Source organism: Pseudomonas sp. TE3-3-F2023, from assembly GCF_036784815.1.
Lineage (GTDB): Bacteria > Pseudomonadota > Gammaproteobacteria > Pseudomonadales > Pseudomonadaceae > Aquipseudomonas > Aquipseudomonas pudica.
Genome location: NZ_CP145113.1, coordinates 5405845 through 5462231 on the forward strand (window position 1 = coordinate 5405845; position 56387 = coordinate 5462231).

Below are 56387 nucleotides of genomic sequence, written 5' to 3' on the forward strand. Positions count from 1 at the left end.
GCGCCGGGATCGGCCAGGTCATGGGGCCGACCCGCGAGCTGTTCATCCCTCAGATGATCAACCTGCAGGCCGTCGACGGCGTCAGCTTCAAAAAGGGCTGCTACACCGGTCAGGAAATCGTTGCCCGCATGCAGTACCTGGGCAAGCTCAAGCGCCGCCAGTACCGCCTGGCACTGGATCAGCAGGCCATTCCGGCCCCGGGTGCCGAGATTTTCTCGCCCACCCATGCTTCGTCGGTCGGTGAAGTGGTCATTGCTGCCAGCAACGGCACAGGCTGCGAACTGCTGGCCGTGCTCAGCGCCGAAGCGGTGGAAGACGACAACCTGCACCTGGGCAGCCTCGAAGGCCCACGCCTGCAGGTGCTGACCCTGCCCTACGAACTGGACCGCGACCGGGAAATCCAGCGTTGACCAGCCTGCCCCGCCTACGTGGCGGGGCCGCACCACCACTGCGGTAGACACGCCCATGAACAAGCTGGCCGAGATGGTTCAAGCACAGTTGCTCGATGCCATCGAAAAGGATGACCTGGTCCTGCCGACCCTGCCCGAGGTTGCCTTGAGCATCCGCGAGGCGGCGGAAGACAGTGAAATCAGCGTGGCGGCCCTGAGCAAGGTGATCGGTCGCGATGCGGCCCTTTCAGCGCGCCTGATCAAGGTCGTCAACAGCCCGCTGCTGCGCGCGGCGGTCGAGGTCACCGACCTGCACACCGCCATCACGCGGCTGGGCATCAACTACAGCTGCAACCTGGCCATTGGCCTGGTGATCGAGCAGATTTTCCACGCCCGGGCGCCGGCGGTGGAGCAGAAGTTACGTGATATCTGGGCCAACAGCCTGGATGTGGCGGGCATCAGCTACGAAATCTGCCGCCGCTATACACAACTCAAGCCCGACCAGGCTACCCTCGGCGGGCTGGTCAACCAGATTGGCGCACTGCCGGTGCTGATCTATGCCGAAGAGCACAACGAACTGCTGTCCGACCCGGTGTGCCTGCATTATGTGATCGAGCAAATCCAGCCGGTGCTAGGCGACAAGATCCTCAAGGCCTGGGAGTTTCCGGAGCAACTGGTCAACCTGCCGAGCCAGGTGCAGGATCTGGACCGGCAGACTGACAAGATCGACTACATCGACATCGTGCAAATCGCCCGCTGCATCAGCCAGCGCGGGCGCCACCGGCCACTGGCGGCTTTGCCGGCATACCGCCATCTGGGCCTGCCGTACGGTACCGAGCTTGAAGTCGGTGAACTGATCGAGGCGCGGAGCATGTTGCGCTGACTGTCAGCCTGTTCGGCTCTCTTCGCGGGTGAACCCGCTCCCACAGGGACCGCGCCGCTACTGAAGGCTGCGCTGTATCTGTGGGAGCGGGTTCACCCGCGAAAGGGCCGGTACAGGCATCACATCAATCCGCGATAAAACTCACCCGCACCCGCAACCCGCCCTTCGCACCGTCATGCAGGCTCACCTGCGCCAGGTGCGCCCGGCAGATCTCGCCCACAATCGCCAAGCCAAGCCCACTGCCCTGCGCACTGCGCCGGTAGAAGCGCTCGAACACCCGCTCACGCTCGGCCTCGGGAATCCCCGGCCCGTCGTCCTCCACCTCAAGCACCGCCGGCGCCAGCACCCGCAAGATCACGTTACCGCCAGCCGGCGTATGCGCCAAGGCATTGTCCACCAGGTTGCTCAACAGCTCGTTGAGCAGCGTCGGCTCCCCCTTCAGCCACACCGGCGCCTCGGCCTCCAGGGCCAGCGCCACCCCGCGCTTGTGCGCCAGCGGTGCCATAGCCATGCCCAGTTCACGAGCCAACTGGCTCAGATCCAGACGCTGCGCACCGCCTTCGGCAATCGCCCGCGCACCGTTCTCGACCCGCGCCAGCGACAGCAGTTGGTTGGCCAGGTGGGTCAGCCGATCAGTGCCCTGGGCCGCCGACTCCAGCGTCTGCCGCCACTCCTGCGGCTCGGCCGAACGCAGGCCCAGCTCGACCCGCGCCTTCAGCGCTGCCAGTGGCGTGCGCAACTCGTGGGCGGCGTCGGCGATGAACTGCGCCTGGCGCTCGAACTGGCCGCGCAAACGCTCGGTGAAATGGTTCAGAGCCCGCACCAGCGGGCCCAGCTCACGCTGCACCTGGACCACCGGCAAGGCCCGCAGGTCGTCCGGTTGGCGCTCTTCCACCGCCGTGCGCAGGCGCTCCAGCGGCCGCAACGCGGCACTCACGGCAAACCACACCATCACCAGCGCGCCCAGCGCCAGCATCCCCAGGCGCAGCAGGGTATCGGCCATCAAGCCTCGGGCCATGCGCACCCGCGCTTCCTCGGTCTCGGCCACGCGGATTTCCGCCATGCCGTTCATGTTCGGCTCGCTCACTGGCTTCAGCAGGCTGACCACGCGCACGTCCTGGCCCAGGTAGGTGGCGTTGTAGAACCGCGCCAGCGCCGGGTAATCGTCGGTACGCGGCGTGCCCGGCGGCGGCGCTGGCAGGTTCTCGTAGCCGGAAATCAGCCGTTGCTGGATGTCCAGCACCTGGTAGTAGATGCGCCCGGCACTGTCGTAGGCGAAGGTGTCCAGGGCCACGTAGGGCACATCCGCGCTCAACGAACCGTCACGCTGGGACAGGCCTGCGGCAATGGTCCTTGCGGAGGCAAGCAGGGTTCGGTCGTAGGCGGTATCGGCGGCCTCGCGGCCGTTCCAATAAGCGCTCAGGCCACTGGCCAGCATCAACACCACCAGCAGCAATGCCAGGTTGCCGAGCAAGCGCCCGCGCAGGCTGCCGTTGTCACGCATCGCGGTGCTCAAGCAGGTAGCCCAGGCCACGGAAGGTGACGATGGCCACCGGGTGGCCGTCGAGCTTCTTGCGCAGGCGGTGGATGTAGATTTCGATGGCGTCGGGGCTGGCTTCTTCGTCCAGGCCGAACACCTGGGCGGCCAGTTGCTCCTTACTCATAACCCGGCCCGGGCGGGCGATCAGCGCTTCCAGTACGCTCTGTTCGCGCGAGGTCAGGGTCAGGTTTTCGCCACCCAGGGTGAAGCGCCGGATGTCCAGGTCGTACACCAGCGGCCCGCAGCGTTGCTGACGCTCGCCACCGAGCACGCTGCGCCGCAGCAGGGCCTTGACCCGTGCTTCCAGTTCGGTCAGCTCGAACGGCTTGGCCAGGTAGTCGTCGGCGCCCAGGTTCAGGCCGTGGACCCGGTCCTTGACGTCGCTGCGCGCGGTCAGCATCAGCACCGGCAGGGTCTTGCCACGGCTGCGCAGGCGCGCCAGCACCTCGAAGCCATCCATGCGCGGCAAGCCGACATCCAGCACCGCCACGGCGTATTCCTCGCTGGCCAGGGCCAGGTCGGCGGCCACGCCGTCATGCAGCACATCCACGGTCAGGCCATGGCTTTTCAAGGCCTGGGCCACGCTTTCGGCCAGTTGCAGGTGGTCTTCGACCAACAACACACGCATCGGATTCTCCCTGCTCGGGTGGGACGGTGGCGCGGAGTGTACCGCTGTCGGCAGGCCTGTGAAGCCCTGTCGACAAACCTTTCACGCTGAAAGGTTAGCGAAAGGTTGGTTACCTAGCATCGCACCACGGTCGCCCTTCGCGCCGAAAAAAGCACCAGCAAGGTGCAACGAATAAGAACAATAAACGGAGCCATCAGTGATGCTGTCATCGCAGCCGCAGGCCTTCGCGCCTACCCGTTCCTTTGCCGCACGCCCCTCCGCCATCGCCAGCGCCCTTGCGCTTGCCGGTGTCGCCCCGATGAGCCAGGCCGCCTTCTTCGAAGACAGCACGGCCACCTTCGAAACCCGCAACATGTACTTCAACCGCGATTTCCGCGACGGCACCAGTGCGCAGCAATCCAAGCGCGACGAGTGGGCCCAGGGCTTCATGCTCAACTTCGAGTCTGGTTACACCGATGGCACCGTGGGTTTCGGCCTGGATGCGCTGGGCATGCTCGGCATCAAGCTCGACTCCAGCCCTGACCGCACCGACACCGGCCTGCTGCCGACCCACGATGACGGCAAGGCCGCCGACGAGTACTCCAAGCTCGGCCTGACCGGCAAGGTGAAGGTGTCGCAGACCGAACTGAAGATCGGCACGCTGATCCCCGAACTGCCGACCCTGCAACCCAACGACGGGCGCATCCTGCCGCAAACCTTCGAAGGTGGCCTGCTCACCTCGAAGGAGGTCAAGGGCCTGACCTTCACCGGCGGCCGACTGGAAAAGGCCAAGGACCGCAACGACACAAACTGGGAAGACCTGGCCCTGAACAACAAGAACGGCCGCTTCGGTGGCTCGTTCAGCGCCGACAACCTGGACCTGGCCGGCCTCGACTACCAGTTCACCGATCGCATCACCGGCAGCTACCACTTTGCCCAGCTCGACGATATCTACCGCCAGCACTTCATCGGCATGGTCGCCACCCAGCCATGGGGCCCGGGCACCTTCGGCGCCGACCTGCGCCTGGCGGTGAGTGACGACGCCGGCGCCGCCAAGGCCGGCAACATCGACAACACCACCGTCAACGGCATGCTCAGCTACGCCCTGGACGGGCACAAGGTCAGCGCCGCCTGGCAGCAGCTGTCCGGCGACAGCGCCTTCCCGTACATCGATGGTGCCGACCCGTACCTGGTCAACTTCGTCCAGATCAACGACTTCGCCGGCGCCGACGAACGCTCCTGGCAGGCGCGCTACGACTACAACTTCGCCGCACTCGGCCTGCCCGGCCTGACCTTCATGACCCGCTACATCAGCGGCGACAACGTCAGCCGCGCGGCCGGTGGCGAGGGCAAGGAGTGGGAACGCAACACCGAACTGAAGTACGTGGTACAAAGCGGCCCGTTGAAGAACGTCGCCGTGCGCCTGCGCAACGCTACCTTCCGCTCCAACTTCGCCCGCGACGCGGACGAAGTGCGGCTGCTGGTTAGCTACAGCGTGGCGCTGTGGTAACCCCATAGCGATAACTTGATAACAACAACGCTCACGGAGATAGACGATGACCTTTTCACTGCGCCGCCTCGTCCTCGCTACCGGCTGCCTGCTGTTGGCCGGCAACGCCCTCGCTGCCGAACCGAAACGCCCCGAATGCATTGCCCCCGCCTCGCCCGGCGGCGGCTTCGACCTGACCTGCAAGCTGGTGCAGAGCGCCCTGGTGCAGGAAAAGATCCTCACCAAGCCGATGCGAGTCACCTACATGCCCGGCGGTGTCGGTGCGGTGGCCTACAACGCCGTGGTCGCCCAGCGCCCGGCCGATGCCGGCACCCTGGTGGCCTGGTCCAGCGGCTCGCTGCTGAACCTGGCCCAGGGCAAGTTCGGCCGCTTCGACGAGAACGCGGTGAAATGGCTGGCCGCCGTCGGCACCAGCTACGGCGCCATCGCAGTGAAAAGCGACTCGCCGTACAAGACCCTCGACGACCTGGTAGCGGCGTTGAAGAAAGACCCGAGCAAGGTAGTGATCGGCTCCGGCGGTACCGTCGGCAGCCAGGACTGGATGCAGACCGCCCTGATCGCCAAGGCCGCCGGCATCAACCCGCGTGACCTGCGCTACGTAGCCCTGGAAGGCGGCGGCGAAATCGCCACTGCGTTGCTGGGCGGGCATATCCAGGTAGGCTCGACCGACATCTCCGACTCGATGCCGCACATTCAGAGCGGCAACATGCGCATCCTCGCGGTGTTCTCGGAAAACCGCCTGGACGAGCCCGAGATGAAAGACATCCCCACCGCCAAGGAACAGGGCTACGACATCGTCTGGCCGGTGGTACGCGGTTTCTACCTGGGACCAAAGGTGAGCGACGAGGACTACGCCTGGTGGAAACAGTCATTCGACAAGATGCTGGCCTCGGAAGACTTCGCCAAGCTGCGTGACCAGCGCGAACTGTTCCCCTTCGCCATGACCGGTGCAGAGCTGGACGGCTATGTGAAGAAGCAAGTGGCTGACTACAAGGCACTGGCCAGGGAGTTTGGCCTGATCCAGTAAGCCGCCACCGCCCTTTCACCGACCCTGTGGGAGCGGGCGCGCCCGCGAAGAAGACACCGCGGTGCCTGGCACCGGCGTTGCCGGTGTTCGCGGGCATGCCCGCTCCCACAAGGTCCGTGCTCAATGAGGACTCTCTGATGATCCTGCAACGCATCTTCGCCCTGGCCCTGCTGGCGGTATGCGCCGCCCTGGCCGTGATGGCCTGGCCTTACCAGGCGGCGTTTTCCTATGAACCGGTGGGCCCGCGCGCCTACCCGCTGCTGATGCTCGGCCTGCTGGGCCTGGGCCTGCTGTACCTGGTGTTCCGCCCCACACCCATCGTGCGCAAGGACGACGAGCCGGAACTGGACCGCGAAACCCTGATCAAGATCACCGCCTGCGTCGGCCTGCTGATCGTTTTCGCCAGCACCTTCGAAGCCCTGGGCTTCATCCTCAGCGCCATCCTGGTCGGCGTGCCCATGGCCCGCCTGTATGGTGGCCGCTGGCTGCACAGTGCCATCGTGGTAGTGGGCATGAGCCTGTTCCTCTACTGGCTGTTCGACCGTGTGATGGACGTGCCCCTGCCCCTTGGCCTGCTGAGCGTACTGGAGAACTGACACATGGATACCTTGAGCTACCTGGGCCAGGGCTTCGGCGTCGCCCTGTCCCCCTACAACCTGGTCACCGCCCTCACCGGTACGCTGATCGGTACCGTGGTCGGCCTGCTGCCGGGCCTGGGCCCGATCAACGGCGTGGCCTTGCTGATTCCCATTGCCTTCGCCCTCGGCCTGCCGCCGGAGTCGGCGCTGATCCTGCTGGCGGCGGTATACCTGGGCTGCGAGTACGGTGGGCGCATCAGTTCGATCCTGCTGAACATCCCCGGCGAAGCCTCGACCGTGATGACCACCCTCGATGGCTACCCGATGGCCCGCAATGGGCTGGCTGGCGTAGCGTTGTCGCTGTCGGCCTGGAGTTCGTTCATCGGTGCGCTGATCGCCACCTGCGGCATGGTGCTGTTCGCCCCGCTGCTGGCGAAATGGGCAATCGCCTTCGGCCCGGCGGAATACTTCGTGCTGATGGTGTTCGCCATCGTCGCCCTAGGCGGCATGGCCGGCGACAAGCCGTTGAAAACCTTCATTGCCGCACTGATCGGCCTGTTCCTGTCGGCGGTCGGCATCGATGCCAACAGTGGCGTGTACCGCTTCACCGGCGACAGCGTGCACCTGGCCGACGGCATCCAGTTCGTGGTGCTGGTGCTGGGCCTGTTCTCCATCAGCGAAATCCTCCTGCTGCTGGAAAAGACCCACCATGGCCACCAGGCAGTCAAGGCCACCGGGCGCATGCTGTTCAACTTCAAGGAAGCGGCCTCGGTATTCGTGGTCAACATCCGCTGCGGCCTGCTGGGCTTCATCATGGGTGTGCTGCCTGGCGCCGGTGCAACACTGGCCAGCGCCGTGGCCTACATGACCGAAAAACGCCTGGCAGGTGACAAGGGCAAGTTCGGCAAGGGCGACGCCCGTGGCCTGGCCGCCCCGGAAACCGCTATCGGCGCCTCCTGCTGTGGCGCCCTGGTACCGATGCTGACCCTGGGTGTACCCGGCTCGGGCACCACTGCGGTGATGATCGGCGCACTGACCTTGTACAACATCACCCCAGGTCCACTGCTGTTCGAACAGCAGCCAGACATCGTCTGGGGCCTGATCGCCTCGCTGTTCATCGCCAACATCATGCTGGTAATCCTGAACATCCCGATGATCCGCATCTTCACCCGCATCCTCGCCGTGCCGAACTGGGCGCTGGTGCCGGTGATCGCCATCATCACGGGGATCGGGGTGTACGCCGTGCATGCCACCACCTTCGACCTGTTCCTGATGGTCGGCATCGGCATCATGGGCTATATCCTGCGCAAGCTGGACTTCCCGCTGTCGCCGATCCTGCTCGGCTTCATCCTCGGTGGGCTGATGGAACAGAACCTGCGCAGGGCGCTGTCGATCTCCAACGGCGAACTGGGCATCCTCTGGTCGAGCCCGATCAGCATGTCGGTATGGGTACTGACCATTTGCATGCTGACCCTGCCGCTGCTGCGCATCTGGCGCAAACGCAGCCAGCAGCGCCGGGCGATGGCCGATGCCTGATCGCTCGTTGCCGTTGTTTGTCGCGACCGGGCTGGTCGGCCTCGTTGGCGGTTTTGCCGCCAGCAAGGTCGGCTGGCCTTTGCCGTGGATGGTCGGCTCGCTGCTGGCGATCATCCTGGTACGCTGCCTGACACCCTGGCAGTTGCCGGAAATCCCCAATGGCCGTAAATGCGGGCAGTGGATCATCGGCATCGGTATCGGCCTGCACTTCACCCCGGCGGTGATCGAGCAGGTGGCCAGCCATTGCGCACTGATCTTCTTCGGCGCCCTGTTCACCACCCTGTCCAGCGTGATCAGCGTATGGCTGTTGCGACGCAGCGGTGAAGACCGTGCCACGGCGTTCTTCGCCAGCATGCCGGGCGGTTCGGGGGAGATGGTCAACCTTGGCGCGCGCAATGGCGCGGCGCTCAGCCAGGTGGCTGCGGCGCAGAGCCTGCGCGTACTGGCGGTGGTACTGTGCGTGCCGGCGCTGTTCAAGTTCCTGCTGGGTGACGGGGTGCCGCTGAATCACACCGGCACTGTGAGCTGGGGCTGGCTGGCGCTGATTGCGCCGCTGGGCGTTGCCGTCGCCCTGCTCTGGCAGCGCTTGCGCCAGCCCAACCCATGGCTGTTCGGGCCATTGCTGGTGGCAGCCACCGTGAGCCTGGCGGGCAACCTGCAGATAACCCTGCCCAATGGCGCCAGCCAGATCGGCCAGTGGTTGATCGGCAGTGGCCTGGCCTGCCACTTCAACCGCGCGTTCTTTCGCCGCGCACCGTCTTTTCTGGGACTTACCCTGGTGGCCACGGCGTTGTGCATGGCGATTGCCGGCAGCGCCGCTTGGGTATTGAGCGTGATGAGCGCGCTGGACCTGCGTTCACTGACGTTGGGAATGATGCCGGGCGGAATTGCCGAGATGAGCCTGACGGCAGAGACACTGCAGTTATCGGTGCCGCTGGTGACGGCGCTGCAGGTGATGCGCTTGTTGTTCGTGCTGTTTCTGGCAGAGCCGTTGTTCCGGGTGTGGAACACCAACTCGGAATAATCGCGTCGCCTGCTTCGCGGGCTTGCCCGCTCCCACAGGTACTGCATCGCCCTCAAGGCAGGCGCTATCCCTGTGGGAGCGGGCAAGCCCGCGAAGCAGGCGACGCGTTCTTTCAGGTGATCACAGCGGCGGCAATGCCCAGTTGATCGGCGCCAGCCCACGCTGCTCGAGGAAACTGTTGGCCCGGCTGAAATGCCCGCACCCCAGGAACCCACGGTAAGCCGACAACGGCGATGGATGCACCGACTTCAGCACCAGGTGCTTGGTACCGTCGATCAGCTTCTGCTTGCTCTGCGCATGCGAGCCCCACAGCAGGAATACCACGTTCGGGCACTGCTCGCTGACCACCTGGATGATCCGGTCGGTAAAGAACTCCCAGCCTTTCTTGGCATGCGACGCGGCGTTGGCGCGCTCCACGGTCATGGTCGTGTTGAGCAACAGCACGCCCTGCTCGGCCCAACTCTGCAGGTAGCCATGGTTGGCAATCGGGATGTTCAGGTCGCGCTGCAGTTCCTTGTAGATGTTGACCAGCGACGGTGGCGTGGCCACCCCCGGCTGCACCGAGAAGCACAGGCCGTGCGCCTGGCCCGGCCCGTGGTACGGGTCCTGGCCGAGGATGACCACCTTCACCTGGTCCAGCGGTGTCGAGTTCAGCGCATTGAAGATCAACGGCCCTGGCGGGTAGATCTCTTTGCCGGCGGCGTACTCGCTGCGCAGGAACTCACGCAACTGATGCATGTAGGGCTGGTCGAATTCGGCGCGCAAGGCGGCCTTCCAGCTGGGTTCGAGTTTGATGCGATCGTCGTCAGTCATGGGGCCTTCCATAAACAATGGCGCGACACTAGGTAAGCCCTTCCCGCTTGTCAAACGATCCGACCGACGACCGGCATGTTCGGCCAGGCAAGCCATACTTGTCCGATGACTTGCGCGAGGTAGTCCATGGCCATTCATTGCGAGGTACTCACCGGCGCCGATGGCGCCCGCATCGGCATCGCCACCCTGGATGCGCCCAAGGCGCTCAATGCCCTGAACCTGCCGATGATCGAGGTATTGGGCGAACAGTTGCACGCCTGGGCTCGCGACCCGGGGATCGTCTGCGTACTACTGCGCGGCAACGGTGCCAAGGCCTTCTGTGCCGGCGGCGATGTACGTGCGCTGGCGCAGGCCTGCCGCGACCACCCCGGCAGCGTACCTCCGCTGGCCGCCACCTTCTTCGCCGCCGAATACCGCCTGGACTTTGCCCTGCACACCTACCCCAAGCCGCTGCTGTGCTGGGGGCACGGTCATGTGCTGGGCGGCGGCATGGGCCTGATGCAAAGCGCTAATGTACGTATCGTCACCCCCAGCAGTCGGCTGGCCATGCCGGAAATCAGCATCGGCCTGTACCCGGACGTGGGCGCCAGCTGGTTCCTTGCCCGCCTGCCGGGCAAGCTGGGGTTGTTCCTCGGCCTGACAGGCGCGCCGATCAATGCCCACGACGCCTTGGACCTGGGCCTGGCCGACCGCTTTCTGGGTGAGTACCAGCAAGAGGCGCTGATCGAGGAACTGCTGCAACTGAACTGGCAGGAACAGACCGCCCTGCAACTGAACAGCCTGCTAAAGGCCGAACAGCACCGCGCCTGCGCCGAGTTGCCCGAGGCCCAGTGGCTGCCACGGCGACAGATGATCGATCAGTTGCTCGACGTGGCCGACGCAGCCGCCGCCTGGCGTGCGCTGGAGGGGCTCAAGCACCACGACGACCCGCTGCTTGCAGAGGCCGGCCAACGGTTGCATCAAGGTTGCCCGCTGACCGCACACCTGGTGTGGGAACAGATCCGCCGGGCACGGCACCTGTCGTTGGTGCAGGTGTTCCAGATGGAATACAGCATGAGCCTGAACTGCTGCCGCCACCCCGAGTTCAGCGAAGGCGTGCGTGCGCGCCTGCTGGACAAGGACAACCAGCCGCACTGGCACTGGCCCGATGTGGCGCAGGTGCCGGCGGCGGTGGTCGAAGCGCATTTTGCCAAGGCGTGGGAGGGGCGGCATCCGCTGGCGGATCTTGGGTAGCTTCGAGAAGCTGGGGCTGCCTTGCGTCGCAGAAGCGGCGCAAAGCAGTTCATCTACCGCTGCCAGTTCCGCCCTTGCCCGTGCCCACGCCGGCTATCCCAGCGACGGTCACCGTCCCCCCGCCCGTTGGAGTGCCAACGGTCATTCTGCTGGTAGCGCTGGCTGCCACCGCGATAATCATGGCGGTCCCGGTCGCGCCCATAGTCGTACCGTTGGCGGTTGCCATAGTCATTGCGTGGGTTGCCATACCACTGCTTCATACCCGGCTGTGGATGAGACCGGTAATGAGGCGCAGGCGCCGAGCGGTAGTAGTAGCGCGGTGCCGGCTGGTAGTAATAGCGCTGTTGCGGCGTCACGTAATAGCGGTCATAGCGGTAATAATCCGGTGACACATAGCGGTCGGAATAGTAGTGGTCCGATCGGTAATAGCCCCCGCTCTCGTAGTACGGAACGCAGGCGGAAGTCATCAGCCCCAGCAGGGCGATCAACAGTATTCGATAGGACATGGCGGCCTCCTGGACCGCTGGAGTGCCCGAACAGCGGCGCTGGCGAGCATCGATGCGAAATGCGATCATCGACATTGAATAAGACATTGCCGCCAAGGTGCAGTGCCATTTCTGCAACAATTTGATACAGGTGAGCGGCAGCCATGCCCGACAACCAGCACTGCCCCGCTTGTGGCGCCCTCAACCAGTGCAGCCTGGCCGACCCGCGCCGGGCCACCCAGGCCTGCTGGTGTTACAGCGTGACCATCGACCCTGCCGTGCTCGAGGCACTGCCCGCCGAGCTGCGCGACAAAGCCTGCCTGTGCCCGCGCTGCGCCGCCGTCGAAGAGCAACTTCGCTCCCCCGCTTCCGACTGACCGTTTGCCATGCGCCTCGACCGTTTCCTCGCCAACCTGCCCAGCCACAACCGTCAGCAAGTCCGCCTGATGCTGGCGCAACGCCGCGTTCGGTTGAATGGCCAGGTAGTCAGCGACCCGCTGGCCGAAGTGCGCGAATTCAGCCGCGTGGAGCTGGACGACCAACTGCTGCAGGCTGGCCGCCCGGCGCGCTACCTGATGCTGCACAAGCCCACTGGCTGCGTAAGCGCCACACAGGACCCGCAACACCGCACCGTGCTCGACCTGCTGCCCGCCGCATTGCGTGAGGACCTGCACATCGCGGGGCGCCTGGATTTCAATACCACCGGCCTGATGATCCTGACCAACGATGGCCAATGGTCACGGCGGCTTACCCAGCCCGCGACCAAGCTGCCCAAACACTATCTGGTGGAAACCGAGGACGAGATTGGCGAGCACTATGTGGCCAAGTTTCTCGAAGGCTTCTACTTCGCCTTCGAAAACCTCACTACCCTGCCCGCCCAGCTGGACATCCTCGGGCCGCGCCAGGCGCGGCTGGCGATCGTCGAAGGGCGCTATCACCAGGTGAAGCGCATGTTCGGCCATTTCGATAACAAGGTGGTGGGGTTGCATCGGGAGAGCATGGGGGCGATTCGGCTGGACCCAGGGTTGGCGCCAGGGGCGTTTCGTGAGCTCACGGCGGATGAAATAGCCACGGTCTAGTCAGACTGTTCCGGCCGCACGGGGTGCGTCATACGACCGCTCAGCGACAAAAGTCACATTTCCCCCCGAACGGCACTTGCGGGATCCCCGACGCACTGCTTGAATCCAAATCGTCAGTCTGCATGTGACTATAAAGTCACGCCCGCATTCGAAGACACCTTTTGCCGGCCACCCAGGGCCTTGATGCCTTGGGGCACGGCAAATTGCCCCACCAAAAACAATACCGTCGACGCACGTGCCAAGGATCGACACAGGGCCCCCCGGTTTCTCTTCAGGCAAATGCCTACCTGTCATAAAGAACGTGCACCCTAGGTGACGCGAATACCCTTTTTGCGCCAGGAGTCGATGACATGAGGCCAGAAATCGCTGTACTTGATATCCAAGGTCAGTATCGGGTTTACACGGAGTTCTATCGCGCTGATGCGGCCGAGAATACGATCATCCTGATCAATGGCTCGCTGGCCACCACGGCCTCGTTCGCCCAGACGGTACGTAACCTGCACCCGCAGTTCAACGTGGTACTGTTCGACCAGCCATATGCGGGCAAATCCAAGCCACACAATCGCCAGGAACGCTTTATCAGCAAAGAGACCGAAGCGCATATCCTCCTCGAGCTGATCGAGCACTTCCAGGCAGACCACGTGATGTCGTTCTCGTGGGGTGGCGCAAGTACGCTGCTGGCGCTGGCGCACCAACCGCGTGGCGTGAAGAAGGCTGTGGTGAGTTCTTTCTCGCCGGTGATCAACGAACCGATGCGCGACTATCTGGACCGTGGTTGCCAGTACCTGGCCGCCTGTGACCGCTATCAGGTCGGCAACCTGGTCAACGACACCATCGGCAAGCACCTGCCGTCACTGTTCAAGCGCTTCAACTACCGGCACGTCAGCAGCCTGGACAGCCACGAGTACGCGCAGATGCACTTCCATATCAACGAAGTGCTGCAGCACGACCTGGAACGGGCTTTGAACGGCGCGCGCAATATCGACATTCCAGTGCTGTTCATAAACGGCGAGCGCGACGAGTACACCACGGTCGAAGATGCCCGGCAGTTCAGCAGGCATGTGGGCAAGAGCCAGTTCAGCGTGATCCGTGACGCGGGCCACTTCCTCGACATGGAAAACAAGACCGCCTGCGAGGACACCCGCAGTGTCTTGCTCGGCTTCCTCAAGCCGACCGTGCGCGAGCCTCGTCACCGCTACCAGCACGTACAGCAGGGGCAGCATGCATTGGCCATCTGAGCGCATCGGCGCCCTGTAGCTGATACCCGCAGGCTATGGGGTGCCGACAAGCTTTTTTATAACTTGGGCTTCTAATTCGTTGAGGGTTCTGGTAAAAAGTGCTGCGTAAACGCGGGTATAGTTTAGTGGCAAAACGAAAGCTTCCCAAGCTTTAGTTGAGGGTTCGATTCCCTCTACCCGCTCCACATCGTATACCCGCATGGCGTTTTCACAACGTCATCGCTGTCAAAAGGAGCCCAGGCTCCTTTTTTCGTTTCTCCCCCCTTTGACCTGCCCCATGGCCATTTGCCTGCCGATCCGCTTCAATGCGTGGATGGATTCGTGAAGCATTTCGAAAGGACGACGCATGTTTCTCTCCCGCTGGCTACCGGGCCTTGCCAACCTGCTGCATTACCGCCGCGAGTGGTTCCACGCCGACTTGCAGGCCGGCCTCTCGGTGGCGGCGATCCAGATACCCATTGCCATCGCCTATGCGCAGATCGTCGGCCTGCCGCCGCAGTACGGCCTGTACGCCTGCGTGCTACCGATGATGGTCTACGCCCTGATCGGCAGTTCGCGCCAGCTGATGGTCGGCCCCGACGCCGCCACGTGCGCGATGATAGCCGGCGCCGTGGCGCCGTTGGCCATGGGTGAACCGCACCGGATTGCCGAACTGTCGGTGATCGTCACGTTACTGGTCGGGGTAATGCTGATCGCGGCCGGCGTGGCCCGGGCCGGGTTCATCGCCAGCTTCTTCTCGCGCCCGATCCTGATCGGCTATCTCAACGGCATCGGCCTGAGCCTGATCGCCGGGCAGTTGTCCAAGGTGGTGGGATTCAAGATCGAGGGTGACGGCTTCATCCTCAGCCTGATCAACTTCTTCCAGCGCCTGGGTGAAATCCACTGGGTGACGCTGCTCATCGGCCTCGCCGCACTGGGCCTGTTGATCTGGCTGCCAAGGCGCTACCCCCGCCTGCCTGCGGCGCTGACGGTAGTGGCGCTGTTCATGCTGCTGGTCGGCCTGTTCGGCCTTGACCGCTTCGGCGTTGCCGTTCTCGGCCCGGTACCTGCCGGCATCCCGCAGTTGGCCTGGCCGCACAGCAACCTGGCGGAAATGAAAAGCCTGCTGCGCGACGCCTTGGGTATCGCCACCGTCAGCTTCTGCAGCGCCATGCTTACCGCACGCAGCTTTGCCGCCCGGCATGGCTACGCGATCAACGCCAACCACGAATTCGTCGCCCTGGGCGTAAGCAACCTGGCTGCCGGTGTTTCCCAGGGCTTTGCCATCAGCGGCGCAGACTCCCGCACTGCGGTCAACGACATGGTCGGTGGCAAGAGCCAACTGGTGGGCATCATCGCCGCGCTGGTCATCGCCCTGATCCTGCTGTTCTTCACCGCACCCATGGCGTGGATCCCGCAGGCCGCGCTAGGCGCCGTGCTGCTGATGGCCGGCTGGGGGCTGATCGACATCAAGTCGCTGGGGCACATTCGCCGCCTGAGCCGCTTCGAGTTCTGGCTGTGCCTGCTGACCACGGTCGGGGTGCTGAGCCTGGGCGTACTGCCCGGTATCGTGTTTGCCGTGACCCTGGCGATCCTGCGCCTGCTTTACAGCATCTATCAGCCCACCGACGCGGTGCTGGGCTGGCTGCCGGGCACCGAAGGCCAAGTGGACATCCGCAAACACAAGGATGCCCGCACCGTGCCAGGCCTGGTGGTGTACCGCTTCGACGACGCGATCCTGTTCTTCAACGCCGACTACTTCAAGATGCGCCTGCTCGAGGCCGTGCAGAGCCAGGACCAGCCCAAGGCCGTGCTGTTCGATGCCGAAGCGGTAACCAGCATCGACGTCAGCGGTATCGCCGCCCTGCGCGAAGTGCGCGACACCCTGGCGGCTCAGGGCATTTTCTTCGCCATTGCCCGCGCCCGCGGCACCTTCCTGCGCATGCTGGTGCGCTCGGGGATGGCCCGGGAAATGGAAGACAAACTGCTGTTCGGCTCGGTTCGGGCGGGCATTCGCGCCTATCGGGTTTGGCGTAACAGGAGTCGCAGTGGGCAACGAGTTGAACAAGGTTGAAGAATTGCGTCGTAGCTACTGGCCCTATCGCCGGCAAGCCGGCTCCCCCAGGAGCTGCGCTGCTCTGAGGACCTGTGGTGTAGCTGTGGGAGCTGGCTTGCCGGCGATAGAGCCAGTACAGGCTCCACAAAGCAGTTGCCTGGACACCAACCCTCGCACACCTTGCATGACATGCTAAAGTCGCCCCCGTTCCCGCTCCACCCAACGGACCCCAGCATGCCCGCACTAGACGCCACCCTCACCCCCTGGCCGGAACTCGCCGCCCGCCATCCTTGCGACGCCCTGTTGCTGGGCAACGGCGCCAGCCGTGTGCTGTGGAAGCCGTTCGGCTACTTCTCGCTGTTCGAGGAAGCGCAACGTGCCGGGCGCAAGAAAGGCCTGGCCGTCAGCGACCAGGCACTGTTCAAGTCGCTGGGGACGGAGCTGTTCGAGCCAGTGCTCAGTGCCCTCAACACCACCGTGCGCACCAACGCCGCGCTGGCCATCAACTCCACCGCGCCACTGAACCGCTACTACTCGATCAAGGAAGCGCTGATCCACGCCGTACGCACGGTGCACCTGCCTTGGCCACTCATGCCGGCCACGACCCTGGCAACCCTCAACCAGGCCCTGCGCGGCTACCGCAGCGTCTACACCAGCAACTACGACCTGCTGCTACCGTGGGCCGTGCAACACGCGCCGCACGGCTTCGCCGAACTGTTCGACGAGCAAGGCTTCTTCGACGTGCGCCGCACCAACGGCGAAGGCACGCGGGTGCTGCACCTGCATGGCGGCCTGCACCTGCTCAAGCTGCCCGACGGCACTACCCGCCAACGCAGCGCCGACAGCGCCGAACTGCTCGATGGTTTTGCCGTGAACATCCCGGGAGAAGTGCCGCTGTTCGTCAACGAAGACCGTAGCGACGAGAAACTGCGCGCCATCCGCAACTCGGATTACCTGGGCTGGTGCCTGGGGCAACTGGCGCTGGAAAACCAGGGGTTATGCCTGTTCGGGCAGCACCTGGACAGCAGTGACCAGCACCTGCTCGAAGCCATCCGGCTGGCCCGGCCGGCGCATCTGTCGATTGCCATCAGGCCGTTGAGCGAGGCATCGGTGATCAACCAGAAGCAGCATTTTTTCGATAGGTTCGGGGATATGCCGGGGACGGTACTGCACTTCTTTGATGCCAGTACACATCCGTTGGGGCAAGCAGCGTTGGCTATTGAGGTGCCAGCTCGCACCTGACCGAATAACGCGGTCAGCTGTAGGAGCGGCCTTGTGTCGCGAAAGGGCTGCGAAGCAGCCCCAGGACCCCAGCGCAGATGCACAAATTGCCGGGGCTGCTTCGCAGCCCTTTCGCGACACAAGGCCGCTCCTACAAGAGCGAGCTCGTTGTACCAACCGTATGCATCAAGGCGCCGATGCCGTTGTCACCTGCACGGCCGGGCCAACTGCAACCGGCTCGGGCATCGCTACCTCGCCGCCCAGCTGGCGGATTTGCCGAATCTGCTAGACCCTGTTCAGGTTTTCCCAGGCGACGGGATAGTGCCCCGGCGACAGCTCGATCGCGCTGCGGAAGAACTGCTCAGCCACATCCAGCTTGCCTTCCACCAGACAGACATAGCCGACATCATTGCTGGCCTCTGCGCGCTTTTCGACCTGTTCGAAGGCGGACACCGCCTCCTCATAGCGCCCCATGCGCGCCAGCAGCAGCCCATAGTTGCGCCAAAGCGGTTTGTAGGTGCCGTCGTAGCTCACACCACGCTTGTACCGGAGCTCGGCATCGGCCCATTGCCCGGCCATGTAGTAGGAATACCCCAGGCTGTTCTGCACCAACGCCGAACGTGGATCGATGAGCTCGGCCAGGCGGTAGTACGTCTGCGCCTCGGCGAAGTTGTCGGCCAGATCCGCGAGCACCCCCAGCCCGTTGTAGGCCTTGAGCGGTGACTTGCTGTCGACCCTGAGCGCAGCCGCCCCTGTCTGGGTGTTGGCCGGCTCCTTGGTGAAGCGCTGCTGATCCACGGCAACTGCCTTCAACAGCATCGCCTTGGCTTGCTCATGTTTACGCATGGACAAATTCAGCAGGCCCATTTCGGTCAGGGCATCGGGGTTTTCTGGTGCCTTTCCCAGCACCTCGGTGAAGGCCATCTCGGCCAGCTGGTTATTGCCGCGTTCGCGGTGGATACGGCCAACCCAGACCAGCGCATCATAACGTTCGGGCGCCAGCTCAAGGACGCGCAGGTACTGGTACAGCGCCTGGTCCAGGTCACCAGCCTGGTAAGCCATCGCAGCCATCTGCATCGCCTGGTCAGGCGAGTTGCTCTGCGACTGCACCTGGTAGAGCACCGAATTGCCACCGGAGTAGACAGAACGCACCCCATTAAAGTCCGACCCCGTACTCTGGCAACCCGAGAGCACGGCGATCATGGTCAACAGCAAGCTGATCCTGTTCATGTCATGGATTCCCGAACGTTTTAAGTATCCCGATGATCACCGGGCCGATGGCTACCAGAAAGAAGCTTGGCCACAGACAGAAAATTAGCGGAAAAACCAGCTTTGTTCCGATCTTCGCGCCCATTTCCTCGGCGGCCTGCATGCGCCGGTCACGAAACTCCTCGGCATAGATGCGCAAGGTAGCCGCTACGCTGGTACCGAAGCGGATACTCTGGGCCAACAGGCTGACCAGACCCTGGATGTCTTCCAGGCCGGTGCGATCTGCCAGTTGCCGGAGCGCTTCGGTACTGGAAATACCGGCGCGGATCTGCGCATTGACCAAGGCCAGTTCCTCGGCCAGCTCGGCCTGGCTGACCGCCATTTCTTCGGCCACCCGCTCGATGGCCTGGGGCAACGCCAGACCCGACTCCACGCAAACCACCATCAGGTCCAGGGCATCGGGGAAGGCTGCCCGTAATCGACCCTGCCGAGCATTTTTACGCTTGTCGACATAGATTGCCGGCAGAAGCCATCCGACGGCCGCTCCCATGGCCACCACTCCCACGCCCATCATCAGAGAAAGGTTCGGAACCAGTGGCAGTACCAACAGCGAGACGCCTACCAGCAGCAACGGCAACAGCAAACGCACTGCCCAATACACCTGTACCGCCGACGCCGAACCATAACGCGCGTGGGTCAACAGGGTTCGAGTGGCCGACACCTGTCCATCCGTAGACGGGGTAACGCGCCGACCAACCCGCTCCAGTAGAAGCTGAAGGTTTCCTGGCGCCTCCCGCCCGGCCGCAGCGCTGGAGTGATCACGCTTGATCAGTGCAAGACGACGTTGCAGTGGGCTCTGCAGCCCCTGCACCAGTAGCGTTACGGTGATAACGGCAATGACCGTGCTTACCCCGATCGCACCGACGATCAGCAGGCGTGCCAATGCCTCGTTGTCCGTCATTCCACTCAACAAACCGAGCACATAGTCCATGACCGACGCCCCCATGCGAGAACTGCCTAAATCTGGATACGGATGATCTTACGAATCCAGAAAATCCCCACCAACATGGAGCCAAAAGCCCCCATGACCAACGTTTGCCCAGTGGGGTCCTTGATCAGCAAGGTCAGATAATCCGGGCTCGTGATAATGAGCGCTACCGCCAGCAGGAAGGGTATGGCTATCAACACCCAAGCCGACATACGCCCTTCGGCCGACATTGTCTTGATCTTGCGCTGAAAGCGGAAACGCCCGCGTATCAAACTGCTCAGCCGCTCAAGTACTTCCGTCAGGTTGCCGCCGGTCTCACGATGAATGAGGATTGAGGTGACCAGCATCATCACTGTCATGCTTGGTATCCGCTCCAGCAGGCCGAGCATGGCCCGGCGCACATCATTACCGTAGTTGATATCGGCGAAGGTCAGGCCGAACTCATGCGCCACCGGCCCCTTGTGTTCATCTGCCACCAGGCGCAGGGTTTCATTGAAAGGGTGCCCGGCGCGCAACGCCCGGCACATGGCTTCCAGCGCATCCGGCAGGCCCTCTTCGAACTTGGCGAAACGCTTGCCACGGTCACGGGTAATTTTTAGCAGCGGCAGCCAGAACGCCATGAACGCTGCCGCCAGCGCCAGCCACCAGTAAGGAAAGAATATCCAGGCCAGCATCCCGGCAGCTGCTGCCAGCGCCACTCCCAGCAGCATTACCCTATAGGCCCGATATTCATGCCCGGCCTGCTCGATCATTTGCGTCAGCGTCGCCATGAAGGGCAACTGCTCGAGCCGCGCCTCCAGCGGCGACAAGCGTGTCAGGTACTTCTGCCGCAGCACGGTCTGCATGTTCGGCAAATGGCTTGCCCGCTCCAGGAGCACGAGTCGACTGCGGATACGCTTGCGTACCTTGCCCGCCTCGCCGAACACCGGCACCACCAAACCTTGGCTGAGGAGAAATACGGCGACGAATACCATGCCAAGAAATATCAGGATGTATTCAACGGGTATCTGGCTCATGGCTGGCGAGCCTCCATCCATTCAGGCCTGAACATCGTCAGCGGCAACTCGATCCCGCGCTTGGCCAAAGAATCGCGAAACGCCGGGACCATGCCACTTGGCCGGAAGTCACCAAGCACCTGGCCCTGCTCGCCCACACCATTGCGGACAAAAGAGAAGATCTCGGTCATGGTGATGATTTCGCCCTCCATGCCGTTGATCTCCTGCACACTGACCAACCGCCGCTTGCCGTCTTCCTGGCGCTCCAGCTGGATCACCACATCGATGGCCGATGCGATCTGCTGGCGCATGGCCTTGATCGGGAATGTAGCGCCAGACATCAAGACCATGTTCTCGACCCGGCCCAATGCATCGCGCGCGGTGTTGGCGTGGATGGTAGTCAGTGAGCCATCGTGCCCGGTGTTCATCGCCGTCAGCATGTCCAGCGCCTCGGCACCACGCACCTCACCGATCACGATACGGTCTGGGCGCATCCGCAGGCTGTTGCGCACCAGCTCACGCTGGCCAACCTCCCCCCGCCCCTCGATGTTCGCCGGCCGTGTTTCCAGTCGCACCACATGCGGTTGCTGCAGTTGCAGCTCGGCCGAGTCTTCGATGGTGACGATGCGCTCGTTATGCGGAATGAAACTGGACAGCACATTGAGCATGGTGGTCTTGCCGCAGCCGGTGCCGCCAGAGATCAACACGTTCAGCCGGCCTCGCACGATCGCCTTGAGCAGCAACGCGATGGCTGGGGTCATGGCACCGGCCTGGATCAGGCTGTCGACATTGAGCAGGTCCACCGCAAAGCGGCGTATCGAGATACTTGGCCCGTCGATGGCCAGCGGCGGGATGATCGCATTGACCCGCGAACCGTCCTTGAGGCGTGCATCGACCAACGGCGAAGACTCGTCGATACGCCGGCCCAGGCTGGAGACGATGCGGTCGATGATGTTCAGCAGGTGCTGATCGTCGCGAAAACGCACATCGGTGCGCTGCAACTTGCCAAACCGTTCGACGTACACCGAGTCATGGCCGTTGACCAGGATATCGGACACCGTGTGATCGGCCAGCAGCGGCTCCAGCGGGCCAAGGCCAAGCACTTCGTCGGTGATCTGCTTGATGATCAACTGGCGGCTGGCAGAGCTCACCGGTGCCGAATGCTCATCGAGCAGACGCTGGCAGATATCGCGGATCTGCCGCACGGCCTCGGCCTGCTCGAGCGAATCGAGCAAGGACAGGTCCATGACCTTGAGCAGTTGCTGATAGATTTTTTCCCGCCACTCGGCTTCCACCGAGGTGACCTGGCTTTTCGTTTCAAACAGAACATCCGGTGCCGAATGTTCCCACGCCATCAGCGCCTCTGCCGGGTCCTTAGCGCCGCCGCCCTGCTTCGACGGCGTCGATGCCTCGGGGGTGACTGCCTGTTTGCGCAAACGGTTACGGAAATCGCTAAGCATGGTTCACCCCCGAAAAACACGCTTGAAGGCGCGTTTGAACAGTCCCGTGTCAGTATCCACCTGCTTGCCAACCAATTCCTCGGCCAGCCCACGCAGCGCCTGGGTGATCGGGGAGCGAGGTGCTTGCAGGCCTAATGGCACACCCGTGTTCTGGCTCTGGTTGATGACGCTGAAGTCATTCGGCAGTTTCACGATATTGGTGCAGCGCAGCGCCTCGCCGATGTCCTTGAGGCTGACCGGCGCCGCCTTGTCGTAGCGGTTGACCACCACCTCCAGCTGATTGCCGCGTACGCCCAGGTCATCGCGCAGAATGCGCGCCAGGGAACTGGCATCGCGCAGGTGGTTGACGCTCTGCTGCACCACCACGTACACCCGGTCGGCCTGCTCCAGCACCGAAGCGGTGATGTGATCGATCTGCCGTGGCAAGTCCGCGACCACCCAGTCATAGTTGGAACGGGCCAACTGAAGCAACGCATCGAGTTGTTCGGCCTGGACATCCTGCGGCAGGCACAGCTCGTTGGCGCGGCTGCCAAGCACATGCAAGGACGGGCTGAAATGGCTGCAGAACCCGCGCAGTGCAACACCATCCATTTCTTTTATCTGCTGCAACACATCCAATTGGCTGTGCGACTGCGCCACATCCAGATGATGCGACACGCTGCCAAACTGCAGGTCCAGGTCAAGCAGCAGAGCATTGCCCTTGAGGCTGAGCTGGTGCGCCAGGTTGCAAGCCAGCACAGTGCCGCCGGAGCCTCCCTTGGCATTCATCACCGCGACCAGTTTGCCTGTTGCCGTGCTGTTGGTCTGGGTCTCCAGGACCATACGGTTCAAGGCAGCGATAAGCTCCGTGGCAACGATGGGCTCCGGCAGAAAATCGCGCGCACCGGCCTGCATCGCCAGGCGCATGCCTTCCCGATCGTCCAGCAGGCCACACACCAACAGCGGCGGGCGCTCATGGGCCGGGCGTTGCAACAAAGCCGCCAGTTCCTCACGCCACAGCTGGCCGACGCGCAGCAGCAGGAAATCGGGCATCCGGTCCAGCCCGTACAGCGGGTCGCAATGCCCGTTGCTCACCTGGCGAACATTTACCTCCAGGCCGGAGATGCGCTGACAGATTTCTTGCAACTGACGCAAGGCCAAGGCGTCCGAGCTGCTGATCAACAGACGCATCCCGGGCTTGATGGAGGTAGCGGCTACGGAAGATTCCCTAAGATTCAGCATGGCGTGATCTCCGGTACAACATCCGCCTCGGTATGCCGCCCGAGGCTCTCGCGAGGTAAGGTCGCCTTGAATACTGGCAAGGTAATGGGTACCCCAAAACCTGGAATAAACAGGCTGAATTGAAAGTTCTGCAGCGTCAGTTGCACATAACGGACAGCCGCAAACCCGCTGGCACTGACCAGATCACCGGGGTTGGCGACCTGTGCACCGTTCTTGTCCAGGTAGCGCAGGGTCAGGTCCGACGTGTCCAGGTCGGCCAGCAGGCTGCTGGCGCCACTGTCGCCCGCAGTGTTGAATATCGCCCTGCGTAGCACCACCGGATCGCTGATATTGCATACCGCTGCCAGGCGTGCGCCACGCCGAACGGACTCATTCAACACATTCACGGTGTAGTACAGCCGGCCTATTTCCAGCACCCCGAACAACAGCGTGAACATCAACGCACTGACGATGGCGAACTCCACCACATAAACGCCCTGCATGCCTCTGCGCTTCATCACAGTGCCCTCATCACGGTGGTGGCGACCAACGGGAAGTTCAGTGCCGTGCCGTTGCCGATGAACGCCGGAATACCGCTGGCTATCAGCGGGGAAAACACTGAGCTGATGGTCACCTGCACGTGGTCGTTGGTGCCCGCCACCTTGGCTACCTGCACAGTGACGTTGGCCGGCATGCCGGTCAGGCTGCAGGGCGGCGCGGAAGGTGCACCGTACACCGCGACTTTCTTGGCCATGCACTCGAGATCGGCGCTCACCTCAACCTTGCCCAATGTCGAGTTCCAGGCCTGGCTGGCAACGAAGCGCGCAGCATCACGGCTACCCTGCAGCAGGCTGTTGTACTGGTAAAGCATGCGGCCAAATTCGCCGAAGGCCAGCAAGGTCAGGAGCAACAGCGGCAGGGTGATGGTGAACTCGACAATTGCCACCCCTTGCTGACGCTGCGCACGCTTGAGCCGATAAAGTTCCATGACACGCTCCTAGGAGTCGGTGCTCGGTGTGCCACTGCCACTGATAAAGGTCTTGTACAACTGGATGATCTGCGGGCCGGAATCGTCTTGCGGCGTAGGCCCGGGCACGCCGTCACCCTCGCATTGCTTGACGAACTGGCCGAAGATCTGCGAATCCCCACCAGAGTTGGCGGCAGGCTGCACGACATAGAAGCAACCGAAACCGATCACCGGTATCGACGAAGTCCCCGAGTTCTTGCCCGAGCAGTCGCCCACCACGATCTTCAGCATCCGCCGCTCGAAAACCCCGTTCGACTGGCACCCCGTGCCTGCGCCTGCGACGCATGCGGCTGTCTGCGCGGCATAGTCGTTGTAGTCGAATAGCGGCGTACCGCCTGCAGAAAGGTTGCCATTGCTCGAAGTGACAACCTTGCCCTGATGCTCTACTTGGTGAGGGGTGGTTTTGTCGTTGTACTTCATTTCGGGGTTGCTGTAGTTCGTCACCAGGTCGGGCGGATAGTCCGAACTACTAAGTGACCCGGAGTACTGGCCGAAGCGAGTGTTCAAGCCTTTGACCGATGGGCCAACCGTGTTGCCAGGCTTGGTGGCGACGTTGTCACCGACATTGCGGCAAACCGAACCGCCGCCAGCCATCAGCTCGCCAATGGTCTTGCCACCGGAGCCAAAATCGAGCAGTTGGAAATTGCCAGGGCCAATCGGATCGCTGTTCTTGGAAGCTGATTTCAAGACTTCCAGATCACCGAAGCGATACCCCCAGAACATGCCGGCATCGGGGTTGTATTGAGCCGGGTTGCCACACACCAGCAGCGGCGCAAGATCACATGGGCTGGTCGGGCTCGGTCCGGCAGTGGCAATCGCCGTCACTTGCTTGGCTCCCACGGCACCTTCACCGAGTGACTGGGCGAAATTCCAGAAAAAACCAGCCAGTGAATAGTTCGCTACCGAAACCCGAACATAGGTGGCATTGGCAGGCCCTGGGAAGGAGAAAGGCCCATAAACGTTGTCCGCCAGCTCCACCATCGCAAACCCGCCAGGGTTGCCGCCGATTGCCGTTGCCAACTCCTGGTTGCCCAAAGCACTGGCATTTTCTTGAAGGGTAGAGAGCGCGGCATCACGTGCTGTACTGGCTGCATTGCCAGCTCCCATTACCTGGCTCAGGGTTTTTGCGCCACTGAGGGCGGCGGCATCCACGGCATTCTGCAGTCGGGTCTTGTTCAACAACATGTGACCGCCATCGAGCACCAACGCGGCCATCATCAGTATCGCCAACAGGGCGATCACGATGATGACAGTTACTGCCCCCCGCTGTTGGCATGGCGGCGCGGTGAACATCCGTTGGGCTCGAGGAGTCATGCTCACGCCCTCAATCAGCGAGTTGAATCAGTGACTTGGATCTGTATCGGCTGACCGACCTGCTGCGCATCGCCAGTCACCCCCCTGTAACCATTGATCACCTTCTCCAGCAACGGCCCATCGGCGCCAGCAGCAGGCAGTTCCGTACCTGGGTTGGCAGCCACCTGCTTGTCGGCAATCTGCTGGTAGGTAGTCTGGTAGACGCTGTAGCCCAGCGGGCCAACGCGCCCTTCGTCATACGACATGCAACCGGACAACCCCGACAGCAGCGCGCAACACACGATCATGGTTTTCATGCTGGTTCTCTCCGATCACTTCAGATCATGGCCAAAGTTGCCACCGCTGACGCCGAGGCTGACGGGCACCGAGCGCCCGGGCTCACTGCTCTTGGTCTTGCCAAGCAGGTAGAAGTCCAGGTCGCTGGGTTCGACAAATTTCTCGGTGGGCAGGCGCACCGCCTTGGCATCCACAGGCTTGGCAAGGTGCGGCGTCACCAGGATCACCAGTTCGGTTTCACCGTTGATGAACGACTGGCTGCGGAACAAGTGTCCGAGTATCGGCAGGTCCCCCAGCCCGGGGAATCGGCTGACGAAATCGCGGGTGTTTTCACTGATCAGCCCCGCGATGGCGATGGTCTGGCCATTTCCCAGTTCGACCGTGGACTCGGCGCTGCGCTTGGTCAGCGACGGAATGACCTGGGTAACACCATCACCCAGAATACTGTTCAGGCCAGTGTCGAGTACCAACGAGTTGACGTTCGAAAGCTCGCTCACCGAGACATTCAGGTTGAGGTTGATACGCCCGGAGTCGAGCACCACCGGCAGGAACTTCACGCCGACACCGAATTCCTTGTATTCGATGGTGATGCCATCATCCTCGGTGATCGGGATCGGGAACTCGCCACCGGAAATGAACTCCGCCTGCTGGCCGGTCAGGGTGGTAAGAGTGGGCTCGGCCAGCACTTTGGCCGAACCATTGTCCTTGGACGCTTCCAGCACCACATTGAACAGGAAATCGTCGGACAGGAACTGGGCGAACAAACCTTTGCCGCCACCAATCAGCGAACCTGGCGAAAGGATCGACCCACCGCCTGGAGTCAGGCCCAGCCCTTGACCATTATTGAACCCGCCACCGCTCCAATTGCCGGATGAGCCAAGTGCATTGAAGCGCACGTTGAGGTTCTTGATCAGGCTGCGCTGCATCTCGGCCACTTTCACTTCCAACATCACCTGCTGGCTGCCACCGACGCTGAGCAGGTTGATCACCTCCAGCGACTGGGCCGGTGCCGCTTCAGCGGCTTCACCCTTGCCTTGCACCACGCTCGAGGTTTGCGCGGCATAGGTCTTGGCGACCTTCATCGCCGTGTCCATGGCAGCGGCGCTGCGCACCTGGCCACGCAGTACCAGCGCGCCCTGGGCGCTGAACACTTCGATGTTCTCCTCGGGCAGCAACTGGTGCAGTTTGGTCTTGAGCCCGGTGAGGTCATGCACGACCTCCACATCCAGGGTGTCGATCAAGCGGTTGTTGCTGTCCCACAGCAGCACGTTGGTCGTGCCCAGGGAACGGCCGAGCAGGTAGAGCTGGGTCGGGCTGGTGATCAGGATATCGGCGATATCCGGGTTGCCGACCGAGATTTTCCTCACCGGCGTACGAGCGCTGATCGTACGCGACTTGTAGATGGGTACCTGGATCATATTGGTGTTGGCCGCCGGCATGGCGCTGTATCCCGATCCAGGTTCTGCAGCCTGCGTCACACCGACGAACAGCAGCTGCGTACCCAGCCCGCACAACAGGTACATCCCTAATCTCTGCAAAGTATTCATGCACAACTCCTTGCGAGGTGTTCTTGTTCCTGCCGAAAGTTAGCCATTCGGACGCCAGCCGCCTTAAAACCTTGCTTTCGCTACTTCAACTTCAGTCCCGCGGATGATGGTGACCGAGCCACCATCACTACTACGATTTACCACCGGTCTCGGTTGGGGTTTGAATGCTGGCGTTGCAGCCTTCACCGGCTCGACAGAGGCTACGGCTGGCGCCTGCTTCCGAGCGTCCAGCGGATTGCGCAGGGCCAACTGCAACTTCCCTTCGGATTGCGCCCTGACCAGCACCTCGGCCTCTTTGGCCGACATTTCCAGGGTCACGGCACGTACCACCACCGGCTGGGTCTTGTCCGTCCCCGCTGTCTGGTCCACGGCCAATACCCGGAGGTCCTGGAGGATGGTTCTGGACTCAGCGTCATTACTACCGCCATTGCTTTGCTTGGTAGCCAGAACATCGACCCGGTTACCCGGCAACAGGAACCCGCCCACCCCGACCACGTCATCCACACGCACCGAAATGGCGCGCTTGTCTGGAGCAATCAGCGAAGCCAGGGTACTGCCACCCAGGTGCTCGGCCAGGCGAGCGCTACGCAGCACATCGCCGCGCAACAGTGCAAAAGTGGCAATCTTGCCAACCACCTTTTCATTGCTGTCAAAGGCATCGTCAGGTACCGCATCCTTGGGCATGCGCACGATGGCGACTTGTTGCGCCTCGATCATCTGCCCGAACGGGATCTCCACCGTGGCGACCACCACGTTCTTCATGTTGTCATCCGGGGCGGCGTTGAGCCGTCCATTGAGCCAGTTGTTGGCCATCAAGGCGGCGCCAAGCCCCAGGGACAGGGAAACGGCAACCAGGATCAGCGTACGGGCACTCATGTCTGCATCTCCTCATCCAAGGAAGTCGATCTGCACGAAGTAGCTTTGCCAGGCCCATTTCAGTTCCTGCTCCGACAACGGCCCCTCGCCTCCCAGATAACGCTGGCGGTCAAGTGCCATGTTCAGCAGGTCGCGAGGGTGGCAGGGCACAAGCGGCACGCCTTCGGCCTCGTACAGCGCCTGTAGCGCGTAACGCAACAACAGCGGGTCATAAACCAGGCCCAGGCGCTCGCATTCCTGGCGCCAGATACGTTCGTACTCATCGACCTTCAGGTAGCTGAACTGCAGCTTGTAGCCGATACGTCGCAAGAAGGCTTCGTCGGCCAACTCCAGCGGGTTGAGGTTGGTGGAGAACACCAGCACCAGATCGAACGGCAGCTCGCAATGGCGCCCACCACCCAGGTTGAGGAAGTCGCGCTTCTCTTCCATCGGCACGATCCAGCGGTTGAGCAGTTCGGCCGGGGCCATGCGCTGGCGGCCCATGTCGTCGATGATGAACAGGCCATTACTGGCCTTGAGTTGCAAGGAGGCCTGGTACTGACGGGTACTGGGATCGAAGCGGACATCCAGTTGCTCCATGCCCAGTTCGCCGCCAGTGATCACTACGGGGCGCTTGCAGCGCACCAGCCGCCGGTCGATGCCTTCGTTGAGCAACAGGCTGGTAGATTGGCTTTCTTCCTCCAGGCACTGATGCACCTGAGGGTCGTACACCTCGATGACCGACTCGTTGATCTCGATGGCATGAGGTACCCAGATAGCTTCGGCGAACAGGCGGATCAGGCGACTGCTGATGTAGGTCTTGCCGGTGCCTGCAGGGCCATAAATCATGATGGCGCGTCCGGAGTTCAGCGCTACGCCCAGCTGGTCGAGCATACTTTCCGACAGCACCACGCCCGCAAAGGCCTTGTGCATGTCCTGCGTATTGACGCGGCCATGGTGGATGGTTTGCAGCTTGAGCAGCTCACGGTAGGCACTTACCGGGAATGGTGCCGCGCCGATATAGCCGCTGCGCGCCAGTGCATCGCGGGCAGTGCCACGGCCGCGCTCAGTCAGGCCGTAGCGCAATGCCTGCCCCCCCGTTTGCACACCGACCTGTCCCAGTACTTCGACGCGGCCATCCTTGCGCAAAAAGGCCAGCACTTCTTCCACCACCGCACCGGTCAGCGCCAGGCGCTCGACCAAGCGCGACAGGTCCAGCGTACCGGCGTCGTGCAAGTGTTTGCACAGCAAATCACCGAGAAAGCTTTCCGCCAGGCCAGTCTCGCGAACTGAGCGTGGCTGAGGTGCCAGTCTCTGCACTGCGTCCTTGTCGCAGGCGTCGGCACCACTGTCTCTGAGTGCGTACATTATTAGCCTCCCAGGCTATAGGCCTAGCGGTAGCCCGATCAGGCTAACAAGGGTTCCAGAAAGGATTGCGACCGAATAAGGGAATGGCTTGGCTGCAACTTCATCCGATGCTGGTGCCAAATACGCCCCTGACCTCAACATCAACCAGTAGCGTTGTAACGTCTGTTGCAACTGGCCACGGACGAGCACTATCAGGATCCCGAACATGCCACCGGCTATCAGGCTGAAAAGTGCAGCCGAAAGTACGTCGTACGGTGTAAGAAAAGCGCCGACCATGGCCATCAACTTGACGTCCCCGGCGGCCATTCCCCCCAACGCATACATCGGTAGAAATATGGCGAACCCGATAAGCATACTCAGCACGCCATACCCCAATCCGGCGAGTGCTGCGGAGTAGACCTGGCCCGCCAACCCCAGCCCCAACCCCAACAGGATCAGGACGTTAGGGATGCGGTGGTGTCGAAGATCGCCCACCACCGCGATGCCTAGCAGCCCTAGCAGCACGACAATGGCGAACAGAGACTCTGCTGACATTGCTGCATCCCCCCGTAGGGCTTATTAGTTGACTGCGTTCACCAAGGCGGTGATTTTGGTAACTACTGCAGCACCCAATGAATCGAAAGCAGCAACTACAGCCAGCGTTATCAGTCCCCCCGCCACGGCATATTCCACAATGGTCAGCCCGTCTTCGTCTTTGACGAACTTCATCACAGAAGCCTTGATTGTTTGCAGGTTCATTTCGCTCACCTCGCTAAGGACATTATTTTTATTGCCAGGCAGTGGTGTTTTGCACTACCTGTTGCGAATCCTAGTCAGAGGGTGACAGCGGTGGTTAGGAGATTTTTGCGAATCGCTAGGACTTTTTTGCGGCCATTGGCCATCATCAAAAGGCGGCCACTGCCATCAGGAAAACAGGCAGGAAACCCGAATATGAGAACCACCTTCGTACGCATTTGCAGGCGGTCGGAAAAAGTTCCTGGTACTTTTGTTCAAAGCCGACAGGCGGTCATCAAGCTCACAGGCCAGACCAGGTGCGGAACGTGTCTAACATCAAGATCTTACGACAGACTTAGATCGCTCTAATCGAAAAAGATATAAGGTAATAACCAAATCGCTCAGCGACTTGATAGTGTTTTGACAATACTGCTGCTCGTAAGGAAACTCCCAGCACAAGGTTAAGTCACGATGTCTAACCCGGGCACAAAGCCGCTGCTGTTGTGGTTCGATCTGACACGCGATCATTCCACCGAAGCGTTGATGGCGCAGTTCAGTCATGTCTGCGATTGCAAACTGGCGAAGGCAGTCGCGCCTTCCGAACGCCAGCAGGCAGACATGATCTGCATGCATTTCGATCGCCCCGACACCCTCAACCTCAACCTTCTGCTGGAAGTGAAACGCAACTCACCTTCCATCCCGGTCACCATGTTCACAGTGCAACACTCCGAAGAACTGGCCGTCTGGGCCATGCGTTCGCGGGTCTGGGAGTATCTGGTACTGCCGCTGACAAGCGGTGAGAAAAGCCGCTACATCGATGTCCTCAAGCAGCTTTGCGACATACGCCGCGCCAGCAAGAGCTCTGGCCATGCGCAGCGCATCGACCACCTTCCCTCCCTGCCGGACAGCATTCGCCTGACCGGCGAACACCACAAACACCAAGCGCTCAGCAAGGTCATGCCGTATATCGACCAGCACTTTCGCGAATGCATCGATCAAAAAGACCTCGCACAGCGCTGCGGCATGACCACGGCCCGCTTCAGCCGCCTGTTCAAGGAAGTCAACGGTGTGGGTTTTCTGGATTACATCCTGAGCAAGCGCATGAACCTGGCCATGGACCTGCTCGTCAACAGCCAGATGCCGATTACCAGCATCGGCTATGAGGCCGGCTTCAAGGACCCGTCCTACTTCGCCCGTGCCTTCAAGCAGGTCAGCAATTGCACACCCAGCGAATACCGCCAGGCCCGCCAGCTCGGGGCGTCGGCCGGCGAAACCGAGCCCCTGAAAGGTACGAATGCGCCACTTATGGATAACGTGTTACCAAGTGCGGCGCTTCACAAGAGCCGCTGAGGAATCACACGTCAGGCAGCAACCCATCCGCCCGCAACAGCGTCTCCAGGCAATGCTCCTGCACTCCGTAAAAAGCCTTGAGCTGCCCGATCTTCTCCAGCAACGCGCCGTTGTTCCCTGCCTGGCGCCGCTTCACCGCAAGAATCATCTTGTTCTTGTTGGTGTGCTCCAGCGAGATGAACTCGAACACCTTGGTCTCGTACCCGCAGGCTTCCAGGTACAGCGCGCGCAGGCTGTCGGTCAGCATCTCGGCCTGCTGGCCCAGGTGCAGGCCGTACTGCAGCATCGGTTGCAACAACCCCGGGCTGTGCAGTTGCGGGCGGATCTGCTTGTGGCAGCACGGCGAGCACATGATGATTGCGGCGTTGCAGCGGATGCCGGTGTGGATGGCGTAGTCGGTGGCGATGTCGCAGGCATGCAGGGCAATCATGACTTCGATGGCCTCAGGCACCACGCTACGCACGTCACCACACTGGAACTCCAGGCCCGGGTGCTCAAGGCGCAAGGCGGCAGCGTTGCACAGGTCGACCATGTCCTGGCGCAGCTCTACGCCGGTTACCTGAGCTTCGCGGCCCAGGCTGTTGCGCAGGTAGTCGTGCATGGCAAAGGTCAGGTAGCCCTTGCCAGAGCCGAAGTCGGCCACCCGCAGCGCCTGCTCCACCGGCACCGGGGCGTTGGCCAGGGCGTGGTCGAAAACTTCGATGAACTTGTTGATCTGCTTCCACTTGCGCGACATTGACGGGATCAGAGCGCCTTGTGCGTCAGTCACGCCGAGGTCACGTAGGAACGGCCGTGACAGCTCCAGGTAGCGCTTCTTCTCGCGGTCATGGCCACTGCTGCTGGCAGCTTCGCGCGGTGCCTGTGCGCCGTGGCGCTGGAGCATGGGCTTGCCCTTCTTGCTGAAGGTCAGCTGCACTTCACCGTCTGCGTCGAACAGGTGCGCGTTGCGGAAGCTTTCCGGCAGCAATTCGGCGACCAGCGCCTGAGCCTGGTCCAGCGCCAGGTTGCGGGTGATATCGCGGGTCTGGTGGCGGTAGACAAGCGACAGGCACGGCTGGCCCTTGACCTGCAGCGGCTTGGCAATGATCCGTTGCAACGTCTGGTCGGCACCGACATGGCGCGCCAATACCAGTTTGACCAGGGTATTGCCATGCAGGGCGGCATTCAGCAGGTCGAGAAACTGGGTGCGCGCATCCGGCGCGGATGGGGCAGAAGAACTGGCGGACATGGAAAAACGGTGCCTCGGATAGCGGGGAGCGCTTGGCGCAATGCACGCATTCTACAGGGTGCTCAACTTCCTGTGGGAGATCGCCCAGTCCTTTGGGCTGCGCTGTCGCGTAGGGAACTGCATTCGCAAGCGGTCCGCGTACCCTGTGGGAGCGGCTTTAGCCGCGAAGAATCCAACGCGGTGCAAGGCACCGGACGCCGACTCAATCGAGAATCACCAACCGGTTGGGCAACTCGTTACGTGCATGGGTAGGCGGCACATGTTCGCTGAGCAGTTCGCCGCACGCCTCGATGCACTCGACAAACCCCTGCAAGGTGCGGCCCTGGCGTACCTGTTCGGCAAGGCGGGCGACGATGGCCGCGCGGGCGGTGGCATCCAGATGGCGCTCGATACCGCGGTCGACAAGGATCTCCACATGCCGCTCTGCCTCGCTGACGAAGATCAATACACCCGTGGCACCAGCAGTGCGCTGCAGGTTCTGTTCGCGAAACTGCTGGCGGGCCAGGCGCGAAGCACGCCAGCGGCGCAGGGCCCGGGGGATTAGCCAGCCGGCCAGGCGTGGGCTGCGCAGCAGCAGGCACAAGCCGACGAACAGCAGCACATTGGCCACCAGCAAGCCACGCACTCCGGGCCAACCCAGCTGCCAGTGCAACAGGGCCGGCACGGCCAGCGCCAGCACAGCGGCCCAGAACAACGGCCAATACGCGTAGTCATCGGCCCGGCGGGCCAGCACCGTCACCAGTTCGGCATCGGTACGCCGTTCGGCACGGGCAATGGCTTCGGCGATCTGGCGCTGATGGTATTCATCGAGGGGAGTCATGCCGTCGGTCTCTTGAGCGTTCTTATAGTTGTTGTCCCGGCATTCGGGGCTTCGTCCGCAGGCGACATATTCAGGCATAATCCGCCGCTGGAAGAAATGCCTGCAAATCGTACAACAATAGCCGCCTGAAAACTTCGGCCGCGCGCGTATCACCGTGGATACGGCAGAGGCCCCACAACGGAATTGATGATGAAACTGTCTTTGCTGGGCCTGGCCATGGGCCTTGCCAGTCAGGCGGCCCTCGCCGCCCCCTCCGCCCCGCCCCTGCAGGACAAGCAGGCGTTCATCGACCATCTGGTCAGCCAGATGACCGAAGCCGAGAAGATCGGCCAGTTGCGCCTGATCAGCATCGGCCCGGAAATGCCCCGCGACAAGATCCGCGAGGAAATCGCCGCCGGCCGCATCGGTGGCACCTTCAACTCGCGTACCGCGCCCGAGAACCGGCCGATGCAGGACGCGGCCATGCGCAGCCGCCTGAAGATCCCGATGTTCTTTGCCTACGATACCGTCCACGGCGAACGCACCATTTTCCCGATCGGCCTGGGCATGGCCGCGACCTGGGACATGGACGCCATCGCCAAGGTCGGCCGCACCGCCGCCATCGAAGCCGCGGCTGATGCCCTGGACATGACCTTCGCGCCGATGGTCGACATCGCCCGCGACCCGCGCTGGGGTCGTACCAGTGAAGGCTTTGGCGAAGACACCTACCTGACCTCGAAGATCGGCCAGGTGATGGTCCGTTCGTTCCAGGGCAGCAGCCCGGCCAACCCCGACAGCATCATGGCCATCGTCAAGCACTTCGCCCTGTATGGCGCAGTGGAAGGCGGGCGCGACTACAACACGGTCGATATGAGCCTGCCGAAAATGTACAACGACTACCTGCCGCCCTACCGCGCCGCGCTCGACGCTGGTGCCGGCGGGGTGATGGTGGCGTTGAACTCGATCAACGGCGTGCCGGCCACCTCCAATACCTGGCTGATGAATGACCTGCTGCGCAAGGAGTGGGGCTTCAAGGGCGTGACCATCAGCGACCACGGCGCCATCCAGGAGCTGATCCGCCATGGCGTCGCCCGCGATGGCCGCGAAGCCGCCAAACTGGCGATCAAGGCCGGCATCGACATGAGCATGAACGACACCCTGTACGGCGAGGAGCTGCCCGGCCTGCTGAAGTCCGGCGAAGTGACCCAGGGCGAGTTGGACCAGGCGGTGCGCGAAGTACTGGGTGCCAAGTACGACATGGGCCTGTTCAAGGACCCGTACGTGCGCATCGGCAAGGCCGAGACCGACCTGAAGGACTACTACGGCAACGACCGCCTGCACCGCGAAGCCGCGCGTGATGTGGCGCGCCGCAGCCTGGTGCTGCTGGAAAACCGCAACCAGACCCTGCCGCTGAAAAAGGCCGGCACCATCGCCCTGGTCGGCCCGCTGGCCGATGCGCCGATCGACATGATGGGCAGCTGGGCAGCCGACGGCAAACCAGTGCACTCGGTGACCGTGCGCGAAGGCTTGCGCCGCGCCGTGGAGGGCAAGGCCAAGCTGGTCTACGCCAAAGGTTCCAACGTCACCGGCGACAAGGCGATGTTCGATTACCTGAACTTCCTCAACTTCGATGCCCCGGAAATCGTCGACGACCCGCGCCCGCCAGCGGTGCTGATCGACGAGGCGGTGAAGGCGGCGAAGCAGTCCGATGTGGTGGTGGCAGTGGTCGGTGAATCCCGCGGCATGTCCCACGAGTCGTCGAGCCGTACCACCTTGGAAATCCCGGCCAGCCAGCGGGAGCTGATCAAGGCCCTGAAGGCGACCGGCAAGCCGCTGGTCCTGGTGCTGATGAACGGCCGCCCACTGTCGATTGCCTGGGAACGCGAACAGGCCGACGCCATTCTGGAAACCTGGTTCGCCGGTACCGAGGGCGGCAACGCGATTGCCGACGTGCTGTTCGGCGATTACAACCCGTCCGGCAAGCTGGCCATCACCTTCCCGCGTTCGGTGGGGCAGATCCCGATGTACTACAACCACACCCGTATTGGCCGGCCCTTCACGCCGGGCAAGCCGGGCAACTACACCTCGCAGTACTTCGAGGAGCCCAATGGCCCGCTGTACCCGTTCGGCTATGGCCTGAGCTACAGCAGCTTCGAGCTGTCGGGGCTGAAGCTGTCGAACAAGGACCTCAAGCGTGGCGACACGCTGGAAGCCAAGGTGACGGTGAAGAACACCGGCAAGGTGGCAGGCGAGACCGTGGTGCAGCTGTACCTGCAGGATGTATCGGCATCGATGAGCCGCCCGGTGAAGGAACTGAGGAACTTCCAGAAGCTGATGCTCAAGCCTGGCGAATCGCGCACGTTGAGCTTCCGCATCAGCGAAGAAGACCTGAAGTTCTACAATGGCCAACTGCAGCGGGTTGCCGAGCCAGGGGAATTCAATGTACAGGTCGGGCTGGATTCCCAGGCGGTGCAGCAGCAGAGCTTTGAACTGCTGTAACTGACAGGTTTTGCCTGTACCGGCCTCTTCGCGGGTAAACCCGATACCTGTGGAGCGGGTTCACCCGCGAAGAGGCCGGCCCTGATATCTCATTCATCCGGATCCGCCCCATGCCCTTTTCCGTTCGCGCCCTGCGTCTGGGGCTGATCACCCTGCTTATCGTGCTGGGCACCGCCCTCAGCGCCAGCTGGGCCATGCACCAGGCCAAGCGCCAGGCCATGGAAGCCGACGCCCAGCGTGCCAGTCAGCAGTTGGGCCTGTACGCCAATGCCCTGCACACGCTGATCGACCGCTACCGCGCCCTGCCCGCCGTGCTGGCGCTGGACCCGGAACTGATCGCCGCCCTGCGCGGCCCGGTCAGCGAACCGGTGCAGGACGCCCTGAACCGCAAGCTCGAACGCATCAATGGCGCCGCCAATTCCTCCACCCTCGAACTGCTCGACCGCACCGGCCTGGCCATCGCCGCCAGCAACTGGCGGTTGCCCAGCAGCTACGTGGGCTCCAACTATGGTTTTCGCCCCTACTTCAAGCAGACCCGCAGCCAGGGCAGTGGTCGCTTCTACGCCGTGGGCGTGACCAGCGGCGTGCCCGGCTACTTCCTCGCCAGCGCGGTGAACGACGAGCATGGCCGCTTCCTCGGCGCCATGGTGGTGAAACTGGAGTTTCCCGAACTGGAACGCGAGTGGCGTCAGGGCAGCGACATCCTGCTGGTCAGCGATGCCCGCGGCATCACCTTCATCGCCAACCAGGACGGCTGGCGCTACCGCGAACTGCAGCCGCTCAGTGGCGCCGACCGTGCCGAACTGGCCGAAACCCGTCAGTACGACAAGCAACCGCTGGTGCCGTTGCAGCACCAGGTGCTGACCCGCTTTGCCGCCAATAGCACCCTCAGCCGCGTGCAAGGCCCGGAGGGCAGCGCCGAATACCTGTGGGAAAGCCTGCCGCTGGAAGGTGAAAGCTGGACCTTGCATCTGCTGCGCAAGCCGCAGGTAGCCGCCGACGGTCGCAATGCCGCCCTCGGCGCCGCCGCCGTATGGCTGAGCCTGGTGTTCGCTGCGCTGTTCGTCAGCCAGCGCCTGCGCCTGGCCCGCCTGCGCCAGCGCAGCCGGGAGGAGCTCAAGCGCCAGGTCGAGGAGCGCACCCGTGAGCTGCGCACCGCCCAGGAGGGGCTGGTGCAATCGGCCAAGCTGGCCGCGCTGGGGCAGATGTCGGCAGCCATGGCCCATGAAATCAACCAGCCGCTGACCACTCAGCGCATGCAGCTGGAAACCTTGCGCCTGCTGCTCGACCATGGCCGAATTGACGAAGCACGCCAGGCACTGGAGCCGCTGGAACAGATGCTCACGCGCATGGCTGCGCTCACCAGCCACCTGAAAACCTTTGCCCGCAACAGCCCGGTCGGCCTGCGCGAGCGCCTCGACCTGGCCACCGTGGTCGACCAGGCCCTGCACCTGCTGGAAGCACGCATTCGCAGCGAAGAAGTGGAAATAGCCCTGTACCTGGCGCGCCCGGCCTGGGTACGCGGCGATGCCATTCGCCTGGAGCAGGTGCTGATCAACCTGCTGCGCAATGCCCTCGACGCCATGGCCGACAAACGCTACAAACGCCTGGAGATCCGCATCGAGCCCGACGGCGAGCTGTGGCGCCTGAGTGTGCTGGATTCGGGTGGCGGCATTGCCGAGGACGACCTGGCCAAGGTCTTCGACCCGTTCTTCACCACCAAGCCGGTGGGCGAAGGCCTGGGGCTGGGCCTGGCCATTTCCTACGGCATCGTCCACGAGGCCGGCGGCCAGCTGCAGGCCGAAAACCTGCCTGGCGGCGCGCGCTTCAGCCTTACCCTGCCCCGTGACCTGGAGCCTGTATGTTGAATTCAGTGATCGTCGTCGATGATGAAGCCAGTATCCGCACCGCAGTCGAGCAGTGGCTGAGCCTGTCCGGCTTCAGCGTGCAACTGTTCGCCCGCGCCGAAGAATGCCTGGCACACCTGCCACGGCACTTTCCCGGGGTAATCATCAGCGATGTACGCATGCCGGGCATGGATGGCCTGCAGTTGCTCGAACGCCTGCAGGCGGACGACCCCGACTTGCCGGTGATCCTGCTGACCGGCCACGGCGATGTGCCCATGGCAGTGGAAGCCATGCGCAGCGGGGCCTACGACTTCCTGGAAAAACCCTTTACCCCGCAGCACCTGCTGGGCAGCCTGCGCCGGGCCCTGGAAAAGCGCCAGCTGGTCCTGGAGAACCGCCGGCTGCACGAGCAGGCCGACCTCAAGTCACGCCTGGAAGGCACGTTGCTGGGCATGTCCCAGGGCCTGCAACAGCTGCGTCGGCAAGTGCTGGACCTGGCCAGCCTGCCGGTCAATGTGCTGATTCGCGGCGAAACCGGCAGTGGCAAGGAGCGCGTGGCCCGCTGCCTGCACGATTTTGGCCCGCGCGCCGGCAAGCCGTTCGTCGCCCTCAACTGTGCAGCCATCCCCGAGTCGCTGTTCGAGGCCGAGCTGTTCGGCCATGAAAGCGGCGCCTTTACCGGGGCCCAGGGCAAGCGCATCGGCAAGCTGGAGTACGCCAACGGTGGCACGGTGTTCCTCGATGAAATCGAAAGCATGCCACTGGCCCAACAGGCCAAGCTGCTGCGGGTGATCCAGGAACAGAAACTGGAGCGTCTGGGGGCCAACCAGAGCATCAGCGTCGACCTGCGCATCATTGCCGCGACCAAGCCCGACCTGCTCGAAGAGGCCCGTGCCGGGCGCTTCCGCGAAGACCTTGCCTATCGCCTGAACGTGGCGGAGCTGCGCCTGGCGCCATTGCGTGAACGGCGTGAGGACATTCCACTGCTGTTCGAGCACTTTGCCCGTGCCGCCGCCGAAAAGCTTGGCCGCGCAGCGCCACCACTGTCGGGCGCGCAACTGGCGCAGCTGCTGTCGCACGACTGGCCGGGCAACGTGCGTGAACTGGCCAATGCGGCGGAACGCCATGCGTTGGGGCTGGGCTCGCCCAACATAGAGGTGGCGCCTGCCGGGCAGTCGTTGAGCGAACAGATGGAAGCGTTCGAGGCGCAATGCCTGCGCGCGGCGCTGCGCCAGCACGGGGGCGCGATCAATGCGGTGATGGAAACGCTGCAGCTGCCACGGCGCACGCTGAACGAGAAGATGCAGCGGCATGGGTTGGTGCGCGAGGATTTTGTTGGGCGGGAATGAGCGGAAATCCGCTTATCGCGCCAGGCCACTAAGCAAATAACCGCTCATTAGCCGGATTCTTTTGGCGCTGCCTTGCAGGCTTTCGCGGGCACCCCGCCCCCACAGAGAAACGCGAAGAGTCAGACGTCACGCGGTCCCTGTGCGAGCGGGCGTGCCCGCGAAGGGGCGCGCAGCGCCCCCATTTGAAGCCCAATGCACCCATTTGGCACACCTTCTGCAATTGCCTTGGCAAGCTGCGCCACGGCGCGCTCCACAAAAACAACGAGAAGGTATCCCTGATGGATAATGCCACCTCCCTGCCAGCCGGGGCGTCCACCGCGCCTGCCACAGAAAAAACCACCGCCAGCCGCCTGAAGTCGATCTTCAGCGGGTCCATAGGCAACATGGTCGAATGGTACGACTGGTACGTCTACGCCGCATTCTCGCTGTACTTCGCCAAGGCCTTCTTCCCAGCTGGCGATTCCACCGCACAGTTGCTCAATACCGCCGCGATCTTCGCCGTGGGCTTCCTCATGCGCCCGATCGGTGGCTGGCTGATGGGCCTGTACGCCGACCGCAAAGGCCGCAAGGCCGCGTTGATGGCCTCCGTGCTGCTGATGTGTGCAGGCTCGCTGGTCATCGCCCTGACCCCGGGCTACGAAACCATCGGCGTCGCCGCACCAATCCTGCTGGTCATCGCACGCCTGATGCAGGGCCTGTCGGTGGGTGGCGAATACGGCACCTCGGCTACCTACCTGAGTGAAATGGCCAGCAAGGACCGCCGTGGCTTCTTCTCCAGCTTCCAGTACGTGACCCTGATCTCCGGCCAGCTCATCGCCCTGGCGGTACTGATCGTGCTGCAACAGACCCTGACCACCGAGCAGCTGTATGCCTGGGGCTGGCGCGTACCGTTCGTGATCGGTGCGCTGTGCGCCGTGGTGGCCCTCTACCTGCGTCGCGGCATGGAAGAAACCGCCTCCTTCACCAAGAAGGAAAAGGCCAAGGAAAGCCTGATGCGCACCCTGCTGCGCCACCCCAAGGAGCTGATGACCGTGGTCGGCCTGACCATGGGCGGCACCCTGGCCTTCTACACCTACACCACCTACATGCAGAAGTACCTGGTCAACACCGTGGGCATGAGCATCAGCGACTCGACCACCATCTCGGCCGCCACGCTGTTCCTGTTCATGTGCCTGCAGCCGGTGATCGGTGGCCTGTCCGACAAGATCGGTCGGCGCCCGATCCTGATCGCCTTCGGCGTGCTCGGCACCCTGTTCACCGTACCGATCCTCAGCACCCTGCACACCATCCAGACATGGTGGGGCGCGTTCTTCCTGATCATGGCGGCGCTGATCATCGTCAGCGGCTACACCTCGATCAACGCAGTGGTCAAAGCCGAGCTGTTCCCAACCGAAATCCGCGCCCTGGGCGTGGGCCTGCCGTACGCCCTGACCGTGTCGATCTTCGGCGGCACCGCCGAGTACGTGGCCCTGTGGTTCAAGAGCGCCGGCATGGAGAGCGGCTTCTACTGGTACGTCACCGCCTGCATCGCCTGCTCGCTGCTGGTTTACGCGACCATGAAGGACACCAAGCAGCACTCGCGGATTACCACCGAGTGATGCTGGCCTGGCAGTACTGAAAAGGGGCGCTCCAGTGCATGGGGCGCCCTTTTTTTGTGATACGCGGCAGCCTGTGAGCCGAGTGACGGCCTTATTCGGCTCATGGGACGGATCATGAATAGCCCCTTGTGGATCTGGCAGCAACCTGCCTGACCACGTTTCACCTGGCAAAACGAAGCCATCATCGACAGCAAATCACCCGCCGTTTCGCCATGGGTGGTAGCGCACATCTTCATGACCCAGAAGGCCAAGGTGTTTTGCGGAAGTTTGTTCATTGTGGTGCCGCTTCGATTTTGAGGTGCGGCGATGGTGCTGAGCAGCATTTGAAAAATCGGTTGGTGATGTATGAAAAATGCGTTCAGCAGCCCTCTGTGAAAGATTCTTCATCCTTAACGCCCCATTAATTCCACCCCCTCAAGCTGAAATGGCTGGCAGAACCTCGGCGTATGGGCAGGCACATCCTGGGCCAGAACCGCTGCCAGAGCCACAAGATCCACGCCAATCTATATCGAATTATTCGATTCTTAAGCACTATTATTTGCGCTTTTTAATCAAATTAATCGGCGTAGGATTAAACCCATAGAAACAAACAACCTCAAGTAACCCTGGAGCAACGACCATGAAAAACAAACTGATCCTCACCCTGGCCCTCTCGATTTTCGCTGCTGGTGCCTTCGCCGAAGATGGCTTCAACCGTACTAACGCGCACACCTTCGCAGCGACCCAGAGCCAATCAGCTGCCTACGCTGAAGATGGCTTCGACCGCACTGGCGGCCAACGTTTCGCTGAAGACGGCTTCGACCGCACCGGCGGCCAACGTTTCGCTGAAGACGGCTTCGACCGCACTGGCGGCCAACGTTTTGCTGAAGACGGCTTCGACCGCACTGGCGGCCAGCGCTTCGCCGAAGACGGCTTCGACCGCACCAACGCCCACCGCATCAGCTGAGCCCTGATGCGAGCACCCAGCCCGGCTTCGGCCGGGCTTGATCATTTGCAGGCGGGCACAGGCTTGGCACACTAGGCGCCTTGTCCACCAGGAGGTAGGGCCTTCAAGCCCAGCACAGATGTATTACTACGAACCCGCCAAAGGCCACGGCCTGCCCCACGACCCGTTCAACGCCATCGTCGGCCCCCGCCCTATCGGCTGGATCTCCTCACAGGACCGCGAAGGCCGCCTGAACCTGGCTCCCTACAGCTTCTTCAACGCCTTCAACTACATCCCGCCGATCATCGGTTTCTGCAGCGTCGGGCGCAAAGACAGCCTGAACAACATCGAGCAGACCGGCGAGTTCGTCTGGAACCTTGCCACCCGCTCGTTGGCCGAGCAGATGAACCAGAGCTGCGCACCGGTTGCCGCCGAGATAAACGAATTTGAATTGAGCGGCCTCACCGCCAAGCCGTCGAGCATCGTCAATGTGCCGCGTGTCGGCGAAACCCCGGTAGCCTTCGAGTGCAAGGTCAGCCAGATCGTCCAGCTCAAGCGGGCCGACCAGGAACTGGTGCCCAGCTGGCTGATCCTGGGTGAGGTGGTGGCGGTGCACATTGCCGAGCACCTGTTGAAGAACGGCATCTACGATACCGCTGCCGCCGAGCCGATCCTGCGTGGCGGTGGCCCGGCAGACTATTTCGAGCTGGGCAACCTGTTCAAGATGGCCCGCCCGCCGGCCTGATCACCAGATCAGCTCACCCTCTTCGCTGACGCCCTGCAGGCGTTGCAGCTCGGCCGTGGCCGCTTCGTCGGCAGCCACGGCACCCTTGAACACCTGGCCGTCGAGAATCTTGTGAAAGCGCGGCGCGCCGCCCATACCCAGGGCCTTGACCGCGATGGCCGCGGTGTAGCCACCACCTTCCACCGGGACCATCGCCGAAACCGCTTCGAAATGCTGGAATTCCCTACGTGCCATGTTGCTATCCGCTTCGTTGATCGGGGGCCGGCATTTTACCTTATTTGCCCGTACCGGCCTCATCGCCGGCGAGCCAGCTCCCACAGGGTCATCAGGTCTTAAGGGCGGTGCAGCACCTGTGGGAGCTGGCTTGCCGGCGATGAGGCCGGTACAGGCAACACCTCAATCAAAGGTATGCAGATCCAGGCTGCTGACCACCTGCGCCTGTACCAACTCACCAAACACTTCCAGCGTCGGCGAAGCAAAGTAGCCACTCATCGCCTGCTGGTCCTGCCAGCTGCCACTGAGCAACCATAAATCGGCATCAGCCTGCGAACGTTGCACCGTGAAACTCAGGCAGCCCGGCGCCCGCAGTGAGGGCTCGAGCAGGTCACGCAGGCGCGCGCCCAGCTCCGCCGAGCGCCCGCTGCTGGCACGGATGAAAGCAAGGTGGGTGACCGGTTGTGTCGGGGTCATTGCACAATCTCCTTGAAGCAGGCGGACGGAAAAGCCAGGCTGCCAAGGTTAGGGCCTCACCCGCGCGACGCGTTAGGCCATTACTGCTCGCCGATTGCCTGATCCTGCAGCGCGGCAGGATCAGGCAATCGGCGTGCAGCTTTTGACTAGCGCCCGCCATTGCCCAAACCTATGCTGCGTCGGTCAGTAGAGGAAAGCCACCATGACCATCGCCACGTCCATCGACCCGAGCCTGGAACTTCAACGCCAGGAGCTGGCCGAGCTGATCCGCCGCCACGCAGGGGAGCCTCACGGCCCGGCATCGGCCATCGATGACCTGTACCTGGTGCGCTACACCGAAAACGTGCGCTCGGTACCGACCCTGGCACAACCCGCGCTGTGTATCCTCGCCCAGGGCAGCAAAAGCTTGTTCCTTGGTGACGAGCAGTACGCTTACGACCCGCTGCACTACATGGTGGTCTCGGTAACCTTGCCGTTGAGCGCCGTGAGGCTGGACGCCAGCCCCGAGCACCCGAGCCTTGGCCTGCGCATGGACCTGGACCCGGCCGAAATCAGCCAGCTGATCGCCGAAAGCGGGCCGATGCTGGTGCCCAACCGGCCTTCCGGGCGTGGCTTGTATGTGGAAAGAACCGATGCCGCGCTGCTCGACGCCCTGCTGCGGCTGATCCGCCTGCTGGATACCCCGCGCGACATCGCGATGCTGGCGCCGCTGTTCCGTCGGGAGATTCTGTACCGCCTGCTGCGTGGGCCGCAGGGCTATCGGTTGTACGAAATCGCCTTGGCCAACAGCCAGACCCACAGGGTTTGCCAGGCGATCACCTGGCTCAACCAGAACTACCAGTTGCCTTTGCGCATCGAGGATCTGGCGCGGGAGGTCAACCTAAGCACCTCGACCTTGCACCACCGATTCAAGGCCGTGACGTCGATGAGCCCGTTGCAGTACCAGAAGCAACTGCGCCTGCAGGAGGCGCGGCGATTGATGCTGAATGACGGGCTCGAGGCGGCGGTGGCGGCCTACCGGGTGGGGTATGAAAGCCCGTCACAGTTCAGCCGTGAATACAGCCGGCTGTATGGCGCGCCGCCGATTCGTGATGTGGCAAGGTTGCGGGCGACTGCTGGCTGAAATTTTGGCTGGCAGTACCGGCCTCTTCGCGGGCTTGCCCGCTCCCACAGGTACAGCACAACGTTCAGAGCCTGTGCAAAATCCTGTGGGAGCGGGCAAGCCCGCGAAAGGGCCGGTACAGACAATAGCTTCACTTCAAACCAACACAGCCCCTTGCCACTGATTCTGGTCAACCTGGATCAAGGTCGGCCCCTTGCGCTCCAATGCCTGCCCCAACGCCACCTGCAGCTGCGCTACATCTGCCACCTGCTCCGCTGCCGCGCCCAGGGCCCGCGCCACACCGATGAAGTCCGGCGTATGGATATCCACCCCCACCGGCTCGATCGCCCGGTTGACCATGTATTTCTTGATTTCCTCGTACCCCTGGTTGTTCCACAGCAGCACGATCAGCGGCACCTGCGCTTCCACCGCGCTTGCCAGCTCCGGCAAGGTGAACTGCAAACCGCCATCACCAATCAGGCACACCGCAGGCGCACGCTCACCGATCTGCTCCGCGCTGCCCAGCCAGGCGCCCATGGCCGCCGGCAATGCATAACCCAAGGTGCCGTAGCCGGTCGAGGCATTGAACCAACGGCGTGGCTGGTCCATGTCCAGGGTCAGGTTGCCGGTGTAAACCGGCTGGGTCGAATCGCCCACAAGGATGGCATTGGGCAGGCGCTCGAGAATCGCACTCAGCAAACGCGTCTGGCTCAGGGTCGGCTGGTCCCAACCCGCTGCCAGTGCCTGGCGCAACTTGGCCACCCGGGCCGCTCCCCACGTGCTTTCACGCACGGGTTGCGGCAACCCCTGCAAGGCACCGAGCAGCGCCTCGGTGGCCAGTTCGGCATCAGCCACCAGCGACAGCGTCGGCAGGTAATTGCGCACGGTCTGGTCCGGGTCGATGTCGATGCGCAGCAGGCTGCCCGGGATCTCGAAACCACCTTTGAAGGTGACGTCATAGTCGGTTTCGGCCAGTTCGGTGCCTATCGCCAGCACCACATCGGCCTCGGCCACCAGCGCCCGCGTGGCTGGCAGTGACTGGGTCGAGCCGATCTGCAGGGGATGGCTGGCCGGCAGCAGCCCCTTGGCATTGATGGTCAGCGCTACCGGCGCCTGCAGGTGCTCGGCCAGGCGCGCCAGCGCAGCGCCCGCAGCCAATGCGCCCCCCCCTGCCAGGATCAATGGCCGCCGTGCACTGACCAGGCGCTCGGCCATCTGCGCCACGGCCTGCGGCGCTGCGCCAGCCCGGCTGCTACGCACCACGCGCCCCGGCAGCAGGTGATTGGCCGGCTCGACCAGCACGTCGAGCGGAATCTCGATATGCACCGGCCGAGGGCGAGCACCTTCGAAAACGGCGAATGCCCGGGCCAGCACCTGCGGCAGGTCATCGGCACTCATCAAGGTGTGGGAAAACGCCGCTACACCCGACACCAGCGCTGCCTGGTTGGGCAACTCGTGCAGCTTGCCGCGGCCACCGCCCAACTGGTCGCGGGCCTGCACGCTGGAAATCACCAGCATCGGGATCGAGTCGGCATAGGCCTGGCCCATGGCGGTGGTGATGTTGGTCATGCCCGGGCCGGTGATGATGAAGCACACCCCGGGCTTGCCGCGGGTCCGCGCATAGCCGTCGGCCATGAACCCGGCCCCCTGCTCGTGGCGCGGGGTGACATGGCGGATGGACGAGCCCGCCAGGCCGCGGTAGAGCTCCACGGTATGTACACCAGGAATGCCGAAGACATGGTCAACGCCATAGCCTTCAAGGAGTTTTACCAGTACTTCGCCGCAGGTTGCCATCGGGTTTCACCATGAATCTTGGTTGGGTTATGCCCTTATTGGACCCAGCCACGGCTATCGCCACAATGCAAAAAAACACATACTAGCCATGTCCTGTAATCATGGCTAAGCACAATGAAACGCCTCCCGCCCCTGCCCGCCCTGCATACCTTTCTGGTCACCGCCCAACACTGCAATTTCACCCGTGCAGGGCAGCAGCTGCATATCACCCAAGGCGCCGTCAGCCGGCAGATCGCGGCCCTCGAAGAGCATCTGGGTTATGCCTTGTTCCAGCGCCAGGCCCGTGGGCTGAGCCTGACCCGTGAAGGCCAGGACTGGCTGCCAAGAGTGCAGCAGGTGTTCGCGCTGATCGAACAAGGGGTGCGTGAGGTGGGTGGGCGCAGCACTACCTTGCAGCTCAAGGCACCGACCTGCGTGATGCGCTGGCTGTTGCCGCGCCTGATGGAATGGCAGGCACTACGCCCGGATGTGCCTGTAGAGCTGACCACCACGGTGCAACATGGAGTGGACTTTCGCCGCGAGGGTTTCGATGCCGCGGTGGTGTATGGCGATGCGCCGAACCATGGGCTGCGCGTGCGCAAGCTGTTCGATGAGCAACTGACCCCCGTGTGCGCACCGTCCCTGCGCCAGGGGCCGTTACCGTTGCAGCAGGTCGACGACCTGGCGCGACACATGCTCCTGCACCCCTCGCGCAATGAGCATGACTGGCGATTGTGGCTGCAGGCAGCCGGAGCAACGCTGGCCATTCAAGGGCCCAAGCAGCATTTCGAGACGCTGGACATGGCGATGGCCATGGCCTCGCAGGGCACCGGCGTGGCCATCGGCGACTGGTCGCTGATCGGCGATGACTTGCGCGGGGGGCGGTTGTGCATGCCGTTTGCGCTCAAGGTGATGACCGGCAAGGGGTATTACCTGGTGAGCCAGAGCAAGAACTTGCCGCCGGGGCTTGTGGAGTTGCTGGACTGGCTGGAGGACCGGGCCAGCCTGCAAGGGCCCCTTCGCGGGTAAACCCGCTCCCACAAGTAATACACCGGCATCGAAATCAGTGCAGAACCTGTGGGAGCGGGTTTACCCGCGAAGGGGGCGACTCAATAGCCGACGGTAAAACGCTGCCGCGAATGTTGTGGCTTTTCCAGTTCGTCGAGCATGGCAATTGCGTAATCGGCGAAGGTTATCCAGCTCTTGCCATCCGCGCCGATCAGCAGATGATCCTTGCCCAGCTTGTAATGCCCGCTGCGCTCACCTTCAACGAACTCCGCCGATGGCGACAGGAAGGTCCAGTCCAGGTTCGGCTCACGTTGCAATACTTCCAGAAAACGCACCCCGGCAGTGGCCTCGGCCTTGTATGCCTCGGGGAAGTCCGGACTGTCGATCACCCGATGCCCCGACGGCAGCAACAGGCTGCCGGCCCCACCCACCACCAGCAGGCGCCTGACCCCGGCCCGCTTGACCGGCTCGATGATGGCGTGTGGCTCGATGGTCGAGAAATGCGCCGCGCTCAGCACCGCATCCACACCTGCGATCGCCGCTTGCACGGCCGCGCTGTCCTTGGCATCCAGCGCCTTGACGGTAACCCCGTCCCGCCCCTGCAACCGCGACGGGTCGCGGGCGATGGCCAGCACACTGTGGCCACGGCGCAGGGCCTCCTCCAACAACTGGCTGCCAGCGCGGCCAGTGGCACCGATGATTGCAATCTTGCTCATGGGATACTCTCCATCAATTGAACGGAATTACCACTTCATCTCGCCCTTGGCGACCTTGGCCCCCAGCTCCAGCGAGCTTTCATCGGCCAGGCCCGGGTAACGTCGTTTCATCGCAGCGATCAACGCACCGGAGTCTTTCGCCTTGGCGGTCTCGCTATCGAAATCACGAATGTAGTTCGCCGTGAAACGCACGGCCTCCAGCGATCGGCCGCTGTCCCCCTGGTAGTGCCCAGGGATGACCGTACGCGGCGCCAGCGCTTCGATGTGCGCCAAGGTGCCAAGCCAGTCGGCGTGGGACTTGGCCGTTTGTGTGTCGGCCATCCACACATGAATGTTCTCCGACACCACCACGCCACCGACCACCGCCTTGATCGACGGTATCCATACAAAACTGCGGTCAGGTTGAGGGCCGTCGAGGCCGACAACCTCAAGGGCCTGCCCTTCCAGCGTCAGGTGGTGGTCTTCGAGCACCTGCGGCAGCACCAGCCGCGCCGGCTTGTCCGCGCCCATCTGCGGCCCCCAGTAGGCCAGCTTGGCATCCATGGTCTGGCGGATATGGGCAACCGTGGCGGCCGACGCCAGCACCTTGGCCTCCGGGAAGGCCTGGGTCAGGGTATCCAGGCCGAAGTAGTAGTCCGGGTCGCCATGGCTGACGTAGATAATGGTCAGCTGCTTGCCGCCCGCCCGCAGGCGCTGCACCAGCTGTTCGGCCTGGGCCTTGCCGAACTGGGCATCGACGAGGATGGCGTCGTGCTCACCGCTGACGATCACCGAACTGACCGGGAAGATCGCCTCATGCCCAGGGTTGTAAACCTCAAGCCGCAAGGGGTCGGCAGCCAGCGCCGGGCCGGCCAGGGTCACACAGGCCAGCAGCAAGCCACGCAAGGGAGTGAAAAGAGACATCGCAAACGCCCGTCAGATGAACAATGCCCAACAGCTTAGTTGCCCATTCCGTGACAAAAAATGCGATGCTCGAACATAGTTTGTTTCTGAAACCGGGCAAATCATGGACCGTCTCAACGCCATGCGCGTTTTCGTCACCGTCATCGACCTGGGCAGCCAGTCGGCGGCAGCGGATCATCTGCAACTGTCTCGGCCGGTGGTGTCGCGCTACCTGGCAGAACTGGAAGACTGGGTTGGCGCACGGCTGATGCAGCGCACCACACGCAAGCTCAGCCTTACCGCCGCCGGCCAGGAAACCCTGCCCCGCTGTCGGCAACTGCTGGAACTGGCCGGCGACCTGCAAGCCGCGGTGCAGCAGCCGGATGACGCGCCCAAGGGCGCGCTGCGCATCAGCGTCAGTACCTCGTTCGGCCAGGCCCAGTTGGTGGATGCAGTGGCCGACTACGTCCGGCGCTACCCCGGGGTGAAGGTGGAACTGCAGATGCTCGATCGCACGGTCAACCTGGTGGACGAGCGCATCGACCTGGCCATCCGCACCAGCAACGACCTGGACCCCAACCTGATCGCCCGGCGCCTGAGTGTGTGCCGCTCGGCAGTGTGTGCGGCACCGGCCTACCTGCGCGAGCACGGCACGCCGCAACGGGTCGAGGAGCTGAGCCGGCACAACTGCCTGACCCATGCCTACTTCGGCCACAGCCTGTGGCATTTCGAGGTGGCCGGCCAGCAAGTCGCCGTGCCAGTGGTGGGGAATATCAGTGCCAACGAGGCGATGACACTGCAGAAAGCGGCGCTGGCCGGCGCAGGTATCGCCATGCTGCCGACCTACCAGGCCGCGAAAGCCCTGCGCCGGGGTGAACTGGTGCGCCTGCTGCCCGAAGCCAGGCCACGCGAACTGAACCTGAATGCGGTGTATACCTCGCGCAAGCACATGCCGGCGACCCTGCGCAGCATGCTGGATTTTCTGGTGCAGCGATTCAAGGACGAACCGGAGTGGGATCAGGACTTGTAAGGCCGTTCCTCCAGGGAGGGCGTGTCACTCTTCGACGCTCATGTATTCCTTGGCCCAACGGATGTAGTCCTCGGGCTGGGTGTAGGTATGCGAGAGTTCGGTGGCGCTGAGGTTTTCCGACTTGTTCTGCTGGCCGCGCTGCAGCCGCAGGCAGTCATAGGTGGCCTTGATCGCGGCAAAGTAGGCGGCGTGACCATCGACCACGATGCGCACGCCCAGGCGTGCCAGGCGCTCGTCGTCTCGCAGGTTCGGGTTGCCGTAGGTCACCAGCATCAGTGGCACCGTCAGGTGCTCGGCAATCTGCTCGAGTTGCTCGAAGTCCTTCACACCCACCATGCAGATGCCATCGGCTCCAGCCTTCTGGTAGCTCTGGGTACGCACGATGATTTCTTCGGTGGTGAGCACACCAGCGTTGGTACGGGCAATGATCGACAGCGACGAATCGACCCGTGCCTCCAGCGCCGCGCGGATCTTGCCGACGCCCTCTTCAACCGGGATCAGGTCGGTGGACTTACGCCCGAACTGGGCAGGCAGCAGGGTGTCCTCGATGGTCAGCGCAGCCACGCCGGCGCGCTCCAGTTCGATGACCGTGCGCATGACATTCAGTGCGTTGCCATAGCCGTGGTCGGCGTCAGCCAGCACGGGCAGTTGCGCCACGCGACCAATACGGGTGGCCTGCTCGACGAACTCGCTGAGGGTGATCAGGGCGAAGTCCGGTGCCGCCAGTACCTGCAGCGAAGCGACGGAACCACCGAGGATGCCGACCTCGAAACCCAGGTCTGCGGCAATACGTGCCGACATCGGGTCGAACACCGATGCGGTGTGGTAACAGGAACCTGAAGCGAGCAGCTCGCGGAAGGCAAAACGCAGATCTTGATGGGAAGCCTTGGGCATGATCACTCCGCAAAATAAGTTGAAAGTCGAACGGTAACTACCGACCCCTGTAATCGGGTCTACCTGGCCTGTTCCAACCGTCGCCATCTGGGCGGTCATGCTTGACATGCAGGCAGAGGAATAAAAGGTGTGGGAGACAGCGGCGCGAAAACCTGCGGCATAATGTTGCACCAAGCTGGTGCGAGCCCCCGGTTTTCCGCCTCTGTGGCATACCAACGATATCACGCAGCCATGCAGCACTGGATGAATGCGCCAATGCCGATCTTGCATAGGGGATGCAGATAGTACATAGGAAGCTACCTAACTCAGGTTACAATTTCGGGGCCCCTTCGCGGGCACGCCCGCTCCCACAGGTACACCACAGCCTTCAAGCCCTGAGTTGTACCTGTGGGAGCGGGCATGCCCGCGAAGAGGTCTCAACCGATAAACAAGGTATCCCCGTGACCGCCGCCCTGCCCCCCACTACCCTGCGCAACGTGCTTACCGCCCTGATGCTGGCGATCTTCCTCGGCGCCCTGGACCAGACCATCGTCGCCGTCTCGCTGCCGGCAATCTCGGCGCAGTTCAACGATGTCGGCCTGCTGGCCTGGGTCATCTCCGGCTACATGGTGGCGATGACCGTGGCCGTGCCGATCTACGGCAAGCTGGGCGACCTGTACGGGCGGCGCAGGATGATCCTCACCGGCATCAGCCTTTTCACCCTGGCCTCGATCGCCTGCGCCCTGGCCCAGGACATGCAACAACTGGTGCTGGCCCGGGTACTGCAAGGCATAGGTGCCGGTGGCATGGTCTCGGTGAGCCAAGCGATCATCGGCGACTTCGTACCCCCACGGGAGCGCGGCCGCTACCAGGGCTATTTCAGCAGCATGTACGCCGTGGCCAGCGTCGCCGGGCCGGTACTGGGCGGCTGGCTGACCGAATACCTGTCATGGCGCTGGGTGTTCTGGATCAACCTGCCGCTGGGGCTGGTCGCACTGTGGGCGATCCGCCGCGCCCTCGGCGGCATGCCGGCGCAGCGCCGCGAGGCGCAGGTGGACTACCTGGGCGCCGTGTTGCTGATCCTCGGCCTGGGTAGCCTGTTGCTGGGTATTACCCTGGTCGGCCAGGGTCACGCCTGGGTCGACTCGGCCGTGCTGGCCCTGTTCGCCTGCGCCGCGCTGGGCCTGGTGCTGTTCATCGCCCATGAGCGCCGCTGCCCGGAGCCGCTGCTGCCACTCGGCCTGTTCGGCAATCGCGTGGCGGTGCTGTGCTGGGGCGTGATCTTCTTCGCCAGCTTCCAGTCAATCTCCCTGACCATGCTCATGCCGTTGCGCTACCAGGGCATCACCGGCGCCGGCGCCGACAGTGCTGCTTTGCACCTCCTGCCGCTGGTGATGGGGCTGCCCATGGGGGCCTTCACCGGCGGGCGCATGACCAGCCTGACCGGGCGTTACAAGCCGCAGATCCTGGCCGGCGCGCTGCTTATGCCGCTAGCCATTTTCGCCATGGCGCTGACCCCGCCGCAATCGGCCTTGCTCAGCGCACTGTTCATGCTGCTGACCGGCATCGCTTGCGGGCTGCAGTTCCCGACCTCGCTGGTAGGCACGCAAAGCGCGGTGGACAGCAAGGACATCGGCGTGGCCACAAGCACCACCAACCTGTTCCGCTCGCTGGGCGGGGCCATGGGGGTGGCGTGCATGTCCAGCCTGCTGCTGGCGCTGCTGCACCAGGGCGGGTTCGAGTCGCTGGGTAATCCGTTGCTGGGGAGCTTGAAGGCCGGCGAAGTGGACCTGATGACACAAGGGCGGTTACTCGATACGTTCCGGCAGTTGTTGATGGGGAGTGCCGGGGTAGCCGTGCTGGGACTGTTTGCAGCGTTTGCATTGCCCGACCGGCAACTGCGCGGACGCTAGAAGCTACGCGATCTCTGTGGGAGCGGCCTTGTGTCGCGAAAGGGCCGCGAAGCGGCCCCAGGATTTCAGCAGTGATGCACAAATTGCCGGGGCTGCTGCGCAGCCCTATCGCGACACAAGGCCGCTCCCACAGGATCGGTGATTTGTTCAAGGTCATCCGGAAGCATTAATCCCCCCTTAACACAAAGGGGTAACACTCCCTCACAATCCTTAACAAAGTGTCATTTGCGCAGAGCCGGGCTCAAGCGCAGCATATCCAGCCCGGTGTCGACCCATTTTTCGACATCCTTCAACAGATCGACACTGTCAGGCAGCAACAGCCAGCGCCCGATCAGGCCATCGACATAGGCGAACATGGCCACCGCCGCGCGCTCGACATCCAGCTCGCCTGGCAACTGGCCCCGGCGCACGGCATTGGCCAACGCCAGGGTGATGCCCTTGTGGCAATCCAGCACCGCACCCTGGCGTTGCTGGCGAATTTCACACATGTCATCGGTGAACTCGCACTTGTGATGCAGGATTTCATTGATACGCCGGGTTCGGGCATCGAGCACCAGCTCGTTGAACACTTGCAGCAACAGCTTGCGCATGCAGCCGAGCGGGTCCACTTCGTCCTCGCTTTCGCTCGCCCGCGCCAGGTGGTCATGGGTTTCATGCAGGCTGTCGAGCAGCGCCTGCACCAGCTCGGCCTTGTTGTTAAAGTGCCAGTAGATCGCCCCCCGCGTCACACCCGCCAGTTCGGCGATGTCGGCCAGGGTGGTTCGCGCAACCCCGCGCTTGTAGAAGGCCTTTTCCGCCGCTTCGATGATCTGGGCGCGGGTTTCCTGGGCTTCTTCTTTGGTTCGACGGACCATGGCAGTACAAACCTCATCTGCCCCGAACGCGCGGCGCGTGCGGGGAACACTCCGGGGGCACCTCTGCAGGGTGCCTCGCGGAGGAGCTAATCAAGGGCTGTGGCAGTACCCGAGTACAACCCAGCGGTATTTACAAACAACCATGAATGTAAGTATATTCCTTAGCAAGCTATTTATCCACCGGATAGCAATTTTTCCAGATCAAGACTCTTCCATTACTCTTGAGCGTCTCCCTGCTCCAGCGACCCGAGGATCCTCATGCAATTCAAGCCAGCCGTTACCGCTCTGGTTTCCGCCGTCGCCCTGGCAACCCTGCTCAGTGGCTGTAAGAAAGAAGAAGCAGCGCCAGCGGCGCAGGCTCCTCAGGTCGGCGTCGTGACCATCCAGCCCCAAGCCTTCACCCTGACCTCGGAATTGCCGGGGCGTACCAGTGCCTACCGCGTCGCCGAAGTGCGCCCGCAGGTAAACGGCATCATCCTCAAGCGCCTGTTCAAGGAAGGCAGTGAGGTCAAGGAAGGCCAGCAGTTGTACCAGATCGACCCTGCCGTGTACGAAGCCACCCTGGCCAATGCCCAGGCCAACCTGCAGGCCACCCGCTCGCTGGCCGAGCGCTACAAGCAGCTGATCGACGAACAGGCTGTCTCCAAGCAGGAATACGACGACGCCAATGCCAAACGATTGCAGGCCGAGGCTTCGCTCAAGAGCGCGCAGATCGACCTGCGCTACACCAAGGTCCTGGCACCGATCAGCGGCCGTATCGGCCGTTCTTCGTTCACCGAAGGTGCACTGGTGAGCAATGGCCAGGCCAACGCCATGGCCACCATCCAGCAACTCGACCCGATCTACGTCGACGTCACCCAGTCCACCGCCGAGCTGCTCAAGCTGCGCCGTGACCTGGAAAGCGGCCAGTTGCAAAAGGCCGGCGACAACGCCGCCTCGGTGCAACTGGTGCTGGAAGACGGCAGCCTGTTCAAGCAGGAGGGCCGCCTGGAGTTCTCCGAGGTCTCGGTCGACGAGACCACCGGCTCGGTCACCCTGCGCGCCCTGTTCCCCAACCCTGATCACACCCTGCTGCCAGGCATGTTCGTACATGCGCGGCTCAAGGCAGGTGTCAACGCCAATGCCATCCTGGCCCCACAACAGGGCGTGACCCGCGACCTGAAAGGCGCGCCGACCGCGCTGGTGGTCAACCAGGAGAACAAGGTCGAACTGCGCCAGCTCAAGGCCAACCGTACCCTGGGCAGCGACTGGCTGATCGAGGAAGGCCTGAACCCGGGTGACCGCCTGATCACCGAAGGGCTGCAGTACGTGCGCCCGGGCGTCGAGGTCAAGGTCAGCGAAGCCACCAACGTCAAGAAGCCGGCCAGCCCTGTTCAGGCCAACGCGGCGAAAGCAGACGCCAAAGCGGAGTAAACCATGTCGAAGTTCTTTATCGATCGCCCGATCTTCGCCTGGGTGATCGCCTTGGTGATCATGCTGGTCGGCGCCTTGTCGATCCTGAAGCTGCCGATCAACCAGTACCCCAGCATCGCGCCGCCGGCCATCGCCATCGCCGTGACCTACCCGGGCGCCTCGGCGCAAACCGTGCAGGACACCGTGGTACAGGTGATCGAGCAGCAGCTCAACGGTATCGACAACCTGCGTTATGTGTCGTCGGAAAGTAACTCCGACGGCAGCATGACCATTACCGCCACCTTCGAGCAGGGCACCAACCCAGACACCGCGCAGGTGCAGGTGCAGAACAAGCTGAACCTGGCCACCCCCCTGTTGCCGCAGGAAGTGCAGCAGCAAGGTATCCGCGTCACCAAGGCAGTGAAGAACTTCCTGCTGGTGATCGGCCTGGTGTCCGAAGACGGCAGCATGACCAAGGACGACCTGGCCAACTACATCGTCTCCAACATGCAGGACCCGATCTCGCGTACCGCGGGTGTGGGTGACTTCCAGGTGTTCGGTGCGCAGTACGCCATGCGTATCTGGCTCGATCCGGCCAAGCTGAACAAGTTCCAGCTGACCCCGGTCGACGTCAAGACCGCCGTGGCCGCGCAGAACGTGCAGGTATCCTCCGGCCAGCTCGGCGGTCTGCCGGCCATGCCCGGCACCCAGCTGAACGCCACCATCATCGGCAAGACTCGTCTGCAGACTGCCGAGCAGTTCGAGAAGATCCTGCTCAAGGTCAACAGCGACGGTTCGCAAGTGCGTCTGGGTGATGTCGCCCAGGTTGGCCTGGGTGGTGAAAACTATGCCGTCAGCGCCCAGTTCAACGGTAAGCCGGCCTCCGGCCTGGCAGTAAAACTGGCCACCGGTGCCAACGCCCTGGACACCGCCAAGGCCTTGCGCAAGACCATCGCCGACCTGGAACCGTTCTTCCCGCCTGGGGTGAAAGCGGTATTCCCATATGACACCACCCCGGTGGTCACCGAGTCGATCAGCGGCGTGATCCACACCCTGATCGAAGCCGTGGTCCTGGTGTTCCTGGTGATGTACCTGTTCCTGCAGAACTTCCGCGCCACCATCATCACCACCATGACCGTACCGGTGGTGTTGCTGGGCACCTTCGGCATCCTTGCCGCTGCCGGCTTCAGCATCAACACCCTGACCATGTTCGCCATGGTTCTGGCCATCGGTTTGCTGGTGGACGACGCCATCGTCGTGGTGGAGAACGTCGAGCGGGTGATGTCCGAGGAAGGCTTGCCGCCCAAGGAAGCGACCAAGCGCTCGATGGAGCAGATCCAGGGTGCCCTGGTGGGTATCGCCCTTGTGCTGTCGGCGGTACTGCTGCCCATGGCATTCTTCGGCGGCTCCACGGGTGTGATCTACCGGCAGTTCTCCATCACCATCGTCTCGGCCATGGGCCTGTCGGTGTTGGTGGCGCTCATCTTCACCCCGGCCCTGTGCGCCACCATGCTCAAGCCGCTGAAGAAGGGCGAACACCATGTGGCCAAACGTGGCTTCTTCGGCTGGTTCAACCGCAACTTCGACCGCAGCGTAACCGGCTACGAGCGCAGCGTGGGTTCCATTCTGCGCAACAAGGTACCGTTCCTGCTGGCCTACGCGC

General features: G+C 62.7%; 54 protein-coding genes and 1 tRNA gene (2 of these 55 only partly in view). 27 read left to right on the top strand and 28 right to left on the bottom strand.

Annotation, left to right across the window (positions count from 1 at the left end; genetic code table 11):
- Positions 1-410, top strand: partial view of a folate-binding protein YgfZ gene (locus V3314_RS24740; protein WP_046614792.1) — the 3' portion only. The gene continues 532 nt to the left of window position 1, outside the view; 410 of the gene's 942 nt are visible here — the last part of the coding sequence; its start codon lies beyond the left edge, outside the window; it ends in the stop codon at positions 408-410.
- A gap of 55 nt (positions 411-465) precedes the next feature.
- Entirely contained in the window at positions 466-1272 is an 807-nt protein-coding gene (locus V3314_RS24745) for an HDOD domain-containing protein (protein ID WP_025340431.1), read from the top strand.
- A gap of 124 nt (positions 1273-1396) precedes the next feature.
- Here V3314_RS24745 and V3314_RS24750 read toward each other — a convergent pair whose 3' ends face one another.
- Positions 1397-2776: a sensor histidine kinase gene (locus V3314_RS24750; RefSeq protein WP_025340432.1), complete on the bottom strand. Its 1380-nt coding sequence runs from the start codon at positions 2774-2776 to the stop codon at positions 1397-1399.
- Complete coding sequence (locus tag V3314_RS24755; protein ID WP_046614793.1) at positions 2769-3440, bottom strand: response regulator; 672 nt, start codon at positions 3438-3440, stop codon at positions 2769-2771. The genes V3314_RS24750 and V3314_RS24755 overlap by 8 nt, the downstream gene beginning before the upstream one ends.
- Before the next feature lie 199 nt (positions 3441-3639).
- Between V3314_RS24755 and V3314_RS24760 the strand changes: the two genes are divergently transcribed.
- From V3314_RS24760 to V3314_RS24780, 5 genes are all read left to right on the top strand, one after another.
- Positions 3640-4929 carry an OprD family porin gene (locus V3314_RS24760; RefSeq protein WP_046614794.1) on the top strand — a complete coding sequence of 430 codons (1290 nt, stop codon included), beginning with the start codon at positions 3640-3642 and terminating at the stop codon, positions 4927-4929.
- Between the two features lie 46 nt (positions 4930-4975).
- Positions 4976-5956, top strand: a complete 981-nt coding sequence (locus tag V3314_RS24765) for a tripartite tricarboxylate transporter substrate binding protein (protein ID WP_025340435.1) — start codon at positions 4976-4978, stop codon at positions 5954-5956.
- Between the two features lie 137 nt (positions 5957-6093).
- Complete coding sequence (locus V3314_RS24770) at positions 6094-6552, top strand: tripartite tricarboxylate transporter TctB family protein (protein WP_046614795.1); 459 nt, start codon at positions 6094-6096, stop codon at positions 6550-6552.
- Between the two features lie 3 nt (positions 6553-6555).
- Positions 6556-8070 (top strand): tripartite tricarboxylate transporter permease, encoded by a 1515-nt coding sequence (locus V3314_RS24775; RefSeq protein WP_046614796.1) that lies wholly within the window; start codon positions 6556-6558, stop codon positions 8068-8070.
- The gene (locus V3314_RS24780) at positions 8063-9094 is read left to right on the top strand and encodes an AbrB family transcriptional regulator (RefSeq protein ID WP_338459754.1); all 1032 of its coding nucleotides are present in this window, start codon (positions 8063-8065) and stop codon (positions 9092-9094) included. Before V3314_RS24775 ends, V3314_RS24780 begins: the two co-directional genes overlap by 8 nt.
- 120 nt (positions 9095-9214) lie before the next feature.
- Here the strand turns inward: V3314_RS24780 and ung are convergent, their stop codons facing one another.
- Positions 9215-9907 carry a uracil-DNA glycosylase gene (ung, locus tag V3314_RS24785; RefSeq protein ID WP_046614798.1) on the bottom strand — a complete coding sequence of 231 codons (693 nt, stop codon included), beginning with the start codon at positions 9905-9907 and terminating at the stop codon, positions 9215-9217.
- A gap of 126 nt (positions 9908-10033) precedes the next feature.
- Between ung and V3314_RS24790 the strand changes: the two genes are divergently transcribed.
- On the top strand, positions 10034-11140 hold the full coding sequence (locus V3314_RS24790; RefSeq protein ID WP_338459755.1) for an enoyl-CoA hydratase/isomerase family protein: 1107 nt from the start codon (positions 10034-10036) through the stop codon (positions 11138-11140).
- 53 nt (positions 11141-11193) lie between these two features.
- Here the strand turns inward: V3314_RS24790 and V3314_RS24795 are convergent, their stop codons facing one another.
- Positions 11194-11646 (bottom strand): hypothetical protein, encoded by a 453-nt coding sequence (locus V3314_RS24795; protein WP_338459756.1) that lies wholly within the window; start codon positions 11644-11646, stop codon positions 11194-11196.
- Between the two features lie 143 nt (positions 11647-11789).
- Between V3314_RS24795 and V3314_RS24800 the strand changes: the two genes are divergently transcribed.
- From V3314_RS24800 to V3314_RS24825, 6 genes are all read left to right on the top strand, one after another.
- The gene (locus tag V3314_RS24800) at positions 11790-12002 is read left to right on the top strand and encodes a cysteine-rich CWC family protein (RefSeq protein ID WP_015271611.1); all 213 of its coding nucleotides are present in this window, start codon (positions 11790-11792) and stop codon (positions 12000-12002) included.
- Between the two features lie 9 nt (positions 12003-12011).
- Positions 12012-12704: a pseudouridine synthase gene (locus V3314_RS24805; protein WP_085601593.1), complete on the top strand. Its 693-nt coding sequence runs from the start codon at positions 12012-12014 to the stop codon at positions 12702-12704.
- A gap of 350 nt (positions 12705-13054) precedes the next feature.
- Positions 13055-13942: a (R)-3-hydroxydecanoyl-ACP:CoA transacylase gene (gene phaG / locus V3314_RS24810; RefSeq protein WP_046614802.1), complete on the top strand. Its 888-nt coding sequence runs from the start codon at positions 13055-13057 to the stop codon at positions 13940-13942.
- 111 nt (positions 13943-14053) lie between these two features.
- Positions 14054-14127, top strand: a tRNA-Gly gene (locus V3314_RS24815).
- 161 nt (positions 14128-14288) lie between these two features.
- Positions 14289-15995, top strand: coding sequence for a SulP family inorganic anion transporter (locus tag V3314_RS24820; protein ID WP_108481300.1), 1707 nt, complete (start codon positions 14289-14291; stop codon positions 15993-15995).
- Positions 15996-16211: 216 nt separating this feature from the next.
- Positions 16212-17219, top strand: coding sequence for a DUF4917 family protein (locus V3314_RS24825; RefSeq protein ID WP_046614804.1), 1008 nt, complete (start codon positions 16212-16214; stop codon positions 17217-17219).
- A gap of 264 nt (positions 17220-17483) precedes the next feature.
- Here the strand turns inward: V3314_RS24825 and V3314_RS24830 are convergent, their stop codons facing one another.
- The 14 genes from V3314_RS24830 to V3314_RS24895 form a co-directional block, all read right to left on the bottom strand.
- The gene (locus V3314_RS24830; protein ID WP_338459757.1) at positions 17484-18428 is read right to left on the bottom strand and encodes a tetratricopeptide repeat protein; all 945 of its coding nucleotides are present in this window, start codon (positions 18426-18428) and stop codon (positions 17484-17486) included.
- 1 nt (position 18429) lies between these two features.
- Positions 18430-19398, bottom strand: a complete 969-nt coding sequence (locus V3314_RS24835) for a type II secretion system F family protein (protein WP_338459758.1) — start codon at positions 19396-19398, stop codon at positions 18430-18432.
- A gap of 26 nt (positions 19399-19424) precedes the next feature.
- A complete protein-coding gene (locus tag V3314_RS24840) occupies positions 19425-20411 on the bottom strand; it encodes a type II secretion system F family protein (RefSeq protein ID WP_046614806.1) in 987 nt (328 codons plus the stop codon).
- Positions 20408-21850, bottom strand: coding sequence for a CpaF family protein (locus V3314_RS24845; protein WP_046614807.1), 1443 nt, complete (start codon positions 21848-21850; stop codon positions 20408-20410). The genes V3314_RS24840 and V3314_RS24845 overlap by 4 nt, the downstream gene beginning before the upstream one ends.
- Positions 21851-21853: 3 nt before the next feature.
- A complete protein-coding gene (locus V3314_RS24850) occupies positions 21854-23071 on the bottom strand; it encodes an AAA family ATPase (protein ID WP_046614808.1) in 1218 nt (405 codons plus the stop codon).
- Positions 23065-23568: a TadE family protein gene (locus tag V3314_RS24855; RefSeq protein ID WP_046614809.1), complete on the bottom strand. Its 504-nt coding sequence runs from the start codon at positions 23566-23568 to the stop codon at positions 23065-23067. Before V3314_RS24855 ends, V3314_RS24850 begins: the two co-directional genes overlap by 7 nt.
- Positions 23568-24038 (bottom strand): TadE/TadG family type IV pilus assembly protein, encoded by a 471-nt coding sequence (locus V3314_RS24860; RefSeq protein WP_046614810.1) that lies wholly within the window; start codon positions 24036-24038, stop codon positions 23568-23570. The genes V3314_RS24855 and V3314_RS24860 overlap by 1 nt, the downstream gene beginning before the upstream one ends.
- 9 nt (positions 24039-24047) lie before the next feature.
- Positions 24048-25370, bottom strand: coding sequence for a TadE/TadG family type IV pilus assembly protein (locus tag V3314_RS24865; protein ID WP_338459759.1), 1323 nt, complete (start codon positions 25368-25370; stop codon positions 24048-24050).
- 35 nt (positions 25371-25405) lie between these two features.
- Positions 25406-25687, bottom strand: a complete 282-nt coding sequence (locus tag V3314_RS24870; protein WP_046614812.1) for a hypothetical protein — start codon at positions 25685-25687, stop codon at positions 25406-25408.
- Between the two features lie 15 nt (positions 25688-25702).
- On the bottom strand, positions 25703-27190 hold the full coding sequence (locus V3314_RS24875; protein WP_052970515.1) for a type II and III secretion system protein family protein: 1488 nt from the start codon (positions 27188-27190) through the stop codon (positions 25703-25705).
- 87 nt (positions 27191-27277) lie between these two features.
- Positions 27278-28090 (bottom strand): Flp pilus assembly protein CpaB, encoded by an 813-nt coding sequence (gene cpaB / locus V3314_RS24880; RefSeq protein WP_338459760.1) that lies wholly within the window; start codon positions 28088-28090, stop codon positions 27278-27280.
- A 12-nt stretch (positions 28091-28102) separates the two neighbouring features.
- Entirely contained in the window at positions 28103-29437 is a 1335-nt protein-coding gene (locus tag V3314_RS24885; protein WP_046614814.1) for an ATPase AAA, read from the bottom strand.
- 15 nt (positions 29438-29452) lie between these two features.
- A complete protein-coding gene (locus V3314_RS24890; RefSeq protein ID WP_153670527.1) occupies positions 29453-29971 on the bottom strand; it encodes a prepilin peptidase in 519 nt (172 codons plus the stop codon).
- A gap of 24 nt (positions 29972-29995) precedes the next feature.
- The gene (locus V3314_RS24895) at positions 29996-30175 is read right to left on the bottom strand and encodes a Flp family type IVb pilin (RefSeq protein WP_046614816.1); all 180 of its coding nucleotides are present in this window, start codon (positions 30173-30175) and stop codon (positions 29996-29998) included.
- Between the two features lie 447 nt (positions 30176-30622).
- Between V3314_RS24895 and V3314_RS24900 the strand changes: the two genes are divergently transcribed.
- Positions 30623-31501 (top strand): DNA-binding response regulator, encoded by an 879-nt coding sequence (locus V3314_RS24900; RefSeq protein ID WP_338459762.1) that lies wholly within the window; start codon positions 30623-30625, stop codon positions 31499-31501.
- 4 nt (positions 31502-31505) lie between these two features.
- On the opposite strand, the gene V3314_RS24905 is transcribed toward V3314_RS24900, so the two are convergent.
- Both V3314_RS24905 and V3314_RS24910 read right to left on the bottom strand, forming a co-directional pair.
- The gene (locus V3314_RS24905; RefSeq protein ID WP_046614818.1) at positions 31506-32729 is read right to left on the bottom strand and encodes an SAM-dependent methyltransferase; all 1224 of its coding nucleotides are present in this window, start codon (positions 32727-32729) and stop codon (positions 31506-31508) included.
- A 202-nt stretch (positions 32730-32931) separates the two neighbouring features.
- A complete protein-coding gene (locus tag V3314_RS24910; RefSeq protein ID WP_338459763.1) occupies positions 32932-33549 on the bottom strand; it encodes a TPM domain-containing protein in 618 nt (205 codons plus the stop codon).
- Between the two features lie 186 nt (positions 33550-33735).
- Between V3314_RS24910 and bglX the strand changes: the two genes are divergently transcribed.
- From bglX to V3314_RS24930, 4 genes are all read left to right on the top strand, one after another.
- Complete coding sequence (gene bglX / locus V3314_RS24915; RefSeq protein WP_085602289.1) at positions 33736-36027, top strand: beta-glucosidase BglX; 2292 nt, start codon at positions 33736-33738, stop codon at positions 36025-36027.
- Between the two features lie 110 nt (positions 36028-36137).
- Entirely contained in the window at positions 36138-37895 is a 1758-nt protein-coding gene (locus V3314_RS24920; protein WP_046614821.1) for an ATP-binding protein, read from the top strand.
- Positions 37889-39223, top strand: coding sequence for a sigma-54 dependent transcriptional regulator (locus tag V3314_RS24925; RefSeq protein ID WP_046614822.1), 1335 nt, complete (start codon positions 37889-37891; stop codon positions 39221-39223). The genes V3314_RS24920 and V3314_RS24925 overlap by 7 nt, the downstream gene beginning before the upstream one ends.
- A gap of 278 nt (positions 39224-39501) precedes the next feature.
- Positions 39502-40821 (top strand): MFS transporter, encoded by a 1320-nt coding sequence (locus V3314_RS24930; RefSeq protein ID WP_003258436.1) that lies wholly within the window; start codon positions 39502-39504, stop codon positions 40819-40821.
- On the opposite strand, the gene V3314_RS24935 is transcribed toward V3314_RS24930, so the two are convergent.
- The gene (locus V3314_RS24935; RefSeq protein WP_152666422.1) at positions 40770-41144 is read right to left on the bottom strand and encodes a hypothetical protein; all 375 of its coding nucleotides are present in this window, start codon (positions 41142-41144) and stop codon (positions 40770-40772) included. The genes V3314_RS24930 and V3314_RS24935 overlap by 52 nt on opposite strands.
- Positions 41145-41440: 296 nt before the next feature.
- Between V3314_RS24935 and V3314_RS24940 the strand changes: the two genes are divergently transcribed.
- Together V3314_RS24940 and V3314_RS24945 are read left to right on the top strand one after the other, a co-directional pair.
- The gene (locus tag V3314_RS24940; protein ID WP_046614823.1) at positions 41441-41767 is read left to right on the top strand and encodes a hypothetical protein; all 327 of its coding nucleotides are present in this window, start codon (positions 41441-41443) and stop codon (positions 41765-41767) included.
- A gap of 118 nt (positions 41768-41885) precedes the next feature.
- Positions 41886-42491, top strand: coding sequence for a flavin reductase family protein (locus tag V3314_RS24945; protein ID WP_046614824.1), 606 nt, complete (start codon positions 41886-41888; stop codon positions 42489-42491).
- On the opposite strand, the gene V3314_RS24950 is transcribed toward V3314_RS24945, so the two are convergent.
- Together V3314_RS24950 and V3314_RS24955 are read right to left on the bottom strand one after the other, a co-directional pair.
- A complete protein-coding gene (locus tag V3314_RS24950) occupies positions 42492-42788 on the bottom strand; it encodes a hypothetical protein (protein ID WP_046614825.1) in 297 nt (98 codons plus the stop codon). It lies immediately after the preceding gene.
- Between the two features lie 99 nt (positions 42789-42887).
- Positions 42888-43181 (bottom strand): antibiotic biosynthesis monooxygenase family protein, encoded by a 294-nt coding sequence (locus V3314_RS24955; RefSeq protein WP_046614826.1) that lies wholly within the window; start codon positions 43179-43181, stop codon positions 42888-42890.
- Between the two features lie 202 nt (positions 43182-43383).
- Between V3314_RS24955 and V3314_RS24960 the strand changes: the two genes are divergently transcribed.
- Positions 43384-44304, top strand: coding sequence for an AraC family transcriptional regulator (locus V3314_RS24960; RefSeq protein WP_046614827.1), 921 nt, complete (start codon positions 43384-43386; stop codon positions 44302-44304).
- Positions 44305-44439: 135 nt separating this feature from the next.
- Here V3314_RS24960 and V3314_RS24965 read toward each other — a convergent pair whose 3' ends face one another.
- A complete protein-coding gene (locus tag V3314_RS24965) occupies positions 44440-46077 on the bottom strand; it encodes a 5-guanidino-2-oxopentanoate decarboxylase (RefSeq protein WP_046614828.1) in 1638 nt (545 codons plus the stop codon).
- A gap of 114 nt (positions 46078-46191) precedes the next feature.
- On the opposite strand from V3314_RS24965, the gene V3314_RS24970 reads away from it, so the two are divergent.
- Entirely contained in the window at positions 46192-47085 is an 894-nt protein-coding gene (locus V3314_RS24970) for a LysR substrate-binding domain-containing protein (protein ID WP_046614829.1), read from the top strand.
- A gap of 80 nt (positions 47086-47165) precedes the next feature.
- Here the strand turns inward: V3314_RS24970 and V3314_RS24975 are convergent, their stop codons facing one another.
- Both V3314_RS24975 and V3314_RS24980 read right to left on the bottom strand, forming a co-directional pair.
- Positions 47166-47780, bottom strand: coding sequence for an NAD(P)-dependent oxidoreductase (locus V3314_RS24975; RefSeq protein ID WP_046614830.1), 615 nt, complete (start codon positions 47778-47780; stop codon positions 47166-47168).
- Positions 47781-47807: 27 nt separating this feature from the next.
- Positions 47808-48683, bottom strand: coding sequence for an MBL fold metallo-hydrolase (locus tag V3314_RS24980; RefSeq protein ID WP_338459765.1), 876 nt, complete (start codon positions 48681-48683; stop codon positions 47808-47810).
- Positions 48684-48786: 103 nt separating this feature from the next.
- On the opposite strand from V3314_RS24980, the gene V3314_RS24985 reads away from it, so the two are divergent.
- On the top strand, positions 48787-49692 hold the full coding sequence (locus V3314_RS24985) for a LysR family transcriptional regulator (RefSeq protein ID WP_338459766.1): 906 nt from the start codon (positions 48787-48789) through the stop codon (positions 49690-49692).
- 24 nt (positions 49693-49716) lie between these two features.
- Here the strand turns inward: V3314_RS24985 and V3314_RS24990 are convergent, their stop codons facing one another.
- Positions 49717-50586 carry an oxaloacetate decarboxylase gene (locus V3314_RS24990; protein WP_003259571.1) on the bottom strand — a complete coding sequence of 290 codons (870 nt, stop codon included), beginning with the start codon at positions 50584-50586 and terminating at the stop codon, positions 49717-49719.
- A gap of 440 nt (positions 50587-51026) precedes the next feature.
- On the opposite strand from V3314_RS24990, the gene V3314_RS24995 reads away from it, so the two are divergent.
- Positions 51027-52478, top strand: coding sequence for an MDR family MFS transporter (locus V3314_RS24995; RefSeq protein WP_046614833.1), 1452 nt, complete (start codon positions 51027-51029; stop codon positions 52476-52478).
- Between the two features lie 221 nt (positions 52479-52699).
- Here the strand turns inward: V3314_RS24995 and ttgR are convergent, their stop codons facing one another.
- Entirely contained in the window at positions 52700-53332 is a 633-nt protein-coding gene (gene ttgR, locus V3314_RS25000; protein WP_025340482.1) for an efflux transport transcriptional regulator TtgR, read from the bottom strand.
- Between the two features lie 258 nt (positions 53333-53590).
- Between ttgR and ttgA the strand changes: the two genes are divergently transcribed.
- Positions 53591-54745, top strand: a complete 1155-nt coding sequence (ttgA, locus tag V3314_RS25005) for a toluene efflux RND transporter periplasmic adaptor subunit TtgA (RefSeq protein WP_075046218.1) — start codon at positions 53591-53593, stop codon at positions 54743-54745.
- Between the two features lie 3 nt (positions 54746-54748).
- Positions 54749-56387, top strand: the 5' portion of a protein-coding gene (ttgB, locus tag V3314_RS25010) for a multidrug efflux RND transporter permease subunit TtgB (RefSeq protein WP_046614835.1). 1514 nt of this gene lie beyond the right edge of the window; 1639 of the gene's 3153 nt are visible here — the first part of the coding sequence; its start codon is at positions 54749-54751; the stop codon falls past the right edge of the window.

Excerpts from the sequence above, each read along its gene's own strand:
- V3314_RS24890 (WP_153670527.1), bottom strand. The coding sequence starts at position 29,971 with ATGTCAGCAGAGTCTCTGTTCGCCATTGTCGTGCTGCTAGGGCTGCTA.
- V3314_RS24895 (WP_046614816.1), bottom strand. The coding sequence starts at position 30,175 with ATGAACCTGCAAACAATCAAGGCTTCTGTGATGAAGTTCGTCAAAGAC.
- V3314_RS24970 (WP_046614829.1), top strand. The coding sequence starts at position 46,192 with ATGAAACGCCTCCCGCCCCTGCCCGCCCTGCATACCTTTCTGGTCACC.
- V3314_RS24795 (WP_338459756.1), bottom strand. The coding sequence starts at position 11,646 with ATGTCCTATCGAATACTGTTGATCGCCCTGCTGGGGCTGATGACTTCC.
- V3314_RS24750 (WP_025340432.1), bottom strand. The coding sequence starts at position 2,776 with ATGCGTGACAACGGCAGCCTGCGCGGGCGCTTGCTCGGCAACCTGGCA.
- V3314_RS24980 (WP_338459765.1), bottom strand. The coding sequence starts at position 48,683 with ATGTCTCTTTTCACTCCCTTGCGTGGCTTGCTGCTGGCCTGTGTGACC.
- V3314_RS24875 (WP_052970515.1), bottom strand. The coding sequence starts at position 27,190 with ATGTACCTGTTGTGCGGGCTGGGTACGCAGCTGCTGTTCGTCGGTGTG.
- V3314_RS24835 (WP_338459758.1), bottom strand. The coding sequence starts at position 19,398 with ATGGACTATGTGCTCGGTTTGTTGAGTGGAATGACGGACAACGAGGCA.
- V3314_RS24850 (WP_046614808.1), bottom strand. The coding sequence starts at position 23,071 with ATGCTGAATCTTAGGGAATCTTCCGTAGCCGCTACCTCCATCAAGCCC.
- V3314_RS24900 (WP_338459762.1), top strand. The coding sequence starts at position 30,623 with ATGTCTAACCCGGGCACAAAGCCGCTGCTGTTGTGGTTCGATCTGACA.
- V3314_RS24910 (WP_338459763.1), bottom strand. The coding sequence starts at position 33,549 with ATGACTCCCCTCGATGAATACCATCAGCGCCAGATCGCCGAAGCCATT.
- V3314_RS24945 (WP_046614824.1), top strand. The coding sequence starts at position 41,886 with ATGTATTACTACGAACCCGCCAAAGGCCACGGCCTGCCCCACGACCCG.
- V3314_RS24975 (WP_046614830.1), bottom strand. The coding sequence starts at position 47,780 with ATGAGCAAGATTGCAATCATCGGTGCCACTGGCCGCGCTGGCAGCCAG.
- V3314_RS24820 (WP_108481300.1), top strand. The coding sequence starts at position 14,289 with ATGTTTCTCTCCCGCTGGCTACCGGGCCTTGCCAACCTGCTGCATTAC.
- V3314_RS24990 (WP_003259571.1), bottom strand. The coding sequence starts at position 50,586 with ATGCCCAAGGCTTCCCATCAAGATCTGCGTTTTGCCTTCCGCGAGCTG.
- V3314_RS24745 (WP_025340431.1), top strand. The coding sequence starts at position 466 with ATGAACAAGCTGGCCGAGATGGTTCAAGCACAGTTGCTCGATGCCATC.
- V3314_RS24965 (WP_046614828.1), bottom strand. The coding sequence starts at position 46,077 with ATGGCAACCTGCGGCGAAGTACTGGTAAAACTCCTTGAAGGCTATGGC.
- V3314_RS24855 (WP_046614809.1), bottom strand. The coding sequence starts at position 23,568 with ATGAAGCGCAGAGGCATGCAGGGCGTTTATGTGGTGGAGTTCGCCATC.
- V3314_RS24860 (WP_046614810.1), bottom strand. The coding sequence starts at position 24,038 with ATGGAACTTTATCGGCTCAAGCGTGCGCAGCGTCAGCAAGGGGTGGCA.
- V3314_RS24805 (WP_085601593.1), top strand. The coding sequence starts at position 12,012 with ATGCGCCTCGACCGTTTCCTCGCCAACCTGCCCAGCCACAACCGTCAG.
- ttgA (WP_075046218.1), top strand. The coding sequence starts at position 53,591 with ATGCAATTCAAGCCAGCCGTTACCGCTCTGGTTTCCGCCGTCGCCCTG.
- V3314_RS24955 (WP_046614826.1), bottom strand. The coding sequence starts at position 43,181 with ATGACCCCGACACAACCGGTCACCCACCTTGCTTTCATCCGTGCCAGC.
- V3314_RS24985 (WP_338459766.1), top strand. The coding sequence starts at position 48,787 with ATGGACCGTCTCAACGCCATGCGCGTTTTCGTCACCGTCATCGACCTG.
- V3314_RS24760 (WP_046614794.1), top strand. The coding sequence starts at position 3,640 with ATGCTGTCATCGCAGCCGCAGGCCTTCGCGCCTACCCGTTCCTTTGCC.
- V3314_RS24780 (WP_338459754.1), top strand. The coding sequence starts at position 8,063 with ATGCCTGATCGCTCGTTGCCGTTGTTTGTCGCGACCGGGCTGGTCGGC.
- V3314_RS24940 (WP_046614823.1), top strand. The coding sequence starts at position 41,441 with ATGAAAAACAAACTGATCCTCACCCTGGCCCTCTCGATTTTCGCTGCT.
- V3314_RS24790 (WP_338459755.1), top strand. The coding sequence starts at position 10,034 with ATGGCCATTCATTGCGAGGTACTCACCGGCGCCGATGGCGCCCGCATC.
- V3314_RS24775 (WP_046614796.1), top strand. The coding sequence starts at position 6,556 with ATGGATACCTTGAGCTACCTGGGCCAGGGCTTCGGCGTCGCCCTGTCC.
- V3314_RS24845 (WP_046614807.1), bottom strand. The coding sequence starts at position 21,850 with ATGCTTAGCGATTTCCGTAACCGTTTGCGCAAACAGGCAGTCACCCCC.
- ung (WP_046614798.1), bottom strand. The coding sequence starts at position 9,907 with ATGACTGACGACGATCGCATCAAACTCGAACCCAGCTGGAAGGCCGCC.
- V3314_RS24870 (WP_046614812.1), bottom strand. The coding sequence starts at position 25,687 with ATGAAAACCATGATCGTGTGTTGCGCGCTGCTGTCGGGGTTGTCCGGT.
- V3314_RS24770 (WP_046614795.1), top strand. The coding sequence starts at position 6,094 with ATGATCCTGCAACGCATCTTCGCCCTGGCCCTGCTGGCGGTATGCGCC.
- V3314_RS24755 (WP_046614793.1), bottom strand. The coding sequence starts at position 3,440 with ATGCGTGTGTTGTTGGTCGAAGACCACCTGCAACTGGCCGAAAGCGTG.
- V3314_RS24865 (WP_338459759.1), bottom strand. The coding sequence starts at position 25,370 with ATGTTCACCGCGCCGCCATGCCAACAGCGGGGGGCAGTAACTGTCATC.
- bglX (WP_085602289.1), top strand. The coding sequence starts at position 33,736 with ATGATGAAACTGTCTTTGCTGGGCCTGGCCATGGGCCTTGCCAGTCAG.
- V3314_RS24840 (WP_046614806.1), bottom strand. The coding sequence starts at position 20,411 with ATGAGCCAGATACCCGTTGAATACATCCTGATATTTCTTGGCATGGTA.
- V3314_RS24905 (WP_046614818.1), bottom strand. The coding sequence starts at position 32,729 with ATGTCCGCCAGTTCTTCTGCCCCATCCGCGCCGGATGCGCGCACCCAG.
- V3314_RS24920 (WP_046614821.1), top strand. The coding sequence starts at position 36,138 with ATGCCCTTTTCCGTTCGCGCCCTGCGTCTGGGGCTGATCACCCTGCTT.
- V3314_RS24950 (WP_046614825.1), bottom strand. The coding sequence starts at position 42,788 with ATGAGGCCGGTACGGGCAAATAAGGTAAAATGCCGGCCCCCGATCAAC.
- V3314_RS24930 (WP_003258436.1), top strand. The coding sequence starts at position 39,502 with ATGGATAATGCCACCTCCCTGCCAGCCGGGGCGTCCACCGCGCCTGCC.
- phaG (WP_046614802.1), top strand. The coding sequence starts at position 13,055 with ATGAGGCCAGAAATCGCTGTACTTGATATCCAAGGTCAGTATCGGGTT.
- V3314_RS24825 (WP_046614804.1), top strand. The coding sequence starts at position 16,212 with ATGCCCGCACTAGACGCCACCCTCACCCCCTGGCCGGAACTCGCCGCC.
- V3314_RS24765 (WP_025340435.1), top strand. The coding sequence starts at position 4,976 with ATGACCTTTTCACTGCGCCGCCTCGTCCTCGCTACCGGCTGCCTGCTG.
- V3314_RS24935 (WP_152666422.1), bottom strand. The coding sequence starts at position 41,144 with ATGCTGCTCAGCACCATCGCCGCACCTCAAAATCGAAGCGGCACCACA.
- ttgR (WP_025340482.1), bottom strand. The coding sequence starts at position 53,332 with ATGGTCCGTCGAACCAAAGAAGAAGCCCAGGAAACCCGCGCCCAGATC.
- V3314_RS24885 (WP_046614814.1), bottom strand. The coding sequence starts at position 29,437 with ATGTACGCACTCAGAGACAGTGGTGCCGACGCCTGCGACAAGGACGCA.
- V3314_RS24800 (WP_015271611.1), top strand. The coding sequence starts at position 11,790 with ATGCCCGACAACCAGCACTGCCCCGCTTGTGGCGCCCTCAACCAGTGC.
- cpaB (WP_338459760.1), bottom strand. The coding sequence starts at position 28,090 with ATGAGTGCCCGTACGCTGATCCTGGTTGCCGTTTCCCTGTCCCTGGGG.
- V3314_RS24925 (WP_046614822.1), top strand. The coding sequence starts at position 37,889 with ATGTTGAATTCAGTGATCGTCGTCGATGATGAAGCCAGTATCCGCACC.
- V3314_RS24960 (WP_046614827.1), top strand. The coding sequence starts at position 43,384 with ATGACCATCGCCACGTCCATCGACCCGAGCCTGGAACTTCAACGCCAG.
- V3314_RS24830 (WP_338459757.1), bottom strand. The coding sequence starts at position 18,428 with ATGAACAGGATCAGCTTGCTGTTGACCATGATCGCCGTGCTCTCGGGT.